Origin of the sequence: Mesorhizobium sp. BAC0120, assembly GCF_033542235.1 — a bacterium.
Classification (GTDB): Bacteria; Pseudomonadota; Alphaproteobacteria; order Rhizobiales; family Rhizobiaceae; genus JAWRCU01.
Genome location: NZ_JAWRCU010000013.1, coordinates 171903 through 220977, shown reverse-complemented (window position 1 = coordinate 220977; position 49075 = coordinate 171903). Strand labels below are relative to the sequence as shown.

The 49075-nt window shown below is 61.8% G+C and carries 33 protein-coding genes (1 of these 33 running past the window's edge); 22 read left to right on the top strand and 11 right to left on the bottom strand.

What is annotated here, in order from left to right:
* Positions 1–186: 186 nt before the first annotated feature.
* The 3 genes from SAZ10_RS25320 to SAZ10_RS25310 all read right to left on the bottom strand — a co-directional run bounded on the left by SAZ10_RS25320 (position 187) and on the right by SAZ10_RS25310 (position 4521).
* Positions 187–549: a hypothetical protein gene (locus SAZ10_RS25320; RefSeq protein ID WP_318612170.1), complete on the bottom strand. Its 363-nt coding sequence runs from the start codon at positions 547–549 to the stop codon at positions 187–189.
* Between the two features lie 629 nt (positions 550–1178).
* Positions 1179–2531 (bottom strand): hypothetical protein, encoded by a 1353-nt coding sequence (locus SAZ10_RS25315; RefSeq protein WP_318612169.1) that lies wholly within the window; start codon positions 2529–2531, stop codon positions 1179–1181.
* 115 nt (positions 2532–2646) lie between these two features.
* Complete coding sequence (locus SAZ10_RS25310; protein ID WP_318612168.1) at positions 2647–4521, bottom strand: TPR end-of-group domain-containing protein; 1875 nt, start codon at positions 4519–4521, stop codon at positions 2647–2649.
* Between the two features lie 310 nt (positions 4522–4831).
* On the opposite strand from SAZ10_RS25310, the gene SAZ10_RS25305 reads away from it, so the two are divergent.
* The 6 genes from SAZ10_RS25305 (at position 4832) to SAZ10_RS25280 (ending at position 12841) form a co-directional block, all read left to right on the top strand.
* Positions 4832–5620, top strand: coding sequence for a DUF3237 domain-containing protein (locus tag SAZ10_RS25305; RefSeq protein ID WP_318612167.1), 789 nt, complete (start codon positions 4832–4834; stop codon positions 5618–5620).
* Positions 5621–6117: 497 nt separating this feature from the next.
* Positions 6118–7041, top strand: coding sequence for an encapsulin (locus SAZ10_RS25300; protein WP_318612166.1), 924 nt, complete (start codon positions 6118–6120; stop codon positions 7039–7041).
* 40 nt (positions 7042–7081) lie between these two features.
* Entirely contained in the window at positions 7082–7525 is a 444-nt protein-coding gene (locus SAZ10_RS25295; RefSeq protein WP_318612165.1) for a hypothetical protein, read from the top strand.
* Between the two features lie 43 nt (positions 7526–7568).
* Positions 7569–9515 (top strand): FAD-dependent oxidoreductase, encoded by a 1947-nt coding sequence (locus tag SAZ10_RS25290; RefSeq protein ID WP_318612164.1) that lies wholly within the window; start codon positions 7569–7571, stop codon positions 9513–9515.
* Positions 9516–9528: 13 nt separating this feature from the next.
* Positions 9529–10557, top strand: a complete 1029-nt coding sequence (locus SAZ10_RS25285) for a polyprenyl synthetase family protein (RefSeq protein ID WP_318612163.1) — start codon at positions 9529–9531, stop codon at positions 10555–10557.
* Positions 10558–10765: 208 nt separating this feature from the next.
* On the top strand, positions 10766–12841 hold the full coding sequence (locus tag SAZ10_RS25280) for a hypothetical protein (protein WP_318612162.1): 2076 nt from the start codon (positions 10766–10768) through the stop codon (positions 12839–12841).
* 28 nt (positions 12842–12869) lie between these two features.
* Here SAZ10_RS25280 and SAZ10_RS25275 read toward each other — a convergent pair whose 3' ends face one another.
* On the bottom strand, positions 12870–16220 hold the full coding sequence (locus tag SAZ10_RS25275; RefSeq protein WP_318612161.1) for an AAA family ATPase: 3351 nt from the start codon (positions 16218–16220) through the stop codon (positions 12870–12872).
* 199 nt (positions 16221–16419) lie between these two features.
* On the opposite strand from SAZ10_RS25275, the gene SAZ10_RS25270 reads away from it, so the two are divergent.
* The 4 genes from SAZ10_RS25270 to SAZ10_RS25255 all read left to right on the top strand — a co-directional run bounded on the left by SAZ10_RS25270 (position 16420) and on the right by SAZ10_RS25255 (position 21194).
* Entirely contained in the window at positions 16420–17442 is a 1023-nt protein-coding gene (locus SAZ10_RS25270; RefSeq protein WP_318612160.1) for a BMP family protein, read from the top strand.
* 265 nt (positions 17443–17707) lie between these two features.
* Complete coding sequence (locus tag SAZ10_RS25265) at positions 17708–19198, top strand: ABC transporter ATP-binding protein (protein ID WP_318612179.1); 1491 nt, start codon at positions 17708–17710, stop codon at positions 19196–19198.
* Positions 19198–20253, top strand: a complete 1056-nt coding sequence (locus SAZ10_RS25260; RefSeq protein WP_318612159.1) for an ABC transporter permease — start codon at positions 19198–19200, stop codon at positions 20251–20253. Before SAZ10_RS25265 ends, SAZ10_RS25260 begins: the two co-directional genes overlap by 1 nt.
* Positions 20250–21194, top strand: coding sequence for an ABC transporter permease (locus SAZ10_RS25255; protein ID WP_318612158.1), 945 nt, complete (start codon positions 20250–20252; stop codon positions 21192–21194). Before SAZ10_RS25260 ends, SAZ10_RS25255 begins: the two co-directional genes overlap by 4 nt.
* A gap of 110 nt (positions 21195–21304) precedes the next feature.
* Here the strand turns inward: SAZ10_RS25255 and SAZ10_RS25250 are convergent, their stop codons facing one another.
* The 3 genes from SAZ10_RS25250 to SAZ10_RS25240 all read right to left on the bottom strand — a co-directional run bounded on the left by SAZ10_RS25250 (position 21305) and on the right by SAZ10_RS25240 (position 28858).
* A complete protein-coding gene (locus SAZ10_RS25250) occupies positions 21305–24400 on the bottom strand; it encodes a cadherin-like beta sandwich domain-containing protein (RefSeq protein ID WP_318612157.1) in 3096 nt (1031 codons plus the stop codon).
* Between the two features lie 645 nt (positions 24401–25045).
* Positions 25046–26953 (bottom strand): DUF882 domain-containing protein, encoded by a 1908-nt coding sequence (locus SAZ10_RS25245; RefSeq protein ID WP_318612156.1) that lies wholly within the window; start codon positions 26951–26953, stop codon positions 25046–25048.
* Between the two features lie 381 nt (positions 26954–27334).
* Positions 27335–28858: a sigma-54 dependent transcriptional regulator gene (locus SAZ10_RS25240; protein WP_318612155.1), complete on the bottom strand. Its 1524-nt coding sequence runs from the start codon at positions 28856–28858 to the stop codon at positions 27335–27337.
* A gap of 196 nt (positions 28859–29054) precedes the next feature.
* Between SAZ10_RS25240 and SAZ10_RS25235 the strand changes: the two genes are divergently transcribed.
* The 4 genes from SAZ10_RS25235 to SAZ10_RS25220 all read left to right on the top strand — a co-directional run bounded on the left by SAZ10_RS25235 (position 29055) and on the right by SAZ10_RS25220 (position 33879).
* On the top strand, positions 29055–30887 hold the full coding sequence (locus tag SAZ10_RS25235; protein WP_318612154.1) for a M3 family oligoendopeptidase: 1833 nt from the start codon (positions 29055–29057) through the stop codon (positions 30885–30887).
* A gap of 269 nt (positions 30888–31156) precedes the next feature.
* Complete coding sequence (locus SAZ10_RS25230) at positions 31157–32311, top strand: aminodeoxychorismate synthase component I (RefSeq protein ID WP_318612153.1); 1155 nt, start codon at positions 31157–31159, stop codon at positions 32309–32311.
* Positions 32260–32925: an aminotransferase class IV family protein gene (locus tag SAZ10_RS25225; protein WP_318612152.1), complete on the top strand. Its 666-nt coding sequence runs from the start codon at positions 32260–32262 to the stop codon at positions 32923–32925. The genes SAZ10_RS25230 and SAZ10_RS25225 overlap by 52 nt, the downstream gene beginning before the upstream one ends.
* A gap of 57 nt (positions 32926–32982) precedes the next feature.
* A complete protein-coding gene (locus tag SAZ10_RS25220) occupies positions 32983–33879 on the top strand; it encodes a DUF3445 domain-containing protein (RefSeq protein ID WP_318612151.1) in 897 nt (298 codons plus the stop codon).
* A 229-nt stretch (positions 33880–34108) separates the two neighbouring features.
* Here SAZ10_RS25220 and ilvD read toward each other — a convergent pair whose 3' ends face one another.
* Positions 34109–35947, bottom strand: coding sequence for a dihydroxy-acid dehydratase (ilvD, locus tag SAZ10_RS25215; RefSeq protein ID WP_318612150.1), 1839 nt, complete (start codon positions 35945–35947; stop codon positions 34109–34111).
* Positions 35948–36031: 84 nt separating this feature from the next.
* Positions 36032–37339: a DUF2778 domain-containing protein gene (locus tag SAZ10_RS25210; RefSeq protein WP_318612149.1), complete on the bottom strand. Its 1308-nt coding sequence runs from the start codon at positions 37337–37339 to the stop codon at positions 36032–36034.
* Positions 37340–37876: 537 nt separating this feature from the next.
* On the opposite strand from SAZ10_RS25210, the gene SAZ10_RS25205 reads away from it, so the two are divergent.
* The 6 genes from SAZ10_RS25205 to SAZ10_RS25180 all read left to right on the top strand — a co-directional run bounded on the left by SAZ10_RS25205 (position 37877) and on the right by SAZ10_RS25180 (position 44906).
* On the top strand, positions 37877–39322 hold the full coding sequence (locus SAZ10_RS25205) for a homospermidine synthase (protein WP_318612148.1): 1446 nt from the start codon (positions 37877–37879) through the stop codon (positions 39320–39322).
* A gap of 179 nt (positions 39323–39501) precedes the next feature.
* A complete protein-coding gene (locus SAZ10_RS25200) occupies positions 39502–39867 on the top strand; it encodes a hypothetical protein (RefSeq protein ID WP_318612147.1) in 366 nt (121 codons plus the stop codon).
* Between the two features lie 232 nt (positions 39868–40099).
* Positions 40100–42052, top strand: a complete 1953-nt coding sequence (locus SAZ10_RS25195) for a 5'-nucleotidase C-terminal domain-containing protein (protein ID WP_318612146.1) — start codon at positions 40100–40102, stop codon at positions 42050–42052.
* Between the two features lie 132 nt (positions 42053–42184).
* Positions 42185–43249, top strand: coding sequence for a ferrochelatase (hemH, locus tag SAZ10_RS25190; protein ID WP_318612145.1), 1065 nt, complete (start codon positions 42185–42187; stop codon positions 43247–43249).
* Positions 43250–43416: 167 nt separating this feature from the next.
* Positions 43417–44415, top strand: coding sequence for an SPFH domain-containing protein (locus tag SAZ10_RS25185; RefSeq protein WP_318612144.1), 999 nt, complete (start codon positions 43417–43419; stop codon positions 44413–44415).
* Positions 44412–44906, top strand: a complete 495-nt coding sequence (locus tag SAZ10_RS25180; protein ID WP_318612143.1) for an NfeD family protein — start codon at positions 44412–44414, stop codon at positions 44904–44906. The genes SAZ10_RS25185 and SAZ10_RS25180 overlap by 4 nt, the downstream gene beginning before the upstream one ends.
* A 2-nt stretch (positions 44907–44908) precedes the next feature.
* On the opposite strand, the gene SAZ10_RS25175 is transcribed toward SAZ10_RS25180, so the two are convergent.
* Together SAZ10_RS25175 and SAZ10_RS25170 are read right to left on the bottom strand one after the other, a co-directional pair.
* Positions 44909–45106, bottom strand: a complete 198-nt coding sequence (locus SAZ10_RS25175; protein WP_318612142.1) for a DUF2283 domain-containing protein — start codon at positions 45104–45106, stop codon at positions 44909–44911.
* Positions 45107–45192: 86 nt separating this feature from the next.
* Positions 45193–46191 carry a KpsF/GutQ family sugar-phosphate isomerase gene (locus SAZ10_RS25170; RefSeq protein WP_318612141.1) on the bottom strand — a complete coding sequence of 333 codons (999 nt, stop codon included), beginning with the start codon at positions 46189–46191 and terminating at the stop codon, positions 45193–45195.
* A 310-nt stretch (positions 46192–46501) separates the two neighbouring features.
* On the opposite strand from SAZ10_RS25170, the gene SAZ10_RS25165 reads away from it, so the two are divergent.
* Together SAZ10_RS25165 and SAZ10_RS25160 are read left to right on the top strand one after the other, a co-directional pair.
* A complete protein-coding gene (locus SAZ10_RS25165) occupies positions 46502–48259 on the top strand; it encodes an outer membrane beta-barrel protein (RefSeq protein WP_318612140.1) in 1758 nt (585 codons plus the stop codon).
* A 282-nt stretch (positions 48260–48541) separates the two neighbouring features.
* Positions 48542–49075, top strand: partial view of a glycine betaine ABC transporter substrate-binding protein gene (locus SAZ10_RS25160; RefSeq protein WP_318612139.1) — the 5' portion only. It continues 432 nt past the right edge of the window; only the first 534 of its 966 coding nucleotides appear in the window; it begins with the start codon at positions 48542–48544; its stop codon lies beyond the right edge, outside the window.

The window sequence follows — 49075 nt, the reverse complement described above, 5'->3', positions numbered from 1 at the left end:
CCGCCGCCGGCTACAACTTCCGCCGCCTCATCCGCTGGCTCAGTCTTTTGCTGTGCCTGATGCTGGCTGCCTTCAGCACTCAGCTTCGCCTCGTATCAACGTGAAATCGCAATAGTTCACGGTCGACCAATTCGGCACGATTTGCTGCCGGCAGATCTGGCCACCTTATTGATCACACATTCGTTGCTAATCGCCACTTACTATGACTAATCCCACCTCGGGTTCACTAATCGCGTGAATATTTCCACTGTCTTCCTTTCGAATAACCTTTACTTTGTATGTTCCCGGCGTTGCCGAACTATCAGCTACGACACCAAATTTCATGTTAGCAGTATCAGTTACTTCTAGCGTATCTTTGTATACATGTACGCTGGGCACAATTGTATTGGAGTTATTAGAACTTTTCTTTTTATATTCTACAAACTCAACATTCATCTTTCCACTATCTCCAAACCAAGGCGATCCGGCCGTCACCTCGACCATCTTCGGATCATTCAGTTTCCCGACGACAACTGGGTCAGGAGCCCAAACCCTAACAATCGTTGGCATCCGATTATCCTTTCGAACTTAGCTGCACTTCCGTAGAAGCATCAATCCAGATCGCCACGTCCGCGAACTATGACTCCGCCTGATCGCGACATCACGCCGCCGGACCTGGACAGGCTTCCACCCGATCGGGACAGAACTCCACTTGAGGATACACGCGGATCACGCTCCATCAATTCGGCGTTCAAGAGGACATCTTCCAGCGGTCCCGTCTCTACATCCAGTCGCATAGAAAATGCGCTTTTATCATATACCCACACGCTCATTCCACGCGCGAAGGATCCTATCTGCGACGCCAACCCGGTACGACTAGGGTCACTAGGTCCTCGATCCAAGACCTTGAGGTCAGTGCTCGCGGGTGGGGGATAGTCGACGTCAGTCCCCGGCCCGTGGACGACGAGAATCGTCGGCTTGGCCAACTCGTAGAACTGAGCCTCAAAAGCAAACGCATAAATCCTCGCCAAGCGACTGCCAGGAGCATCGATTTGATCCTGAATAAATCGGTTGGTTCCGAGTCTGGGTGGGCGGCCACCATCGTTGCGTGCAGCCAACCTGATATCTTCAAGCTCTCTACCGAACAGGTGTATCGCTGATACACTTAAGATCGTTTCGGTTGGCATTGGTCGTCCCTCTTAGAGTGAGATCGGTGAATGGCGATTGGATGTTTGGGGCTTCAAAGCCCAATAGCGTTCGAGATAGCTCATCGCCGGCAAATGAGTTTGATCTTTGGGCAATGCGATTCGCGCGTCATGGACATGACTTTTTCGGTTGGGTGGTTTCAGACGTGGCCCCGCCCTGAATCGAAAAATCTTCCGCCGCTCGAAGTTTCGGAAAAGGATCCTTGAAAACTTACCGCCGCTTTCGGCCTGATCAACCGCAAGCATCGTTCTCGCGACATCGCCGTAGTCCAGAAAATCGGGGGCCAGGGCCCACAGCGTCTCCGCAAGGTATGTTCCGACAACATCGCGCGCAGCGAGCAGCGCCTCGAAAAATCCGTCTGAGTTCCGAAAGAAAGCGCAGTTGAAAGCGTCCTGTAGTCGCGCCTCGGCAGCCGGATCAAATTCCGCGATGTCTGCGAGATTTTCGACGGCAGGCGAGATCAGACCACGCGCCACCAAGCTCTCGTGGAACATGTCGACGAGGATGTCGAAAATCGCACCAGTGAGTGGCTGCGATAGCAGGTGCTCGTCCTTCCAGCCATGGACGAACTCGGCCATAGTGCGCTTATTGTTGGCCGAACGTATCTGACGATGCGGCGAAAATTCGGAGAACCGCTCGAGGCGATTGGCGAGATAGAGATTGCCGCGCGTTTCCGTGAGGACGTTGTCGAGAACTGACGGAAAATGCATGGCTGCAATCAGCGACGCGCAATCGGAGAAAGCTTCCTGGAAGCCAAGGTATTCGGGGTACTCAGTCCCCGGGCTCGGCACGCCGAGCACGCTGTAGATAATCGCGTGCCCCACTTCATGCGCGATGACGTCGAAGTCCAGGCTGAAGGGAAGGACGCGTCCGTCCTTCTCGAACTGACTCCCGACTTCGAGGAATCCATAGCCGTACTGAGCGTTGTCCCATTGCGGCAGGATTGAGATTTCCAGGCGGTCGTAATGGTCGCGAAAATGCCAGACGAGCGGCTGGCCGAGATAGTGTTCCCAGACGTCCAGTGTGAAGCGCGCACAGCCGAAGACATGTGCAGCTTCGAAGCCAGGCATCGAAGGCCGGTAATGATCGAAATTGCCTTGCTCGTCCGGGACAGCCGGCTCAAAAATTTTTCCGGCCCAAGGCGGCAGATAAATGTAGGGCGTGCCCAGTGGCCCGCGGTTCACGCCGTAAGGACGAGTCTTGCCGACCGGCTCCACAACATACATCCGGTCGTCCGATGGACCAGCTCTGAGGCTCCCCAGCGGAGATGACATCGTGATGATCTCGGGACTAGACCGAGCATCCTCAAATGGGGGCTGTACAAAAAGCCTGAACCGGGTGCCCATCCGTCCCTCCAAACTTCATATTGGGCTGTTTAAACTGATCTTTGCTGCCCAACGAGCAGTTTATTAGCAACTCGCAAAATAGTACTAGAAGCTACCCGCCAAATGTGCAGGGGCGTTATTCACAAAGCTCAACCAACCTCGAATAGCGTGGGTGGCTGCGAATGGAATCGAGATCGGAATCGTTTTTGAACCACAGTCTCATTTCAATGCCGACCTGCGGCATCCAGGCCTCCAGCACGTCGATCGCTCTCTCCACCTCGCCAAGCACCGCATAGGTGCAGGCGGCATTGTATTGGATATTGATGTCTCCAGGATCGGTCGCCAGGGAGCGAGCCAGCCATTCCAACGCTCGATTGCGTTCACCAAGAAAGGCCAGCGAAGTCGCTCCAAGGCATGCAACATTGGCATTCTCCGGATGAAGCCGCAGTTCTTCCTCAGCCTTCTTAATCGCGATCCGTGCGTAACTTTCGGCCTTGTCCATCTCGCCGAGTGAGCGAAAGACGTGCACAAGCATGGTGGGCGCACCATAGTCCGCCGGCTTGATCTCCAACGCGCGCTGGAAATATGTGGCCGCTCGTTCGAAAAGGCCGTCGGTGACGCAAAACTCGGCATAATACCGATTGGCTTCGTGGCAATTGGGATCGACCGACAAAGCCTGCTCGAAAGCAGAGACCGCCTCGGGGCGATTGCCGGCGACCGCTGACGCGAACCCCCTGGCCGCATGTGCCTCCGCCAGATTGGGATCGATCGCCAGTGCCTTCGCCGTGTTCGCGAGAATGTCATCCACCGAAATCTGCACCCCAAACTGGGAGCGCAGACGCGCATCGCAGACAGCGATGCCAGCATAAGCGCGGGCATAGTTCGGATCGAGTTCAATGGCTCTTGCAAAGCTTTGCCTCGCCATCAAATGGTTCGCCTTCGACGCGAGATGGCTATATTCGCGCCCCCTCAAATAGTGCGTATAGGCTTCCACACTCTCCGTCGGGGCCTGCTCGATCGCCTTCTTCTCCTCCGGGAGAAGCTTGACCTTGAGCTGTTCGACGATCGCCTTGGCGATCTCGTCCTGTACTTCGAAGATGTCGGTGAGGTCGCGGTCGTAGCGTGCGGCCCAGAGGTGGCCGTCGCTGGCTGCTTCGATCAATTCGGCGTTGATCCTGACACGGTTCCCGGCTTTGCGGACGCTGCCTTCGACTACATAGGCCACCCCGAGTTCCCGGGCGATGCGCTGCAGGTTCTCGTTCCGGCCCTTCCACGTGAAAACGGTGTTGCGGCTCAGCACAAACAGGCCTGAGACATTCGACAGATCGGTGATGATGTCCTCGGTTATGCCATCGCTGAAGAATTCCTGCCCGGGATCGTTGCTGATGTTGGCGAATGGCAGGATTGCAACCGACGGCTTGGTCAGTGATGCCTGCGTGAGGGCGCTTGCTCCGGCTGAAACCTCCTCACGCGAGGCTACATTGCCCCAATCTGCAAAATAGACGTGGACTGGACGGGAGATATTCTTCACGGTCTTCGCGCCCTGGTCCGCAAAGCCCAGGTCGAGCTTGTTTCCAACCTCGTGGCGCACCGCCGCCGAGCAGGCTATGCCGCCGGGCGCGGCAAGACCCTGTAGCCGGACCGCCACGTTGATGCCGTCCCCGTGAAAATCATCCCCGTCGAAGACGATGTCCCCCAGGTTTAGACCCATCCGGAACGTGAAGTGCCTGTCCCCCGGGATTCCGACGTTGCGCTCCAGCATACCGCGCTGGATTTCGACTGCGCAGCGCGCAGCGCTGAGCACACTGCTGAACTCGACCAGGAAACCATCACCCATCAACTTGAGGACACGCCCGCCGTGCTTGGCGACGGCGGGATCGAAGAGCTCCCGGCGGTGCTGACGAAGGGCGTTGAGCGTCTCCTCTTCGTTGGCCTCCAGCAGACGGCTGTAGCCCACCACGTCGGCGGCCAGGATAGCCGCCAATCGACGTTCAACATGCTCCGCGCACATGCCCGTCTCCTCAACGTGCTAGTGGCAATGCTACTCGATTTCAGCCGGTTACCAGCAATGTTGCCGGACGATCGTATTCCTTACAACTAAAATATCTTCGGCCGATCAACCAGTGGCCGAGAAGGTCCGTAGGGAGTATTGTTAGGCTCGTTGGACCAACTGCATCGGGACGAGTTTGACGCCGTCACTCTCCACCTGGCGTGGTCGCGCAGACCCGCCCTTCGACTTTGCAGCACTACCCTCGCAGGTCAGCGCTGGATCGCCTCTGGATTTGTTGTTTTCGGTACTCCCAGCCCATCCGAGCAATCAGATGATCGTGGAATTCAAGTCGAACGGCCGCGAACGCCCCGCTGTGAGGGCATGGCCGGAAGGCACCGATCCTGCCACCGAAGTGCAGCGCTTCCGCGTACGGATGCCGCCACTGGGGCCTGACGAGACGGTTGAATATTTGCCGGTGGTCCAACGCTCGGGCCTGATCGTTCAAAGGCTACCCGCTCGCTCCACGCGCGGGATCCAGGCGCCCCTGACAGAGGCAGCGCCTGACACCGCTGCGGCTGCCCCTGCAGCTGTGCCGCGCTACCAGTGGGCTTCCGAGTTCCTGGGCGCGTTCACCGTGAAGCTCATCAACCCGCCTGAGTCGTTCGGGCCCGGGCCCGACGGCGTGCACATCACGTACTACATAGAATCCGGCGAGATTCATGGACCGAAAATCAACGGCAAGGTTCGCGGCGGCGACTGGATGGTACTGCGCCGCGACGGCGTGGGTATCGCCGAATCGCGCATTACCTACCAGACGGACGATGGCGCGCTGCTCCTTTCGCGCTACTATGGCATTTTCGACCTGGGGCCGGACGGATACCAGCGCGCTGTGCGCAACGAGTTTGAACCTGTACCGCCCCTGGTGCTCGCGCCGCAGTTCATTACCTCGCATCCCAATTGGCTCTGGCTCAATCGATTGCAGTGCCTCGCTGTGGGCCGCGCTACTATGGCGGACCTGATCGTGCGCCTGGATATCTATGCCATCCGCGCCGGGCAGCCGCTCCCTTCATCAGGCCTGCCGCGCATGGACGGCCCGGCGCTGATCGGAGATATCCACTAAGTTGTCGTGCAAGACCGGCGATTTAATCCCTAGCTGTACAAGCCGTTACGTCGGCGTCCATTGCACAGCCAAGGGGGGCGTGGTAAGCTTAGCCTTACATTACTACACAAGTATATTGTGCCATGCCGGAGCTTTACAGGACGGGGTACCGCTGACGGGCTTAACGATGCTTTGATCCGGAGGTCGACGGGGCTCTCGATGTCATCGGCGGCATGGGAAAAGGTCGACCAAACGGCATTTGTAAGCAATTGCCTGGCGAGAACTGGGCTCTGCTTCCCTTCCCGGCGCGCTATCGTCTTTGCTGTTGCGCGCATGTGCCGACCGTCGCCCACGCCTGAGCAAGCATTTGGTGGTTGGGCCACCAATTCCTTCGTTCCGACTGCCTGGCCGTGGCGGCATAATGCCGTTCGCCATACCGTCATCATGGAAGGCGCCTTCAGTTCCCGGCGTTTCGACGTCCTGCATCTGTGCGGGACCAACACCTCGAGGGGCATACGATGGCTGAATTGAATTGGGACGATGCCCAGTGGCAGAAGGTGAACGAAGCCGTCAAAGACGGTTTTTCCAAAGCGAGCGTCTCGAGTCAGTTCCTCAGGCATTACGGACCGCTTTCAGGCAGTGCCGAGATCGTGCGCAATGAAATCTTCGGGCCTATTGTCGGAGGAGGCGTACTCACCCTCATCACCAATCACCCTAGCGTAAATCGGCAGCTTGTTAATCTGACGACAAACGTTGAGCTCTCAAGCGAACAGGCTGCTGAAGAGACGCTGTCGAATGCCGTGCTCCTGTTTCGGCGGGCGGGAAACATTCTTGCCCAAGAAGAGGATCGCATCATATTTGCAGGGTTCCACCGCGGCTCGGGGCAGGAAGACTCGCAATTCGTGGCGAATAACGTCGAGCCGCAGGATGGACTCGCTGATCTCCCGACAAGGCGAAACTTCAACCCACTGATCAATCCCGCCACGCTCGGCAACGACGTTGTAGAGCAGGTGGTAAATGCGGTTGGCCTCCTGGAAGATCGTTTCAACCCTGGTCCCTTCGCCTGTATTCTGGGGAACAGGCTTTTCGAGGAAGTGCATAGGCCCACCCCAAACCTCGTCCTTCCCGCGGATAGAATTACGCCGATGTTGAAGGGGGGTTTCTTGCTGCGCTCGGGACAGATGGACGCCGGGACGGGCGTCGTTGTCTCTCAGGCCGGCGATACTATCGACGTCGTTGTGGGAACGGATCCGGTCGTCCAGTTCCTTCAGCGCACGGGACAGGCAAGGTTCTTGTTTCGGGTCTACGAGCGTTTCGTCTTGAGGATTAGGGATCAGAACCAGGCGCCGGTGACGGGGTTCAGGATCGGACCTACGGCAGCCCAAAGGGCCGCCGAAAGGTTAGCGTTGGACGCAAACGCGGCCCTATATGGACGCGGCTAATGCTCAACACCAAGAAATAGGCAGAAGATCGGGTGCTAAGATGAATGATAAATCTGATTCGGCCCTGAAGAAAGCAATGGAAGCTTTGGACAGATCAAATAAGGCCAAAGACGATGCTGTGAATATGCTAACAATGATCATAAACGCGCGTAAGGTGGCATTAGGCAAACTGGATCTGATTAGAAAACCTGCGACGTCAGAAGCGGACGCCTTAGAAGCAGCTAAAATGGCCAGTGAGAAAGGAAAAGAGGCTGGAGACGCGTATAATAAATTAGAAACTGCCGCCAACACAGCAAAAAAAGAGGCTGAAGTTGCCCGGACCGCAGCAGGCGAACTACCGCAGGCCAACAATATCATAGCGCAGGTCGCGGACGCTGAAGATGCGGCTGAACAGGCAGTCCAGGATGCTAAACCACTGGTTCAGCAGGCTGAACATGCAGCCAAGTTGGCGACCAACTTGGCTCACCCAAAAAAACCGGCGTAAGGTCGGTTACAGTCAGAGCCACAGAGGGACGTGCGAGTGATCCGTGAACCCGAAGGTCATCATCCTTGGCGGGGGCATTGCCGGCCTCAGCGCCGCTCATGAACTGATCGAGCGGCACTTCGATGTCGAAGTCTACGAACTCCTTCCAATTCCCGGCGGCAAGGCCCGCAGCTTCCCCTTAAAGGACTCGGGCAAGAACGGCCGCAAGAATCTGCCCGGCGAACACGGATTTCGGTTTTTCCCCCGTTTCTACCGTCACGTCACCGACACGATGGCCCGAATCCCGTATGGGCCAGCCGGAACGGTCGCCGACAACCTCGTCGACACGACTCGATGCCGATTGACCCGGTACGGGCGGTTTCCGGTTGAGGTGATTGCACGCTTTCCCCGCACGCTCAACGACGTGCGCGTCGCGTTGGAAGACGTCAGCCGCTTTTTCAACGGCGATCTCGATCTGAGCCACGATGACTTGAAATTCTTCGGTTCCAAAGTTTGGCAGATCGTCACGTCATGCCGGGAACGGCGCCACGAAGAGTACGAGAAGATCGCCTGGTGGGACTTCATCGGCGCGGAGCACCGCTCGCCCGCCTACCAGAAGCTGTTGGGCCACGGGATCACGCGCTCGCTGGTCGCCGCGAAAGCCCGCAAAGCGAGCACGAAGACCATAGGCGACATCTTCGTCCAGTTGCTCTTCGACATTGTCGCACCCGGACCTAGCACCGACCGCGTGCTGAACGGCCCGACCAACGACGTCTGGATTGATCCGTGGCGGCGCTATCTAGAGTCACGAGGAGTAGCCTATCACGTCAACTCCAAGGCTGTCGCAGTGTCGTTCGATGGCGAGCGGATCCGCTCGGCCACCATCGACAGAGGCGGATCGACCGTAACGGTCGAGGGCGACTACTTCATCTTCGCGATGCCGGTAGAAGACGTTATCGATCTGATCACGCAAGAAATGATCGGGGCAGACCCGGCATTGGGCAACCTGTTTACGCTCGATGACATCACGGAGTGGATGAACGGCATCCAGATCTATCTGAGGGAAGACGTTCCACTCGGACACGGCCACAGCATCTACGTCGATTCCCCGTGGGCGCTGACGTCTATCTCACAGGCGCAGTTCTGGCGAAATGTAAGTCTCTCGGCATACGGAGACGGCACGGTAAGGGGCATCATCTCCGTCGATATCTCCGAATGGGACCAGCCAGGCCTGAACGGCAAAGCCGCCAAGGATTGCACGCCCGAGGAAATCAAGGCCGAAGTGTGGGAGCAGCTGAAACGGAGCGTGAACTACGGGCACGTCGTCATGCTCAGGGATGAGCAGCTTCATAGCTTCAGCCTGGACCCGAGCCTGAGCCGCCACGAAGGCACGACGGCCAACGAGGAACCGTTGCTCGTCAATCTCGTCGACACGTGGAAGCTGCGGCCGGAAGCCGTTTCGCAGATCCCCAATCTGTTCCTGGCTTCCGACTACGTCCGCACCCACACCGACCTCGCGACCATGGAGGCTGCCAACGAAGCCGCTCGCCGAGCCGTCAACGGCATCCTCGATGCCGCCGCGTCCGATGCCGTCCGCTGCGGCGTGTGGGACCTGAACGAGCCCGAAATCTTCTTGCCTTGGCGTGAGCTTGATCTCATTCGTTTCACGCAGGGACTGCCGTGGGATGACGCGATGGTGCGCGTCGGACTTTCGTTCGCGGAACTAGTGGAGAAATCGATACAGGCGTTGGAACAGGGCTCCGAGGGCGGTGGGCTCCCGAGCGCGCACCGAGCTTTGCCACAGCCCTATCAGGCGGTCGTGCATTTTCTCGACCGTCAGGCGCAGCCGGGCGTGGCTTCCGACCTCAGGCACGAGGCAACCGTGCTGGTCGAGCGGCTGGTGCGTCTGTTTGCGGTTCGGCTGGTCGAGGCACAAGGCTTGAGGCGAGCGGTAGGCACCAGCAATGGGGGCGGCAGCAGCTCCGGCAGAGTGGATATTATTCCGAAGTAGGGCTCGGGAGGAGATGGCGCTCGATCCATTTCACGCTCGATTAGCGAGTTATCGCGAGACGGCGCTCGCTCGCCTGCTTGCGGCCGTGCCTCGGCGAGAGCCGCAGCGCTATCTCTATGATCCGCTGACTTCTTATCTAACCCGCACGGGGAAAGGCATCCGACCGGCGCTGTGCATGGCCACGTGCCAGGCCTTTGGCGGGGATGCATCTGATGCCCTCGCCTCCGCTGCCGCCATCGAGATGCTGCATACAGCATTCCTCGTGCATGACGACATCGAGGACGAAAGCGAGCTGCGACGCGGTCTCCCCACGCTGCATTCAGAGCAAGGGGTGCCCATTGCTCTCAATGCCGGCGACATGATGACAGCCATCAGTGTCCGCATACTCCGCGAGAATCTGCCCGCCCTGGGGCACACGCTGACGGCGGGGGTGTACGACGAGTTCGAGCATATGATGCAGGAGTCGCTCGAGGGCCAGGCGATGGAGCTTGGCTGGATGCGCGATAACCGCCTCGACATTAGCGACGAGGACTACCTGCGGATGGTCCTCAAGAAGACATGCTGGTACAGCTTCATTCATCCCTGTCGGATCGGCGCGCTTATCGGTACCAGGAACGGCGTCGACCTGGATCGTTTCAATCGCTTCGGATCCTATCTCGGCACGGCGTTCCAGATTCAGGACGATCTTCTCAATCTCACGGGCGATGAACGGCGCTACGGGAAAGAGATTGGCGGGGATCTGCTCGAGGGGAAGCGGACGCTGATGCTGATACACCTGCTGCGCCAGGTGGATACACGCGAAGCCGCTCGCATAAACGCCTATCTTGGCGAGCCACGCCCAGCGCGGTCCGCGCAGGACATGCGCTGGATTCTGGAGCTCATGCGATCGCGAGGAAGCCTGGACCACGCACGCAAGGTAACGAGGCAGCTGGCCGGCGCCGCGCTATACGAGTTCAACCGAGCGTTCCGGGACGTCCCGGAGTCGGATGAGAAGACGTTCCTGAACCAGGTCATCTCCTATATGGTGAGCAGGGACGTTTAGATGGGTCACGTAAGGCAGCGCAATTCGTGGAGATGAATTAGGCACGCTCACGGGAGGGCTCGTGGAAGACCATCGACGATCATGTGAAACACCGCTCGCGAGCGGTATGCCAGACGCCGGCCAGGCTCTCGATACGCCAGGCTCCTTTCTTCGACCGCTGATCGCGTTCCCGTATTCTCAATCGGTGGGGCCTTTGTCGCTGCTGCCCATGCCTGCGCAGGCTGGTTCGAGGCAGCCGAGCACTGTCAGCAGCGCAGCCGCCACCGTCGGCGATCCGGCGGGATCGATCATCGCGAAGGCGGGGAAGGTGATCGGCGACAATCGCCAGGGTCTCGACGCGGCGGACGCCTTTCTTCGGCAGCTGATCGCGTTCCCGGATTCTCAATCGACAGGGCCTTTGTCGCTGCTGCCTGCGACCGCGCATGGCAGCGCCGCAGAGCCGGACACTACCGGCAGCGCAGCCCCGACCGTTGGCGAACCGGCGGCTTCGATCGTGGCGCAGGCGGCGTCAGTGCTCGACGAAGAGATGGCGAAGGGCGTGCTCGAGGCTCGCAGAGATGCTGTGACTGCTCACCGAACTCGTTCGCACGAGACTTACCCGGGGCTGCACGAGGTGCATGAGTTGGTGAACAGCCTCGGAGCTCTCTTGCCGAGCTTGCAAGACGGAGCGGCCAAAGACCTCTCGACGTATCAACCGGCGAGCGGCCACTCAGAACCGCTGGCGAAGGTGAGCCCACGCGCGGCCGTCAAGCCTGGCGAGCGGACCACCGTCTCAATGACGCTGCGCAACGGCGAGACCCGGCCTGTGCGTCTGGTGCCCGTGGCGACCGACCTGCTCGGCAGCCGGGGCCACCGGATTCCGAACTCGCTTCTTGAGTTCCGACCTTCGCAGCTCGCTTTGGAGCCGCAGGAGCAGAAGGATCTCGAGATATCCATAACTGTTCCAATCGACGTGGCGCCCGGCTGCTATTCGGGCCTTCTTATCATGAAGGGCCTGGACTACCTGCGGGCGCTCATCTCGCTCGAAGTCGGCATGGCGACGACAAACGCCGGCACCCAAACCCTTGCGCCACCCGCCACGTCCGATGTGCTGAACCCTGAGGCCAACGCATACAGGCACGGCGATGTATCCGGGCTGCGCAGGCAGCTGCAGCGGAATGAGACCCTGCCGTCAACTCGATCCAGCAGCATAATGCAGGAGGCCATCAAATTGGCCGAGGACGGAGAATTGGGAAATTCGGACGCCATCCGGCTTTTGCAGATTCCGCATCGCTCGGAGGACGTCAACGAGGTGCTCGCCAGGTTTCAGCAGGAACTGACCCGCGAGGCGAAAAGCAAGCTGACCTTGGAGGCGTTTGCTCCGCTGCCGGACGATGTCGACAATCAGCGTTACGAGCCGATCTTCGACAGATATCCGATTACGGGCAAGACCTATAGAACCGCGAGCGGGACGATCGTCCTGAACGAAGTTCAGTACTACAACGGAGAGATGGCGCAACTCTACGGTGAATGCCCCAACATCGCGGAGGTATGCAGCGATTTGGCGGGCAGTGGGTACAAGCCGCTGACGATGAGGCATGTGGATGGGCGCGAATCTGCAGTTGCCATGTTCTGGTCGCATCAGCTCAGGGACACTTCGCTGCGGCCGTACGACGCCGCCTTCATTATCGTCGCCGCCGTACCGGATGGTACTCCGACAGACCGAGCCTGCTTCACGGCTGACCAGAATGGAGCATCCAGCGTACTGCCGATGTTCGACGGCGCGTTCGATCCTGATAGAAGGCTGTGGGAGAGCCGAACGGCGTTGTTCTATGTGCGGCTCCTCGATTCGACCCGGGTCGCGATCGAGGTGGGACGCGAGCGGATGGGCACCGACAAGCGTCCCGGCACGATCCACATCACGCGCGAGGGGAAGCGGCGCTTGTTCTCCGTCCAAGACGGCGCTGGAAACGCAGTGGCGAAAGTCGACTTCGTCATTGCCGATGATCCCGGCGCCTGCCTCTCCGAAGTGGCGAGGGCAGGCGCGACCGCGGGCATTCCGTTTCGCACCTTTCCTGCTGGAACCGAATACGTTTACCCCGGTGTGGCACGCATCGGCACTGCACCGATCGTGACCTGGCAATGGCGGACCGACGTCCTCCCTCGGCTGCAGCACCTGGAACCGAATGCCGTCACCTTCGATTCGCGCTCCGAAGAAGGCGGGATCTTGATCCGGTGGGGCTTCAAGCCGCAGCTGCTTGGCTACATTCCCAATGTGCGTGGCGTAGTTACGGGCGTGCCGTAGCGTCGGTCACCCGAGGCGAGTGTCTCCATCAACGAAGCCCACGGCTTGCGGCCAATTCAGCAAGCAGTGCTTTGGCTTCGATGAGATCCTTCGTATCGAAGCCTTCTTCGAACCAGCCGTAGATCGGCGCGAGCAGATCGTAGGCTTCCTTTTCCTTACCCTGTTTTTGCCAAAGGCGTGCAAGGCTGGTCGCGGTTCGCAGCTCCCAGGACTTGGCCTCTTGCTTGCGCGCCCATCGGATGGAAGCGCGGTAACTGCGCTGAGCGCCGGCGAGATCACCCTTACGCTCCTGCATCCAGCCTTTGAGGCGCAGGATTTCCGGAAGATGGCTGCGCTCTTTCCAGCCGGGCCGATCGATCTGCTCGAGCATGGCATCGACCTCCGCCAAGCCGGCATCGACGTCGCCGCTAAGCGCAAGCGCTTCACCGAGCCTAGACCGGATATAGGGAGTGACGGTTTTCGCTCCGGCGGCTTCCCAGGCTAGGATGCCCCGTTGCATATCTTCGATACCCTTCCGGTAATGCCCCTGCTGAGCAAGGCTGATGCCTGTGCTGAGGAAGGGCGCAAGTACCTCCGAGATGAAAGGCAAGCCGGCGTCCCGCGCCAGCCTCTGCACTTCCGCCTTGCGCGCGTCCTGCTTCCCCGGTTCCCGACGGTAATGAAAAACCCAAGCGCCCAGCGTAAGCGCGAACGCGGTGTCGAAAGGATGATTGATAAGACGGGCGTGATCGTCACGATCTCTCACGATATCCGCGGCTCGCTTCGGGTAGCCCAGGATCCAAAGCACCTGCGACAGGTAAATCCCCGCGAGGGTCTTGGGGTCGTGATTCATCAGCTTTACGATGTGTGCGTGACGATCTCGATCGTAGAGCCTCAGGATTTCGTCCGCGTGTTGCTTCACCACACGGGGATTGCCCAGCCAGAAGTTGGTCACCATCATCGCCATATGGCCTACCAGCAGCAATTCCTCGTGTTCAGTCTTCTGGCCTGCTCGCAAAAGCTGTTTTGCCCATTTCAGGGATTCCGCTACGGGGCCAACGGACATCTGCTGCACCCACAACCCCCACAGCGTGCGCGCCAGGTGCTCCGGCTTTTGCTGTCGGGCAGCTTGGGCAAGCGGCAGGGCGGGCTTTAGCGCCTTCTCAAGCTCCGGCGTCGGCCAACCTCTGTAGGCTTCCCAGACGGTGCTCAGTTCGACCCGGCACTCCAGCTCCAATCCGTCTCGCAACTTCGACGCCGGCAGTCGTCCGATCGCGTCCAGACCTTTTTTGAAGTGTGCAATCGCCTCTTCCAACGCCCACCTGCCTTGAGCATTCCGACCGGCTTTGCGCCAGTACTCCGCAGCCTGCTCGAAAAGGCCCGCCTCCGTGTAGTGACGGGCGAGTATCTCTGGCTCGGTGTCCTTGATATTCGAGAACTTTTTGTCGATCGTCAGTGCATGTGCAATATCGGCATGCCATTGTCGCCGTTCGCGCTTAAGCAGCGATTCATAGGCGGCGTCCTGCACCAAGGCATGCTTGAAGGAATAGGTGCACTGCGGCACAGTCCCCCTTCGGAACACCAGGCCTGAAGCTGTCAGGTGCTCCAGCATGTCGTCCAGATCAGCCATTGACGGCGGCGCCAGAACGGAGATTAGCTCGTAGCTAAACTCCCGCCCGATGGCCGCACCGATTTGCGCGATCTTCTTTGCCGGCATGTACCGATCCAGCCGCGCCATAAGCCAGTCTTGCAAGGTGTCTGGGATCCTGCGGCCGCCGAAAGCGCCCGCGTAGCCGTTATGATCGCTCGTGTCCGTGAGCTGGCCCGATTCCAGTATCGACTTGGTCAGCTCTTCGACGAACAGCGGCAGCCCGTCGGTCTTGGTCAGGATTTTCTCTACCACCTTTTTGGGTAGTTTTTTGTTTCCGGCAAGCGTTGACACCATTTCACAGCTTTGCGCAGGGGTGAGGTTAGTGAGGTCGACAGTTTCGACATGGTCGTGACTTGCCCAGCGGTTTTGAAACTCTGGTCGATGGGTGAGCACCATCAGTAGCTTGAGGCTCTTCACCCGATCGACCAGCAAGTCCAGCAATTCCAGTGTTGTATGGTCGGCCCAATGCAGGTCTTCGAACAGCACCACGCTAGGTCTCTTACGTGCGGCCGCCGCGACGAGCTCGACCAAGGTCCGCAACGTGTCGTCCTTTTGCTTTTGCGGGGTCTTGGTGAGCGGCTTGTAGGGACCTTCGCACGGGATAGACAGTATTGAGGCGATCAAGCGGACATCGTTTTGCGCATGCTTTCGCGGTCGCCCATATTCTTCGATGATGTGGTTCTCGAGCCTGCGCAGCTTGGACTCGGGCGTTTGCTCCGATGCAAATTTCAGCGCCTGCTCGAAATTGTCGACAAACGGCCAAAGGGCACTGTTGGTGTGATAGGGTGAGCACTGAAAGCGTAATGTCCGCACATTTTTCGCCTCGAGACGCATCCGCAACTCGCGCAGGACCCGGCTCTTGCCGATACCGGGCTCACCCGAAAGCAACACCACCTTGCCATTGCCTTTGCTCGCCAGTTGGCGGCGATTGAGCAACAATTCAATCTCGTTCTGGCGATCTACCAGGGGGGTGAGCCGTTCGCCGTGGCTGGCTTCGAATCGGCTTGCCGCGTCGCCGATCCGGTTCACCCGCCATGCCCGCTCGGGTACCTCAATGCCCTTGAGCGGGTGTTCGCCCAGGTCTTCCAGGTCGAACGTCTCGCCGACCAGCCGCCGTGTATCGTTTGAAATGACAACCTCATCGTGGCCGGCCAGGCCCTGGAGCCGAACAGCCAGATTAAGGGTCCTGCCGAACGCTTCAAATTGAGACTCCGCGCCGACCACGGTTGGTCCGGTGGCCACACCGATGTGAACTTCAAGCGGCGGATCGGCGTGGATCGCTTTCACCGCATGCACCATCTCCAGGGCAGCGCGCACGGCGCGCTCGGCATCATCCTCGTGAGCGGGCCAGCCGAAATAGACCAGCAGCCCATCGCCCACGTACCGCCCAAATGTTCCCTCGTAGCGCGCCACCACCTCGTCACCCACCTTGCGATAGGCCTCGATGAGCTCGCGTAATTCTTCAGGATCGAGGCGCTCGGACAGTGGCGTGGAGCCCACCAGATCGCAGAACATCACAGTGAGCTGGCGTCGCTCGGAGTTCGCAACGGGCGGTTTTGTCCGAGCCGGGCCACCAAGCTTCCGGATAGCCACCTCCAGCTGGAGCCGCGGCCCAGTAGGAAGCTCGAGCAGATCGATATCCGCCCCCGTGAGGTCGGGTAGAATCTCAAGCGTGATCCCGTGGTCGCGGAATACGTCGGCGTACTTCTCGAGGCCGACCGATCTTAGCCAGCTCCTTAAATCGGTCACGCTCCTCCCTCGTGCCCGGACCGCCAACAAACTTTATACTCCGGCGTGAGAGGGTTGCCAACGGACTGCTCACGGTCGAAGACGCCACGTCTGGACAAACTTCCCCGCGCTGGCCACACTGCCTGCGATTGGGGGCGTACGGAGGCGCAAGAACCTGCGGCCGCCTTCCGGTTCAGCTTCAATCAGAGGGACAATCACCATGACCAAGGGAAACTGGAGGTTCGCCGCGCCCGTCACGCGCCGCGACGTGATCAGGCTCGGCGGCATGGGCCTCATCGCGGCGACATTGCCGCGCATGGCTCTAGCCCAGGACAAGAACGTCAAGGTCGCCGCGATCTTCGCGACCCCGATCGAGGAGCCGTGGGATCACCAGATCCATGTCGCCCTGCAGAAAGCAGAGCAGGAGCTCGGTATCGAGTACAAATGGTCGGAGAAGGTTCAAGCGGCCGATTTCGGCCGCGTAATGCGCGAATATGCGAGCGGCGGCTACGAGCTGATCATGGGCGATGCCTTCGCTGCCGAGCGCGAATCGCGCCGCACCGCCAAGGAATTCCCAAACGTCGCCTTCCTGTTCGGTTCGGGCGCCGGGCCGGCGGAACCAAATTTCGGCGTGTTCGACAACTGGATCCACGAGCCAGCCTACTTGTCCGGCCTGATCGCCGGCAAGATGACGAAGTCCAACGTCGTCGGCGCTGTCGCGGCAATGGGCATTCCCGAGGTCAACCGGCTGGTCAACGCCTTCTTCGCGGGCGCCAAGACGGCCAACAACGCCGTCAAGACGAAGGTGACCTTTATCGGCTCCTTCTTCGACCCGCCCAAGGCCAAGGAAGCGGCTATCGCCCAGATCGACGCGGGCGTGGACGTGATCTATGCCGAGCGCTTTGGCGTCATCGAGGCTGCGGCGGAGCGCAAGGTTTACGCGATCTCCAACATGTCCGACCAGTCGAGCCTCGCCCCCGACACGGTGATCACCGGTCCGGTCTGGGACATGTATCCGACCGTCCAGCAAGCGATCAAACTGGTCAAGGCAGGCGTCTTCACCGCGCAGGACTATGGCGACTTCTCGCGCATGGCCAAGGGCGGCTCCGACCTCGCTCCCTATCATGAATTCGAGCACAAGCTGCCGATTGAAGTGAAGGAGATGGTCCAGCGCAAGAAGGACGAAATCCTGTCCGGCGAATTCCGTGTCGATGTGGATGAGGCCACGCCGGTGTCGGATTGAGTGGTTGTTATGAGTGTGGCGCCCTTCGCGCCCCCCTCTGGCCTGCCGGCCATCTCCCCCACAAGGGGGGAGATTGGACGGCCGCTTTTGTTTCGCCAATCGCTAACGTTTGGAGATTGGCGAAGCCGTTGATGACAGCCAATCTCCCCCCTTGTGGGGGAGATGTCCGGCAGGACAGAGGGGGGCGACGTAGAGCGCCCATACCGCAGATCGTCAGCTTGTAGGTACAACGTTGGAAACGTCCTCCCCGCAGCCCCTCATCGAAATGCGCGGCATCTCGAAGAGCTTCGGCAGTGTCAGCGCCAATCAGGATATCGACCTGACGCTTGGCCGCGGCGAGATCCTGGGGCTGCTCGGCGAAAACGGCGCCGGCAAGACGACGCTGATGAATATCCTGTTCGGCGTCTACCAGGCCGATCGCGGAACGATTGCTGTCGAAGGCAAGGAACTGCGCATCGCCTCGGCCGCCGACGCGCTCGCTGCCGGCATCGGCATGGTGCACCAGCATTTCCACCTCGCGCCGCGGCTCAGCGTGGTCGACAACCTCCTGGTCGGCCTGCCCGGCAAGAACGGCAGGCTCGACCGCGCCGGCGCAATCGCCGGATTGACGAGGATCGAGAAGGAGTTCGGGCTCGCGCTCGACCCGGACCAGCCGGTCTCGTCGCTTTCGGTCGGCGAGCAGCAGCGGCTGGAGATCGTCAAGGCGCTGTTCCGCGGCGCGCGGATCCTGATCCTCGATGAGCCGACTGCGGTGCTGACGCCGGCGGAAGTGGACGGCCTCTTCGCGGCATTGCGGGCGATGGCGACGCAGGGCTTCGGTATCATCTTCATCTCGCACAAACTCAATGAGGTGCGCGCGCTCACCCATCGTTGCGTGGTGCTGCGTCGCGGGCAGGTTGCCGGAGAAGTGTCTGACCCGAACGCAAGCAGCGCGGCCGAGATGGCGCGGCTGATGTGCGGCCACGAGATCACTTCGCCGCTGCGCCCGCAGACGCAGAAAGGCGAGGTCGTGCTTATGCTCGACCACGTCTCGACGGCGGGGCACGCCGGCATGCCACTGCGCCGGGCGAGCCTCTCGGTCAGGAGCTGCGAGATCGTCGGTATCGCCGGGGTTTCCGGCAACGGACAGAAGGCGCTGGCCAGCGTGATCGCCGGGACGCTTGTCCCTCGCGAGGGACGCGTCGAGGTGCGCGGCAAGGAGGTCAGGCGCTTCACGCCGAACGACATGATGGCACTCGGTGTTGGCCGAATCCCCGAGGACCGCATGACCGAAGGCCTCGTCACCACGCTGCCGCTCGCCGATTCGATGGTGCTGCCGCGCATCGGTGACCCGAAGTTCAGCCGCGGCGGGATCGTGAGGCCGGACGCGATTCTCGCTTTTGCCGAAGAACAGATACGGGACTTCGACATACGCTGCCCCGGGCCGGCGGCTCGTACCGGCTCGCTCTCGGGCGGCAACCTGCAGAAGGCACTGCTCGCACGCGAGCTCGCCTTTGACCCGACCGTTCTGGTGGCGGCACAGCCGACGCGCGGCCTCGATGTCGGGGCGGCGCGCTTCGTGCACGAGAAGTTCCTGGCGCTGCGTTCGAAAGGCTGCGGGCTCGTCGTGATCAGCGAGGATTTGGAGGAGTTGCTGGTGCTCTCCGATCGTATCGCCGTGATGTATGAGGGACAGATCGCCGGCGTGCTCGACGCGGCCGAAGCGTCGGTCGAGCGGATCGGCCTGCTGATGAGCGGGATCAAGGAAGCGGCGTGATGTGGAAGCTCGAACCGCGCACCGCCTCCGCGCCATGGCTGAATTTGACTCTGCCCTTGCTCGCCATCGCACTGGCGTTGGCGCTCTGCAGCGGCCTGATTGCGATTGCCGGCGCGAACGTGTTCGAGGCCTATGGCATCATGATCGGCAGCGCGCTCGGGTCAGAGCTCAACATTACAGAGACCTTGGTGAAGGCCGCGCCCATGATCTTCACCGGGCTCGCGGTCGCGGTCGCCTTCCGCGCGAAGTTCTGGAACATCGGCGCAGAAGGACAATTGATGGCGGGCGCCGTGGCCGCAGCCTTCATAGGTGCATTCCCGATGCCGGGACCGCTCGCGATGCTGCTCATGGCGCTCGGCGGCGCGGCAGCGGGCGGGCTGGTGGCGCTCGTGCCGGCTCTGCTCAGGGTCAATCTTAAGGTCGACGATGTCGTCAGCTCGCTGCTCCTCAACTCCGTCGTCTTTTTCGCTGTCATGGCGTTGATCGAGGGGCCGTGGAAGGACCCGTTCAGCGGCTATCCGATCTCGCCGCCGATCGAAGATTCGGCCGGCCTGCCGCGGCTGATCGAAGGTACGCGGCTGCATCTCGGCGTGCTCGCCGCTTTCGTCGCGGCCGGCCTGGTCTGGCTCCTGATGTCGCGCACCACGCTTGGCTTCAAGATCCGTGTCACCGGCGAGAATGCCCAAGCTGCGCGCTACGGCGGCATCGCGGTCGGCAGAGTGATCGTGCTCACGGCCCTGATCTCCGGCGGGCTCGCAGGCCTGGCCGGCGTCGGCGAGGTCGGCGGCGTGCATTTCCAGGTAATGAGCGATCTTTCGCCGGGCTTCGGCTACAGCGGCATCGTGATCGCGATGCTGGCAAGGCTCAACCCGCTCGGCGTCGTCCCGGCGGCCGTCTTTTTCGCCATAGTCATGACGGGAGCGGAGGCGATGTCGCGCGCCACCGGCGTGCCGGTTTTCCTGGCGGACGTGCTGCAAGGCACCACGCTGCTCGCCATGCTGGTCGCGCTCCTCTTCACCAGCTATCGCATCAGGCGCATCGGAGCTGCCGCATGATCGCAGTCCTCGACCAAATCCTGCAGGTCGGCTTTCTCGCCGCAATCGTGAGGATCGCGACGCCGCTGATATTTGCGACCCTCGGCGAAATGTTCTCTGAGCGCTCGGGCGTGCTCAATCTCGGTATCGAGGGCATCATGCTGATCTCGGCGATGACCGGCTTTTCCGCGGCTTACTATTCCGGCAGCCTTTGGGTGGGGATCGCCGCGGCGGCCGCTACGGGAGCTTTGCTGGGCTTCCTGCATGCCGTGCTGACGGTTGCGCTGGGCTTGAGCCAGCATGTCGCCGGCATAGGACTGACGCTCTTCTCGACCGGCCTTGCCTTCTTCCTGTTCCGCCTGATCTTCGGCCAGCAGGCGACGCCGCCGAGCATCACCGGCTTCGCTACCGTGCCGATCCCGCTGCTTTCGCAGATACCTGTGCTGGGGCCGGTGATCTTCAATCAGTTCACGCTGGTCTACATAGCTATCCTCGCCGTGCCGCTTGCTGCCTTCGTGCTCTACCGCACGCCTTGGGGGCTGGCGCTGCGCATGGCGGGCGAAAACCCGCGCGCTGCCGACTCGGCGGGCGTCAGCGTCATCAGGATCCGCTTCCAGGCGGTGGTTCTCGGCGGCGCGCTGATGGGCATCGCCGGCGCCTTCCTTTCGATGGCGCAGTTCAACGCCTTCACCTTCGGTGTGATCTCCGGGCGCGGCTGGGTGGCGATCGCGCTGGTCGTATTCGGCCGATGGGACCCTTGGCGTTGTGCGGGTGCCGCGCTGCTCTTCGCCGCGATCGACGCGCTCCAGTTGCGGCTCCAGGCGAGCGGGCTTGGGCATATCCCCTATCAGGCGTTTCTCGTCCTGCCCTTTGTGCTGACGATCGTCGCCATGGCACTGATCTCGCGCAATGCGGTCGCACCGGCGGCGTTACTGAAGCCGTTCCGGAGGGAGGAGCGGTAGGAACGACCGGGTCGGGTAGGCTTGAGCATTTTGCAGCCAAGTGGCATCACTTGGCGTTGCACAAATGCGGCAAAACAAACAGATAGAGCGGCAGCCCTGATTTATCCGCTCTAGAACCGCGTCCCGACCTTCAAGCCGAGCGCATGATCCTGCCTGCCGCTGCCCAAAGCCGTCCTATACTCCACTCCGATAGACCAATCGTTGAGCAAGGCGGCATCCATCGACAAGCCGAGCGTGGCGTAATCGGCGCCGGCGGAATCGGCATCGACTACATAGGGAAGACTGCCGATGTCCATGTAACCAAGCTGGACGTGACTCGAACCCGCGAAGTCATGAGTGAATTCCGCCCGCACACCGGGTGTCAGGGTGCCCCAGTCCATCTTGATGGCATAGCTCGCACGGATGCCGAGAACTCCAGCTGCGGTGTCGACAGTCTGGTTGCCGTAAGCCAGCCCATAGATGCCGCCGCCATCCTCGGTGAAGCTGTCGAGGAAGGACCGAGACAGCTCGAAACGTCCATAAGGGGAAACCAGCCAACGGGTATTCCGAAACTCGTAGGCGGCGGTAAGTGAGCCGAAGATTTGCCGGCCGTCTCGTTCGCCGGAGGCGAAACCGCTATTGGCGGTAACATAGCGCTCTGAATCGAAATCGAGCCAGCTCCCGCCGATGAGACCGTCGAGGAACACATTGTCAATCGGTTTGTAAGAGCCATAGATTGCCGCACTATATGCGGTGGCGCGGTTCGTGGTACCGTTGTCGCCGACATCGCTCCTGTCGCGCCCGTAGCCAATGCCAAACCCGGCGACGAGCCGGTCCGAGAACCTGTAGTCAAAGCCAGCGCTTACGCCGACAGCCGTCGAGTCGATATCCAGATGTCCATTGTCGCGCTGGGCGAAATCGACAAAGCCTCCTGACCAGATCGCAAAACGACCTAGATCGGGTCCTTGGATCGGCGAGGTCGAATCTTTCGATTGCGGATGCCGCATCGACGATATGTTCGTGTCGGAAGCGTAGCCAAGCAGGCTTGGCATGCTGCCGTCGGACTGGTCTGGTTGGGGGTGGTAGTCAGCGCGGTTGCCATCGCTGTCCGACGGGCGATAGCCAAGACGGATATCCAGGGAATTCCGACGTCGGTCGCCTTCGTTGTGCAGTTGCTCCAGGCGATTGTTGAAATTGCGTGTCTGATACTGGGCAAAGCGCTTCGCTGCGTCGATCTGAGCTCGCAGCAGTCCAACGACTTCGGGATCCTTGGACGGATCAGGTCGTGCAATGACGCTGAAGGTGATGGTGGCAGGGGCAGAGGTACCGAATGCATTTGACAGAGTGAACCGGACTGCCGCCGAACCCGCGAATGTCGCGCTCGCATCGAAACTCAGCTGCTTTTGCTGCGCATCGAGATGGACGGTTCCAGAATCGGAGCTGGGCAGCAGCGTGACCGCTGCCGTCGTAAACGGCCCGCCGGAAGCGCCTTCCGTCAGGTCGACCATCACTGTTGTTCCGGCCAGCACCTGGATGGTTCTGGAGGCCGCGGCAAGAGCGGGCTTCGATCGGGTTACCGTGACGGTGTAGGTCTGGGTGGTCGTTCCATCCTGCGCGGTCACCACAATCGGAACCTGGTTTGCTCCAACGGAGAGAGCTATCGGGGCACTCGCCGCCCCGGAAGAGACAGCGGCGCCCTTTACGGCAACCGTCGCCGTCGGGACGGAAACCGTCGGCGTGAAGGTGATGCTATCGACCTGATTGCCGACACTGATGTCGTAAGCGAATCTGGCCGGGGTGAATGCAGGCTCGAGTGTGCCGCTACTCGGAACCAGGCTCGCGAGTTCTGCAATGGCAGAAGCGGCCCGCGTCACCGTCACCTCATATGTCTGCGTGGTTGTTCCGTCCTGCGCCGTGACGACAATAGAAACTTGGTTTGCTCCAACCGAGAGAGCAATCGGGGCACTAGCCGCCCCCGAAGAAACCGCGGCGCCATTGACGGCAATCCTCGCCGTCGCGACGGAAACCGTCGGCGTGAAGGTGATGCTATCGACCTGATTGCCGACACTGATGTCGTAAGCGAATCTGGCCGGGGTGAATGCAGGCTCGAGTCTGCCGCTACTCGGAACCAGGCTCGCGAGTTCTGCAATGGCAGAAGCGCCCCGCGTCACCGTCACCTCATATGTCTGCGTGGTTGTTCCGTCCTGCGCCGTGACGACAATAGAAATTTGGTTTGCTCCAACCGAGAGAGCAATCGGGGCACTAGCCGCCCCGGAAGAAACCGCGGCGCCATTGACGGCAATCCTCGCCGTCGCGACGGAAGCCGTAGGCGTGAAGGTGATGCGATCGACCTGATTGCCGACCACGACATCGTAAGCAAATCTGGCCGGACTGAATGCCGGGTCGAGTGTTCCCTCACTCGGAACCAGGCTCGAGAGTTCGGCAACCGCGGAAGCGGCCCGCGTGACCGTTACCTCGTATGTCCGCGTGGTTGCTCCGTCCTGCGCGGTGACGACGACTCTGATCGTAGTGGTACCCACGGGCAAGGCTATGGCCGAACTGGCGGTTCCGGAAGCGACAGGAGACCCGTTGACGGCAATTCTGGCGTTCGGCTCCGAGGCAGTCGGCGTAAAGGCGATATCGGCCACGCTGTTCGCCACCGAGATCGAATAGCTCAGGACATTGGAAGCGAACGCGGGACTGAGCGTTCCTGCGCCAGGCTGCAGTTGCGAAAGATCGGCATTGGAAGAAGGACCAGCAGTCCACGCCGTTCCACTGGAAGCCAGGTTGCCGTTGCCGCCGCTGTTTTGAGCTGAATTTGCGGGGACATCCAGGCGGAGCGTTCCCGTTCCCGAAATGTTTGAAGCAAGAACAGTGTAGGTGATGTTGTCCGCTGTCTGGAGGCTAGACAGCGTACCTTTGACAGTTCCTGCCGCGGACAATATCAAATCGGTCAGCGTCAGACCCGTTACAGGCTCCGAGAACACGATCCGGAACGTGACTGCGGTAGAATTGGACGGTGGATTGCCCACGACAGCGGTGATGACGGTCGGTACTGCCGTGTTCACCATGACGCCACTCAAATTGCCGACGTTATTGAGCGCGGGATTTGCCGGTTCATTCACGGCGTTTTGAATAGTGCTGCCGTTCAACTCGATTGCGCTTCCGAGTTGAACCCCGTCGAAATCCATGTCACCCGGCTGAACGGTGTATTCGAAGGAAAGCAAGGCGGAGCCGCTTCCTCCCTTATAATTCAAATAATGGGTCGTGCTTCCGATTGTCAGCGGAATGCGCGGCGTACCTCCACTGGTATCCACCGTTACATTCTCGCTGAATTGGACGCTGAAAGTCAGAGATTGGCCAGCTGTGTAATATCCGTTGGCTGGAACAAAAACCGATGTGACGACAGGAGCGCCTTGCGCGGTCGCACCTACAACCGGCAACAGCTGCACGACCAAAGCGGCCAGCAGTGCAAGAAGCACTGTCCAAGTCTGCCTGATGGAATCCACGCCCCAACGGCGCAGCTGCCGGCTGCCCATCTTGCCCCCTCGCCAGGATATGAGGGCCGGATCAATAGAGGACGGGATTTGATTCTACAAATCTATTTAACAAGATATGCTTTTTGCACAATGGCCAGATTAGGTAGCAGGAAGCGAGTTAGCGGCCTCACCTAGCGCCTTCTGCTTCTAGGTTGGCGCTGCCCCTCACCCTCTCCCCATGAAAAACGGGGAGAGGGAATTCTGAGACGTTGCCGCCCCCTTTTGCGGGGAGAGGGTGAGGGGCAGCGCCAGCGCCAAGCGGGTTGTCGTGCAGGCAGTCTGCGACATCGGCCGATTTTTACGAGAGGACAGTCCAACTCATCCCGCGCCAGATCAATTCGTGCTGAACTTGGCCACCGACAGGAAAGTGACGGCCTTGCCTGTGAAACGGTTCGCGTCCGCGATCTCGGTGCCCTGCTGGAAACCGGCGGTGTAGACCTCGGTTGGGGCGTGGCGCACCAGGCTATGCGCAACGGACGGCGCCGTCTTGTCCTGCGTCTTCTGCATCACATAGGACCTGTCCAGCGCCCAACGCGCATCGGTCGGCTGCGCGGCGACGGTCATGGGCAGCCTGGCGCCCTTCTTCAGGTCGTTGCGGGTCGGTCGGGCCGCCTTGGCGGTGGTCTTCACTGCCGAAGTGACGGCCGCCGTCGGGTCGGTGCCCGGCGCACGATTGACGAGCGCGGTGCGCGGCGAGGCCGCATAGCTCAGCACTTCAGCTTGAGGCGTCTTCACCTCGGGAATTATCTCCTCCGGAGAGGCCCGGAAGGGAGCTGCGACAGGAATGGGTGGCGGTGCGACAGGAGCAGTTGCGGCAGACATGGCGGCAACCGGTACTGTTTCGGGCAGCGCCGCAACCGTATAGGCGTCCTCGCCGTCATCCAGATCGTCTTCCGGACGCGGTTCAGGCATCGCAGCGATCAGCGGCGCGATCTCGTCGTCATCGACATCGCCCGGGCGCCCCGTCGGAAGAGGCGCCTTGGCGTCGGCGACGACATAGGCAGCTTCGGTTATCGCGGGCTTGTCGCCGGCGAGCTCCGGCGGTGGCGCGGTCACGATCTCGGGGCGCGGAGTCGGAACCGGGATGTTCAATGCGACCAAAGTCTCGGGTTCAGCTCCCGGCTGACCATTGGCGCCGTAGAGTCCCGCCGGATTCGGCCCCACATCGACCTGGGGTCGCGGCGCGACCTGAGGGAGCGGAACGTCGCGCGGGGGCAATGCCGCGACGATTGTCTGCGGCTGCGGTTCCGCTGTTACGCCGGGGACATCGGCGCGGTTGGCCTGATCAGGCGACAGGATTCGGATCTTGTTGCCGGGCTTCGCGTTGCCAGGCTTGGCATCGTCCGACCTTACCTCGGCTTTCGCCACGACGGTTGTCGGTTGGGGTTGAGCGCCCTCGTCGTCAGCCCCGGCACTACCGGCCCCTTGGGCGCTATCCTCTTCGTCATCGGCACCACCGCCGCCTCCGAACAACCTGGCGAGCAGTCCGCCGGAGCGTGAGCTGGAGGATCTCGAGCCGAGAGCTGCGATCGCCACCTCGCCGCTCTTCTTGCGCGCCTCGTATGATGCGACCGCCTCCTCGAAGCCGGGCAGCGGCTTGCCGTCGGACGGGATATGCAGCGTCTTGCCGTTCGGGAAGAGCGCAATCAGCTCCTGCCGGCTCATCTTCGGCCAGTGCCGCACATTGCCGACGTCGAAATGCACGAAGGGTGAGCCGGATGTCGGATAATAGCCGACACCGCCACCCTGCATCTTGAGGCCAATCTCGCGCAGCTTCTTCAACGGAACACCCGGGATGAAAAAGTCCATCGCCCTGCCGAGCATGTGCTGGCTCTGCTTGGCGACGCCCCGCGAGCGACTGCGCAGCATGGAGTTGGTCTCCGGCGAGCGGTAGCCGCATACGACGTTGATATATTCGCTGGAGCCGCTCTGCCTGTAGGCCTCCCAGATAACGTCGAACAGCCGTGGATCCATCCTGGTCGGCTCGTTCTTGCGCCAGTCGCGCAGGAACATGTTGAGCTTGCGGAGCCCGTCGGAATCGAAGCGGCCGTCGCGCTTGAAGACGATCTCGGCCTTCTCGCGGGTGTGCAGGTTGAAAAGCTTCAGCGAGCGCGTGTCAGCACTGGCGCTGCTTGCCCCGATAAGCGCGAAGCCCAGAGCAAGAAATGCCGCAAAATACCGTTTCCCTCCGACGGACCCGGCGCTTGACCGGCCGCCTGCTGGCCACAGAATCCCTATCAAATCAAAAGGCCTTGTTGGCTGGCATTTTGTCCCCGGATTTGATCTTCGGACGCTGAGTAGGACGTCCGAATATCGATCCTAATGGTTAATCACTGTTTATTGAAGCCGAAATGCGGTAACAAGGTGGCGGGACGGTGACGAAAAGTCCAGCACTGGATTCAGGGTAAACCAGTGGTTTCACAGGCAAAAGCAGCGGCCGGACCAGCTGCTAAGCCAGATTGGGCGACCATCTCCCCACTAATTCTTGAGCTGCACGAGGCGCCGGTTCTTGCGGGCGAGCTCAAGCTGCTTGCCTGAAATGGCCAAATCACCGCCGGCAGGTGAACAACGGCACGCCTGTCTGCGTAGCCTGCCTCATCAAGATTGTGCGTTGGAGGCGTTTCAACCCCGGCCCGTCTCGGGGTCGATCCCATATTCCTTGAGCTTGCGGTAGAGCGTCGATCGTCCGATGCCGAGGCGGCGCGCAACCTCGCTCATCTGGCCACCATAGTGTTCGATGGCAAGGCGGATCATCTCCAGCTCGACCTCGGCGAGCGTTCGGACATTGCCGTTTTGGTCGAGGGCGCTGAGCGCACCGATGCCGGCCGGCATCGGGCGCCGATCGGCAAGGCCGCTTGCCGCGTTCGCATCGCGCGTGGCGGTGCTTGCGTCCGCCAGCTGTTCGGGTTTGCCTGAAGTTGCACTCGTGTCGACTGCAGTGTGCTTCAGCTCCGGAATATCCTCGAGCTGTGCGCGGATTTGCGGGAAATCCTCGACGCTCAGCATTTCGCCGTCACTCAGCACCATCGCCCGGAAAACCGCGTTCTCGAGCTGCCTGATGTTGCCCGGCCAGTCATAGGCTTTCAGCATGGCAAGCGCGCTGCCCGCAATTGTCCGCGCCTTGAGGGACGACTGGCTCCTTGCGAAACGCGCCATGAAATGTGTGACCAGCGGCTCGATGTCCTCGCGCCGGTCGCGCAGCGGCGGCACGAAGATCGGAAAGACGTGAAGCCGGTAGTAGAGGTCCTCCCGGAAGCGGCCGTCGCGCACCTGCTGCAGGAGATCGCGATGGGTGGCAGAGATCAGCCTGATATCGACCTTGACGGTCGACCTTGCGCCGACCGGGTCGACTTCGCCCTCCTGCACGGCGCGCAGCAACTTGACCTGCACTTCGGGCGGCAGGTCTCCGATCTCATCGAGGAACAGCGTGCCGCCATGCGCCTCGACGAATTTGCCGGGGTGCTTCTCGGTCGCGCCGGTGAAGGCGCCTTTCTCATGGCCGAACAGAATGCTCTCGACGAGATTCTGCGGGATTGCGCCGCAATTCACCGGCACGAATGGCTTGCCGCGACGCTCGCCCGAGCCCTGGATGGCACGCGCGACCAGCTCCTTGCCGACGCCCGATTCGCCCTCGATCAGGATCGGGATGTTCGAGGAGGCTGCCTTCTGGCCGAGCCGAATCACACGTTCCATGGCCGGACCGCGGGTGACGAGATCGCGGAAAGTGATCAGGCCGGCCGGCGGCCGCTTCGTACGCCGCGCGTCCTCCATCGCCTCTACCTTGAGCGCGTTGGTGATGGCGGTCTTGAGCCGCTCGGGCGAAGCCGGCTTGACCACAAAATCGAAAGCGCCGGCGCGCATGGCGGAAACCACGGTCTCGATGCCGCCCTGCGCGGTCTGCACGATGACGGGGAGCGCGACCTCGCGCTCGCGCATGCCCTTCAGGACGCCAAGCCCATCGATGCCGGGCATGGCAAGGTCGAGGATGACGGCGCCGATGTCGCGGCCCTGCGGTCCGTCCAGCGCCTTCAACGCGGCTTCGCCGCCATCGGCGAGGATCGCCTCATGACCGAATCTCGTGACGGCGCCTTCCAGCAGGCGACGCTGGACGGGATCGTCGTCAACGATGAGGATCGGAGCGGCCATGGCCTCTCAGCGGAATCTCGCATGTTGGAATAATGTCGGCTGGATCATCCTGGCACAGGGTTCTAAATAAGGGTTCAAGAAAGCCGGTGAACGATTTCTTGCCAGTTTGTGTCGAGGTTGCGGGTGACACGACTCGCCCGAAACTCCGAGGCAGCCTGACACCACCGGCCCCTCCTCGCATGCAAGGTTCTGGACAATGACGAGCACAACCAACCCGACGGCGAAGGCTGCTGCGAGCACCGGAACCTCCGCGCTCGGCGAGCTTCCCGAATGGAACCTCGCCGACCTCTATGCCGGCATGGAGGCTTCCGAACTGAAGCGCGACCTCGACAAAGCCGCCACGGACGCAATTGCGTTCGAGGCGCGCTGGAAAGGCAAGCTCGCGGCCGAGGCGGCCAAAGGCGCAGTTGGTAGCCTCGGCCAATGCCTCAGGGAATACGAAGCGCTGGACGAGCTGATTGGTCGCCTGGTCTCCTATGCGGCACTGGTCTATGCCGGCAACACCACCGATCCCAAGCGCGCCAAGCTGTACGGCGACATCCAGGAGAAGATGACCGATGCCAGCGCGCATCTTCTGTTCTTCGCGCTGGAACTCAACCAGGTGGACGACAAGCTGGTATCTGCGGCACTGGACGCCGACCCTGGCTTCGGCCACTACCGGCCATGGGTGCTGGACCTCAGGAAGGACAAGCCCTACCAGCTCGAGGATCGCATCGAGCAGCTCTTCCACGAGAAATCGATCACCGGCCGCGGCGCCTGGAACAGGCTGTTCGACGAGACGATGGCCGACCTGCGCTTTTCAGTGGACGGCGAGGAGCTGACGCTGGAGCCGGCGCTGAACCGGCTGCAGGACGCCAACCCGGAAATGCGCCGCATGGCGGCAGAGGCGCTCGCCAAGACCTTCACGGACAACCTGCGCACCTTCACCTTGATCACCAACACGCTCGCCAAGGACAAGGAGATTTCCGACCGCTGGCGCGGCTTCAAGGACATCGCGGATTCACGCCATCTCGCGAACCGGGTCGAACGCGACGTGGTCGACGCGCTGGCGGAGGCCGTGCGCGAAGCCTATCCGCGACTCTCGCATCGCTATTACGCGATGAAGGCGAAATGGCTCGGCATGGATGCGCTGAACCATTGGGATCGCAACGCGCCGCTGCCGGAGACGCCTCAGGCGACGATCGGCTGGGAGGAAGCGAAAGACACGGTGCTCTCCGCCTATGGAGGCTTCGCCCCCGAAATGGCCGCGATCGCCCGGCCCTTTTTCGAGAAGAACTGGATCGATGCTCCGGTACGGCCAGGCAAGGCGCCGGGCGCCTTCGCCCATCCGACGGTTCCTTCGGTGCACCCCTATGTTCTGCTCAACTACCAGGGCAAGCCGCGCGACGTGATGACGCTTGCGCATGAGCTCGGCCATGGCGTGCACCAGGTGCTGGCTGGCGGCCAGGGTGCGCTCATGGCGGCGACCCCGCTGACGCTTGCCGAGACCGCCTCGGTATTCGGCGAGATGCTGACTTTCCGATCGCTGCTCGAGCGTACCACCGACCGGCGCGAGCGGAAAGCCATGCTTGCCCAGAAGGTCGAGGATATGATCAACACGGTCGTGCGCCAGATCGCCTTCTACGAGTTCGAGCGCAAGGTACATACTGAGCGCAAGAACGGCGAGCTGACCGCCGAGCAGCTGGGCGACTTCTGGCTCGACGTGCAGGCACAGAGTCTCGGGCCGGCGATCCGGCTGCTCAAGGGCTACGAAGTGTTCTGGACCTATGTGCCGCACTTCATCCATTCGCCCTTCTATGTCTACGCCTATGCCTTCGGCGACTGCCTGGTGAACTCGCTCTACGCGGTCTACCAGAACGCCGAGCGCGGCTTTCAGGAGAAATATTTCGAGATGCTGAAGGCGGGCGGCACCAAGCATCACAAGGAGCTCCTGGCGCCCTTCGGGCTCGACGCCTCCGACCCTGCCTTCTGGCAGATCGGGCTCGGCGTGATCGGCAGCCTGATCGACGAGTTGGAGGCGTTGGAATAGGCGAGCATGTCGCGGCTGGACGTTTACACCTTCGGCACAGCAGTCAACATTCAGCCTTGATGCTCTACGTCGCCCCCCTCTGTCCTGCCGGACATCTCCCCCACAAGGGGGGAGATTGGCTGTCATCATTGATTTCGCCAACCTTCGATGTTGGTGATTGGCGAAAACAAAAACGGCCGTCCAATCTCCCCCCTTGTGGGGGAGATGTCCGGCAGGACAGAGGGGGGCGCACAAGGGCGCCGACCTTTCAACATTAGCGTCGCGCAATCATGTCCGCGCCGCCCTCCCCCTTCATCCTCTTCCGCGACGACCTCGCCGGCCGCGACACCCTGTTTCGCGAACCGGAAAAAATCATCACCGCTCATGACGAGGCAGGCTTCTTCGCCGCACTCGACGAGATGGAAGCCGCGCGGCAGGCCGCCCGGTGGCTTGCCGGCTATTTCTCCTACGAGGCCGGCTATCTCCTGGAGAAAAAGCTGAGGCCGCTGCTTCCGGAAGGGCGGCGCGGGCCGCTGCTCGTCTTCGGCGTGTTTGACGCCCCGTCGGACGCGATCCTGCCGCGTCAGCCTGAGCAGCCGACCAACGGCCCGATCTTCGAGGCCAGAGCCGCCTGGAACTTTGCCGACTACGAACCCCGCTTCGGGCGCGTGCATCGACACCTGCGCGAGGGCGACTGCTACCAGGTGAACCTCACCTTCCCTGTCCATGCGCAATGGAGCGGCGCTCCGCTGTCGGCCTTCAACGCACTCACCGCGCGGCAACCGGTCAAGTATGGCGCGCTAGTCGCGCTCGGCGAGCCGGTCGTGCTGTCGCGCTCACCCGAGCTTTTCTTCGAAGTCGATACCGAGGGTTGGATCGAGACGCGGCCGATGAAGGGCACCGCGCCGCGCGGCGCAACCAAGAGGGAAGACGAGCGTCTGAAGCGGTTCCTCGCCACCGATCCCAAGAACCAGGCCGAGAACCGCATGATCGTCGACCTGTTGCGCAATGACATCTCGCGCATCTCCGAAGTCGGCACGCTCTCCGTGCCGGAACTCTTCAAGGTCGAGGCCTATCCGACAGTCCACCAGATGGTGAGCACGGTGCGCGCCAAGCTGCTGCCCGGCCTCGGGATCGCCGACATTTTTGCGGCGCTGTTTCCTTGCGGCTCGATCACCGGTGCGCCGAAGATCAGGGCGATGGAGGTGATCCGTGCGCTGGAGGCAGGACCGCGCGGCGCCTATTGCGGCGCGATCGGCTGGATCGCGCCGGACGGGCCGATGCGTTTCAACGTCGCGATCCGCACCATCTCGCTCTTCGGACAGGGTGAAGCGGTTTACAATGTCGGGGGCGGTGTGGTTTTCGACTCGTCCGCCGAGGAGGAATATGCGGAATGTCTCCTGAAGGCACGCTTCGCAACAGGGGCGGAACCCGCTTCGACCTGATCGAGACGATGCGCTGGGAGCCGGGCACCGGTTTCGTGCGGCTCGAACGGCATCTGGCACGGCTCCATGCTTCGGCTACGGAACTGGGTTTCAGCCACGATCCGAATAGGATCGATTCAGCGCTGAGGAACGCCGTCGTCGGGCATGACAAACCACTGCGGGTCCGGCTCGTGCTTTCCGCGGATGGCGAGGCGACGGCCTCCACGCAACCCTACGAGCCGCTGCCGCAATATCGGGTCTGGGATCTGCGCATCGCAAGCACCCGTCTCCATTCGGGAGAGCGGTTGCTGCGCCATAAGACCACCTGGCGCGAGGCTTTTGTGAAGGCGCGATCCGAATACCATTTGCACCACGCCGACGAGGTGATCCTGCTCAATGAGAGGGGCGAGGTCTGCGAGGGGACGATCACCAACGTGTTCCTGGATGCCGGCGACGGCGTGCTGCTCACGCCGCCGCTCGCTTCGGGCCTCCTGCCAGGCGTGCTCCGTGCCGAGCTTCTTGCCGATGGCCATGCCCGCGAAGCGGTGCTCGGCCCGGACGACCTGACCGAGGCGGAAAGCCTGTTCGTCGGCAACTCACTGCGTGGGCTCATTCCCGCGAAACTGACCGGGTGAGGACGTTGCCCCTGCCGAAAGGGTCAGCTATCCAACCGGTGGAGGACCTGCGCACCAATGATGCCCACCCATACGCCCTATGACGGCTCCACCAAGCCGTTCACGATCGGCCTGAAGCCGCTCGATGCTGCTCTCTGGCTCGATGTCGATGGGCAATATGAGACTTATCTCGCCGAAAAACGGCGGATCTATGCGGAAATCCCGGACAAGGTGTTCGTTGCGGAAGAAGGGACGCAGGACGCGCAGCATGAGGTGCTCCATCTCGTCGCCAGCCACATGCGCGAACGTTTTCCGACGCTAGTGCCGAACGAGTCGCCGCTGTCGCCGAATGGCGCCTCCCTCAATGCCCATCCGCTCTACGCCGCGTCCCTTCTCGTGCAGGAGGATCTCGTCCTGATGCGGCGGGATGAAGAAGGGTGGCGGCTGGTGGCGGCTTCGCTGTGCTTTCCCTCCTCGTGGTCTTTGACTGAGAAGTTCGGCAAGCCGCTGCAGGACATCCACACGCCGGTGCCTGGCTTCGGCCCCGGCACGCGGATCGCCGACGTCATCCAGCGCATCTTCGATAAGTTGCAGGTGGCACAGCCGGTCGAGCGCATGAACTGGTCGCTGCAGGCCGGCTCGGCGCTCTACATGCCGCTGTCGAATGCGGGCCGGCAAGAGCGCGCCGAGCGCAAGCCTTCGCACTTTGCGGAAACTGATGTCGCGGCGAACGCCTTCATCCGCGTCGAGCGACAAACGCTTCGCAAGCTGCCGAAATCGGGTGATGTCCTTTTCACGATCCGCATCTATCTCGACCCGATGCAAGTGCTCGAAAGCCATCCGCACAGAGCCACACTTGCCGCCTCCTTCGCGGCGCAGCTGGTGGCGCTCGATGAGGCGCAGGTGGATTATAAAGGCTTGTCGGCGGACCGCGATCGGCTGGTCGAGCGGCTGAGGGCGATGGCCGAGGCTTGATTGAGGCTGGAGATGGACAATGTTCCGTCCGCCTTCGACGGTCTATCACCCCCGTTTAAAGCCTTCTCACTTTAGGTTGGCGCCGCCCCTCACCCTTACCCTCTCCCCGTGAAAGACGGGGAGAGGGGATTCTGAGACGTTGCCGCCCCCTCTCCCCGTCCTTTACGGGGAGAGGGGGCGGGTGAGGGGCAGCGCCAGCGCAAAGCGATTTGCGGAACCCGCCAACCGCTCAGCCTTCGCCGAGGTCGCGCACCGCTCCGCGCGCAGCGCTGGTCGCGAAGGCGGCGTAGGCCTTGAGAGCCGGTGTCACGTTGCGCTTGCGCTTCTCGGCCGGCTTCCAGCCCAGCCTGTCCTGCTCGGCCCGCCGCGCCTCGAGGACCGACGGATCGACTTTGAGGTTGATCGTGCGGCCGGGAATGTCGATCTCGATGATATCGCCGGGATGCACCAGGCCGATCGTGCCGCCCTCGGCGGCTTCCGGCGAGACATGCCCGATGGATAGGCCCGACGTGCCGCCGGAGAAGCGCCCGTCCGTCAAGAGCGCGCAGGCTTTGCCGAGGCCCTTCGATTTCAGGTAGCTGGTCGGGTAGAGCATCTCCTGCATGCCCGGTCCGCCGCGCGGGCCCTCATAGCGAATGACGACCACATCGCCGGCCTTCACCTCGTTGGAGAGAATGCCTTTCACCGCCGCGTCCTGGCTCTCGTAAACCACTGCCGGGCCGGTGAATTTCAGGATGGACTCGTCGACTCCAGCCGTTTTGACGATGCAGCCCTCGAGCGCGATGTTGCCCTTGAGAACCGCGAGCCCTCCGTCTTTCGAGAACGGGCTCTCAGGCGAGCGAATTGCACCGGCCTTACGGTCGAGGTCGAGCTCGGCCCAGCGGTTCGACTGGCTGAAGGCCTGCGTCGTACGCACGCCTCCCGGTGCAGCCATGTAGAAATTGCGCACGCTTTCGCTGTTCGTGCGCGAGATGTCCCAGCGGTCGATCGCATCCCCCATCGTAAGGGCATGCACCGTCGGCACGTCGCGGTTGATCAGGCCGGCACGATCGAGCTGGCCGAGGATTGCCATGATGCCGCCGGCGCGGTGCACATCCTCCAGATGTACGTCGCTCTTGGCGGGCGCAACCTTGCACAGCACCGGTACCTTGCGCGAAAGCGCATCGATGTCGTCCATGGTGAAATCGACACCGCCTTCATAGGCCGCCGCCAGGATATGCAGCACCGTATTGGTCGAACCGCCCATGGCGATATCGAGCGCCATGGCGTTCTCGAACGCCGCTTTGCCGGCGATCGAACGCGGCAGCGCGGTCTCGTCGTCCTGCTCGTAGTAGCGGCGGGCGAGGTCAACGATCAGGTGGCCAGCCTCGACGAACAGCCGCTTTCGGTCGGAATGGGTTGCGAGCGTCGAGCCGTTGCCGGGCAGCGACAGGCCAAGCGCCTCGGTCAGGCAGTTCATCGAATTGGCGGTGAACATGCCCGAGCAGGAGCCGCATGTCGGGCAGGCGGCTTCCTCGATCGTCTGCACTTCCGCGTCTGTATATGCGTCGTCGGCGGCCATGACCATGGCGTCGACCAGATCGAGGGCCTGAAGCTTGTCCTTCACCACCGCCTTGCCGGCTTCCATCGGCCCGCCCGAAACGAACACGGCAGGGATATTGAGCCTGAGCGCGGCCATCAGCATTCCGGGCGTGATCTTGTCGCAGTTGGAGATGCAGACCATCGCGTCGGCGCAATGCGCGTTGACCATGTATTCGACACTGTCGGCGATGATCTCGCGAGACGGCAGCGAATAGAGCATGCCGTCATGGCCCATGGCGATACCGTCGTCGACCGCGATGGTATTGAACTCCTTGGCGACGCCGCCTGCGCCCTCGATTTCCCGCGCGACGAGCTGGCCGAGATCCTTGAGATGCACATGGCCGGGCACGAACTGCGTGAACGAGTTGACCACCGCGATGATCGGCTTGTCGAAATCCCCGTCCTTCATGCCAGTGGCGCGCCAGAGCCCGCGGGCGCCGGCCATGTTGCGGCCATGGGTGGTGGTGCGTGAGCGATAAGTAGGCATGCGACGATCCTGACTGATACCAAGGAGGCCTGATAGCGCCGATTCCCTTGCGGGAAAAGGGTCAGTTGCAGGAAGTGGCGCCCCTCAGGCGCCCTGGCCGTTCTTGGCCATGCGCACGTTGCGCTTGCCGCTGCCGGACACGACGACCAGTTTCTTGACCTTGCCCGCCTTGAAGGCCGCGAGGAAGCGCGGGTAGTCCGCGAAAGCGACGCAACCGTGCGATTGGGCGCGGCGGCCGCGCATCAAATAGCTATGAGTCAGGAAGCCGTCACGACCGTAGAGATTCCTGCCGTTCTCCGGCAGCATGCGAATGGCTTCGACGCCATGGAAGCGCTTTTCGCGCATCTGGAGCACATAAGTGTGCGGGGGCGTCGGACCGTTCATCTTTACATGCACATAGCGCGGATCGTCGGCCATCTCACCGACGCCGGAATGCGCTTCGAGCCTCGTGCCGTCAGGCATGTAAACAGTCTGGGCACTGATATCATAGACGGCGACACCGTCGCCTGCGCTCGCACGCCCACCACCGCGGAACAGACGCCTGAGGAAGCCGCCACCGCGATCGGCGTCCTCGGCCGGGCTGCTGGCCGCCGGGCTATCGGGCCGGGCAAATGCCATTTTGGTTTCCTTTTCGCGCGGCGGCTGGGGCGGGGGCGTGGTCTCGCGCGCGGACGCGTCCGGCTGCCGCCTGACAGGGCCCGGCTGTTCGGCTTGCGGCTTCGCCACGTCCGCCTTGTCCGCTGCTGGCTCCTCGATCTTCGGCCTGTCGATCTTCGGGCGCGCGAGCGGAACCGGCACGTCCTGCGGCAGAGCCCCGTCGTCTTTCGCGAGCAGCCCGTCAATCCCAAGGCTTCCAGCATCGCCGGCAAGCAGCGCTTCGAGCGCTCCGCCGGCCGCAGTCGGCGAAGGATCGGCGTAGGCAAGCACGATCGGCGCGGCAGCATCGGCAGGCGTAGCCGTGCCCAGGAAGCGCTCGGGCGCGGGCTGAGGCAGAGGCACGGCGGGTGCGGCGGCTGCGCGCGCAACCCTCCCCTTGGTAAGCTCAACTGCAGCGACCGACTTCGCCGACGCAAGGCGTTTGCCCAGAAGTGCCAGCCGATCGCTGCGGGCCGCATCCCCTGAGGGTGAGGGTGCCGCGCCACCCAGATGCTCATACCAGTTATGGCCGAACCTCGCGCTGATCGGCGCGCTCGCCACCGAGGCGACCAGCTGGTTCTGGCGAGAGGCGATTGGCGCCCAGTCCAGCGACGGCGCGATCGATGCCATTCTTATCTGGGACAGCGCACCAGCCGTGTCTGCCGGCTTGCCAGGGGCGCTCGGTGCATTGATGACGCCGATCACTCCCGTGGCCGCCACCGCAACCGAATAGGTGATGAACCACGGCCGGCGCATGACCGAGATCAGAGATCGACGCGCGCTCCCCTGAGCGCGAGAGCGAGACGATTTACCCACTTACGCGTACCCAATTCGTCCGATGGACAGGCTGCCCGAACTTGTCGCCGGGCAGTTTAGACTTGCGGTCACGAGGCCATCCCCGGCCCATTGCGACCCGGCAAGAGCATGAATGATTAAGGTTAACGATGTCTTCCCCTCTCAACTCTCCAGTCTGATTGTGTCGGCGCCCGCACTAGGCCACAGCTTAGCCATGCAACTCCAACCAAGTTGGACTTGCGTTCCCGTATAGCTTCAGCTGGCCCTCTCCTGCTCGGCACAGCGAGAATGCGACAATTCTTCTCCTTCGTGGCGATAATGGGGCCAGAACGCCCGATAATGCAGTCGCAAGCCGGTGAACGGGCCTGATTGAGCTACACTGCCTGGACGCAATCAGAGATTTTTCCTTTATTGTGACAGCAATCTATGATCTAGCGCGCGGCCGTTGAGCGCGCGGATTCGCGTTTTTGAGAAAGTTTGCCGGGGGAGTATTCCAGCATGGCGAAGCAGAACTGGCCGGTTTACGGCGAGATCACCGGCCCGATCGTGATGATCGGCTTCGGCTCGATCGGGCGCGGCACGCTGCCCTTGATCGAGCGCCATTTCAAGTTCGACAAGTCGCGCATGGTGGTCATCGACCCGAATGACGCCGACCGCAAGCTGCTCGACGAGCGCGGTATCGCCTTCGTGAAGGAGGGAGTCACCAAGGATAACTACAAGGAGCTTCTGACGCCACTCCTGACCAAGGGCGAGGGCCAGGGCTTCTGCGTCAACGTGTCGGTCGACACCTCCTCGTTGGACCTCATGAAGCTCTGCCGCAAGCTCGACGTGCTCTATGTCGACACCGTGGTTGAGCCATGGCTCGGCTTCTATTTCGACGAGAATCTCGGCAACGCAGCGCGCACCAACTATGCGCTGCGCGAGACGGTGCGCGCGGAGAAGAAGCGCAAGCCTGGCGGCACGACCGCGGTCTCCTGCTGCGGCGCCAATCCTGGCATGGTTTCCTGGTTCGTCAAACAGGCGCTCGTGAATCTTGCCAAGGACCTCGGCATGGAATTCGACGAGCCGGACCAGCATGACCGGGAGGGCTGGGCGAAGCTCATGAAGAAGGCTGGCGTGAAAGGCATCCACATTGCCGAACGCGACACGCAGCGCACCAAGCGCCCGAAGCCCATGAATGTGTTCTGGAACACCTGGTCGGTGGAGGGCTTCATCTCCGAGGGCCTGCAGCCGGCTGAGCTCGGCTGGGGCACGCATGAGAAATGGATGCCCAGGAACGCGAAGAAGCAGAAGCACGGGCACAAGTCGGCAATCTATCTCGAGCAGCCCGGCGGCAATACGCGCGTGCGCACCTGGTGCCCCACACCCGGCCCGCAATACGGCTTCCTGGTCACGCACAACGAGGCGGTCTCGATCGCCGACTATTTCACCGTGCGCGACAAGAAGGGCGAGGTCACGTTCCGGCCGACTTGCCACTACGCCTACCATCCATGCAATGACGCGGTGCTCTCGCTGCATGAGGTATTCGGTGCCGCGGGCAAGGTGCAGCCTGTGCATCACGTGCTGGACGAGCATGAGCTGGTCGATGGCATGGACGAGCTCGGCGTGCTGCTCTACGGCCACAAGAAGAACGCCTACTGGTATGGCTCGCAGCTCACCCTGGAGGAGGCACGCGACCTTGCGCCCTACCAGAATGCTACCGGCCTGCAAGTGACTTCCGCAGTGCTCGCCGGCATGGTCTGGGCACTGGAGCATCCCAAGGCAGGCATCGTCGAAACCGACGAGATGGACTACAAGCGCTGTCTCGAGGTGCAGCTCCCCTATCTCGGGCCGGTCAACGGCTTCTATACCGAATGGACGCCACTCGACGGCCGGCCGGGGCTGTTTCCCGAGGATATCGACGAGAAGGATCCCTGGCAGTTCCGCAACGTCCTGGTGCGGTAAAGTATAGGGGAGTAGGGGAATAACGGAGTAAAGGAATAGGCGAGTACATATTTGTGCGGTATTCGCCCGCGAACTTATTCCCCTATTGCCCTACTCCCATACTTCCCTACTGACTTCATTACCTTGCAATCGCCCGCAAATCGGGCGATTGAATCGGCGTGCACCAGGAGGGATTCGCAATGGCCATTGCCCGGAAGTCAGTTTTTGCCGGTGTCGTCATCGCCCTTGCCGCGCTTGCGGCCTGCCAGACCGCGGGCCCAGGGGGCACGAGCCGGGCGCCGACCGGCGTAGAAGGCGACTGGATGAGCTCCGACGGAGTCGCCACATCGCGCTTTGCCGGCGGGTCATTCAGCACGACCGCCAACGACACCGGAAAGATGCTCGCCCAGGGCTCCTATACCGTGTCGGGAGCAACGATCCAGATCAACGGCACCTCAGTGATCCGCCAGTCGCCGATCGCGTTCAACTGCCTGCTCGCTTCACCCAGGCAACTGAATTGCACCAGCTCGGCGGGCCAGCAATTCACGCTGGTGCGCAGGGCCTGACGACGGGCGAATAGGGAATAGCGAGTAGCGAACAGCGGCCTTCCGCTCGTCCCCGCTATTCCTGCTCGGTTACTTCGTCCCTATTCGCTATTCTCTATTCGCGTTCCCTCTTCGCTCGTTTGCGCTTGCGTCCACGCTTGGCCAATGGAAACATGGCCACGGGGGGATGTTACATCACATTCAACAAGTGGCGCTAAACGCCATACGCAATTGCAAATGGGAGACGAAGACAATGAAGAAGATCGCAGGGGTGACCGCCATCTCAGTGTCGGCGCTCGCCATGTCGGCATCGATGTCCTTTGCCGACTACACGTTGAACATCCTGCATATCAACGACTGGCACAGCCGCATCGAATCGAACAACAAGTTCGAATCGACCTGCTCGGCCGAAGAGGAAGGCAAGGGCGAGTGCTTCGGCGGCGCGGCACGCCTGATCACCGCGCTCAAGCAGGAGCGTGACAGGCTCTCGGGCCAGAACGTGATCTTCCTCGACGCCGGCGACAATTTCCAGGGCTCGCTTTTTTACACGACCTACAAGGGCAAGGCGGAATCCGAATTCCTCAACCAGATGAAGCCGGATGCCATGACACTCGGCAACCACGAGTTCGACGACGGTGAAGATGCGATTGCCCCCTTCCTCGATGTCGCCATGTTCCCGGTCACGACCGCCAATGTGAAGCCGAACGCACAGTCGAAGCTCGGCGACCACGTCAAATCTTCGGTGGTTTTAGAGATCGGGGGGCAGAAGATCGGAATTGTCGGCGGCCTGACCAACGACGTCGTCGACATCGCTTCGCCCGGACCGAACATCACGATCGAAGACGACGTCAAGGCGATAACGGCCGAAGTGGAGAAGCTGAAGGCTGAGGGAGTCAACAAGATCATCGCGCTCACCCATATCGGCTACAATCGCGAGCGCGATGTCATCGCCAAGATCCCGGGCATCGACGTGGTGGTCGGCGGCCACTCCCATTCGCTTCTCTCGAACACCGACCCGAAGGCTGAAGGGCCCTACCCGACCATGGTCGACAACCCGGACGGCTACAAGGTGCCGGTCATCCAGGCCGCCTCGTATTCGAAATATCTCGGCGAGATAAAGGTCGTCTTCGATGACAATGGCGTGGTCAAGGAAGCGACCGGTGCGCCGATCCTGCTCGACAAGTCGATCACGCCCGATCCGGCCGTGCTCGCACGCATCAAGGAGCTCGGCGCGCCGATCGAGGAGCTGAAGGCCAAGGAGGTTTCGGAAACGACCGCGCCGATCGACGGCAGCCGCGACAATTGCCGCGCCCGCGAGTGCGAGATGGGCAACCTCGTTTCGGACGCGGTTCTCGACCGGGTGAAGGGCCAAGGCGTCGAGATCGTCTTCACGAACGGCGGCGGCCTGCGCGCCTCCATTGACCAGGGCGTGGTTACGATGGGCGAAGTGCTGACCGTATTGCCCTTCCAGAATACGGTGGCAACCTTCAAGATCACTGGCAAGGATGTCGTCGACGCACTCGAGAACGGCGTCAGCCAGATCGAGGACGGCGCCGGCCGCTTCGCGCAGGTAGCTGGGCTAAAATATGCCTTCGACAAGTCGCAGCCGGCGGGCAGCCGCGTCAGCGATGTGCAGGTGATGGAGAACGGCGTGTGGACGCCGGTCGATTCGGGCAAGACTTATCTGGCGGCGACGAACAACTATGTGCGCCAGGGCGGCGACGGCTACAAGGTCTTCGCCAGCAACGCCCAGAACGCCTATGACTACGGCCCGGGCCTCGAGCAGGTGGTGGCGGATTACCTCGCCGCGCATCGGCCCTATAAGCCGTATCTGGACGGCCGCATCACCGAGATCGGGACGACCACGGCTCAGGCTGAGACTGCGCCGTCGGCGGAGAGCGCTCCGACAGCCGGCGACGCCGCAAACCCGCCAAAGCCGGACAATGCGGCGCCCGCCACCGCGGCGCCGAATGCCCAGCCGGAAGCGCCCTCAGCCCAGGGCGGTACCGCGACCGAGACCAAGCCAGCCGAAGCGGCGACCACGCCTTCCTCGCATGTGGTCGTCGCCGGGGACACTTACTGGGATCTGGCCGAGACCTATTACAAAAACGGCGCCAAGTGGCACGACATCGCCGATGCCAATCCCGGCGACAAGCCGCGCTTCCTGGGGATCGGCAAGACGTTGAAAATTCCGGCAGCCAAGTAAGCGAATAGCGAGTAGCGAATAGCGAGTAGGGAATCCTATTCGCTGTTTCGCTATTTCGCTATTCGCTACTCGCTCGATCATGCGGCCAGACGTAGCATTGGAATTCGTGGCGCCTGTCACTAGAGAGTAGCCATGAAGGTTCAGGCTGAAATTGCTGACAACGCCGTTGCGGCAGGCTCGCCGCCGGGCGGCCGTCCAGCTGCGGTCCGCGACGGTCGCGTCGGCATATTGCTTCTCAATCTCGGAACGCCGGACGGCACGGACTTCCGGCCGATGTGGCGGTATCTGCGCGAATTCCTCTCCGATCGCCGGGTGGTCGAGACGCCGCGGCTGATCTGGTATCCCATCCTCTACGGAATCGTGCTGACCAGACGGCCACGCAGTTCCGGCGCCAAATACCGGACGATCTGGAACAAGGAGCGCAACGAATCTCCCTTGCTCACGATCACCCGGGCACAGGCGGGCCGGCTCGCCGAGCGCTTCGCCGGCGAACCCAGCATCGCCGTCGAATGGGGCATGCGCTACGGCAATCCATCCACCGAGAGCGCGCTGAAGAAGCTCATCGCTCAGGGATGTGAGCGCGTCCTGATGTTTCCGCTCTACCCGCAATATTCGGCAACGACGACGGCGACGGCCAACGACAAGCTCTACAGCGCGCTGATGAAGATGCGCAGGATGCCTGCAGTGCGCTCGGCACCCGCTTATTACGACGAGCCGGTCTACATCGAAGCGCTCGCCCGTTCGATCGAGAAGCACCTTTCCACGCTCGATTTTGAGCCGGAGGTGATCCTCGCCTCCTATCACGGCCTCCCGGTCTCCTATGCCGAGCGCGGTGACCCCTATCCCGAGCAATGCCTCGCAACGACACGGCTGTTGCAGGCGCGGCTCGGCCTAGACGAGAAGAAGCTGATCACCACCTTCCAGTCGCGCTTCGGCAGGGAGGAATGGCTCCAGCCCTACACCGACAAGACCGTCGAGAAGCTGGCCCAGGACGGTGTGAAGTCGATCGCCGTCGTCAACCCCGGCTTCCCGGCCGATTGCATCGAAACGCTGGAGGAGATCGCCGGCGAGGTGCGGGAGGTCTTCCTTCATGCAGGCGGCAGCAACTTCTCGCATATCCCCTGCCTCAACGACAGCGACGAAGGCATGGACGTGATCGAGACGCTGGTGCGGCGGGAGCTTGCAGGGTGGGTTTAGGGCAGTAGGAAAGCACTCCCGCCCTGTTCCGCGGACAAGGCTTTTCGACAGTTCGCCGCGCTCACAGCATCCCGTTTGCCGATCCGCTACTCGCCCATTTCCTATTGCCTTATTGCCCTATTGCCCTACTGCCCTTATCCCTTCTCATGCTTTAGCGGGAGGGCGATATGGGCTTCACTGCATTCGACCTGGTCATTCCGGCCCTGGTCATCCTTGTGCTTCTGTTTCTCTTCATGGGCATCAAGACGGTGCCCCAGGGTTACAATTATACTGTCGAGCGTTTCGGCCGTTATACGAGGACGCTGGTGCCGGGCCTCAACTTCATCTTTCCTTTCGTCGACCGTGTCGGCGCCAAGATGAACATGATGGAGCAGGTGCTCGATGTGCCGACCCAGGAAGTGATCACGCGCGACAATGCGACGGTCGCGGTCGACGGCGTCGCCTTCTACCAGGTACTGAATGCACCGCAGGCCGCCTATCAGGTCTCCGGCCTCGAGAATGCCATCCTGAACCTCACCATGACCAACATTCGCTCCGTCATGGGCTCGATGGACCTCGATGAGCTGCTTTCCAACCGCGATCAGATCAACGAGCGGCTTTTGAGGATCGTCGACGAGGCGGCGCATGTCTGGGGCATCAAGGTGACCCGCGTCGAGATCAAGGACATCAACCCGCCGAAGGATCTTGTGGATTCGATGGGCCGGCAGATGAAGGCCGAGCGCGACAAACGCGCGCAGATCCTCGAGGCCGAAGGCAAGAAGCAGGCGCAGGTGCTCGAGGCCGAAGGCCGCAAGGAAGCCGCCTTCCGCGACGCCGAAGCGCGCGAACGTCAGGCTGAAGCCGAAGCACGGGCGACGCAGGTTGTCTCCGAGGCGATCGCCAAGGGCGACGTGCAGGCGCTCAACTATTTCGTCGCGCAAAAATACACCGAGGCTCTCACCCGCATCGGCTCCTCGAGCAACAACAAGATCGTGCTGATGCCGCTGGAGGCATCGGCGCTCGTCGGATCGCTGGGCGGCATCGGCGCAATCGCCCGCGAAGTGTTTGGCTCCGATGCGTCCCATTCGCCAGCGCCGCGCCAGAGCGCGATCCGCACGCGCAGCGTGCCTGCCGAGCCGCGCGGTGCAGCCGGCAACATCGGATCCGATGACGGGCCCCAGGCATGATCCAGGGCGTCATCACCGAACTCGGGCCCTGGAGCTGGATCGTCCTCGGCTGTGCACTGCTTGCCATGGAGATCGCAGCGCCGGGGTTCTTCCTGTTGTGGATCGGCATAGCGGCGCTGATCACGGGCGCGCTCTCCCTGATCCCGGGCGCAATCCCGCTCATCCTGTGGGACGCGTCGCTATGGACATGGCAGGTGCAGGTCGTCGTATTCCTCGTTCTCTCGGTCGTCTTCGCCTATGGCGGCAGCCGGCTCATGGGGCCGCGGAAGAATGACTCCGACCAGCCGCTGCTCAACCGCCGCAGCGAGCAACAGATCGGGAAGATTGCGACGCTGACCGAGCCGATCAGGGACGGGCATGGCCGCGTTCGCATCGGCGACACGATCTGGCGCGTGACCGGTCCGGACCTGCCGGCGGGAGCGCAAGTGCGCGTCACGGCAGCGACCGCGGCCGGGCTCGAGTTGGTAGTCGAGGCGGTGAAGGCCGCCTGAGATCAAGCCGCCTTTGTCAGGGTGTCCGAGGGCAGCTGCTCTCTGGCATTAAGGAGCTCGATGCCGACGATACGGCCTTCTTTGTCATAGTCGAAGATAACGTCAGGGGAAACTTCGGCGCTCTCCATGATTTTTGCAGACGAAAGCCTGATATAGGCAGCGTTGTCGTCCGGCCGGTATTTGACTGTTGGGGTCATCATGGCTTGCGCGCATCCCGATCGAAGAATGCAGTCAATATACGGATTTCGTCCGCATTCTCCAGGTCTGGTCATTTGGCCCGGACGGTCTAAGCCGCCCCTAGCCTGAGCAAATCGTGGAAATGCACCACGCCGACCGGCATGTCATCCTCGATGACGATCAGTGCGCTGATGTGATGGTCGTTAAGGAGCGCCATCGCAACGCCTGCAAGCGTCTGCGGCTTCACCGTCTTGGGCTCGCGAGTCATGACGTCCTCAACCGCGAGTTCCGACAGGTTGAGATGGAGGTTACGGGCAAGGTCACCGTCGGTGACGATGCCGGCCAGCCGGCCATCCCCGTCGGTGACGCATACACAGCCGAAGCGCTTCTTGGCGAGCATCATCACTGCTTCCGGCATTTTCGTGCCAAGCGGCACAATGGGCATCTCGTCGCCCCTGTGCATGATCTCGCCGACATGGGTGAGGTTCGCACCGAGCTGGCCGCCAGGGTGAAAAGTGCGGAAGTGATCGGCGGTGAAGCCTCGCGCTTCGAGCAGCGCCACGGCAAGCGCATCGCCGATCGCCAGCTGGAGCAGCGTCGAAGTGGTCGGCGCAAGCCCGTGCGGACACGCCTCCGGCGTGCGCGGCAGGCAGAGCAGGACCTCCGCCTCGCGCGCCAGCGCGGAATTCTCGCCGGCCGTGATGGCGATGATCGGAATGTTGAAACGCCGCGCGTAGGAGACGATGCCCTTGAGCTCGAACGTCTCGCCCGACCAGGACATGGCGATGACGGCGTCGTCGCGGGCGATCATGCCGAGGTCGCCGTGATTGGCTTCCGAAGGATGCACGAAGAAGGCCGGCGTGCCGGTTGACGCCAGCGAGGCGGCAAGCTTGGTGCCGATATGACCGCTCTTTCCGACACCGGTCACGATGACGCGCCCGCGGATGCCCGACAGCAGCTCGACCGCTCTCCCGAACGGCTCGGCAAGCCCGGCATTCAGCGCCTCGGCAAGCGCGGCCATTCCGGTCTGCTCGGTCGCAATGGTGCGCAAAGCGGATGCGATCGCCGCCTGCCTTTCAGCCGATTTCTTGACCCCTCCGGAATGCATGGCGCAAGCGATTAGCACAAGAGATGAGTAGGGCAATAGGGCAGTAAGGCAATAAGGCAGTAGGGGAGTATGGGAAAGGGGCGCACGGAGGCGGGACATTAGGGCGCGAGAAGAAGCTACCTACTGCCCTACTGCCCTACTGCCCTACTGCCCTACTGCCCTACTGCCCTACTGCCCTACTGCCCTACCGCCCTAATCCCTTAACTCGTTCGCCATTCATTAACCATCGCCATTTACGGTCCGGAAAGGATTGGCGCGACGGGCGCGGACGGGTTTTCGAGTGGCGATATCTCAAGTGCGGCCATGGGGGATGAGGCGCACGCCGCGCGGCGTATTCCGCGCAGCGCTCCTCTGTGCGAGCGCGCTCTGCGCGCCGCAGATTGCTTTCGCTCAGGATGCAGGCTCGCTCTTGCGTGGCGAGGTTTCCGAATCCGCGGTCACTAACCAGCTTTTGGGCAGCCCGTTCGACAAGGCAGCGATCGCGCTCGACGGGCAAACGACTGGCGCAACACAAGCCGATACGGGCGTTGCTACAGAGCCATATCGGCCGGCAAGTGGAGGCGCGACGCCCGACCAGGATGCCGACCCTACTGCGTCATTCAGACCGAAATCGATCTTCGCGGACGACCAGGATGGCGGCGAGGCGTCCGGGGCTCGGAAGGCGACGCGAGCGGTTCCGCTGAGCACTGCGCAGGCGCGCGAGGAGGCGCGCAAGAAGTTGAACCAGCCGCAGCAACCAGCCTCCCGACGCCTCGCTGCGGCACGCAAGAAAGGGGCAGCTGGGCTGACGGACGAAAGCAACGATGGAACCGATGCGGTCGACACGACCGGAACAATCCGTGCCCCGACCGTCGACAGCGACAACCAGCTCAGGACCGAGGCCGAGCAGCAGCGGGCCCAAGCGATCGAAGCCCTGAAGAAGAAGCCCGAAGACAATCCTTACGCGCCGGTGGGGATCGAGGTCGGCACCTTCGTCGTCTCGCCGAGCGTCGAAAGCGGACTGACCTGGACCTCGAATGCCAATTCCAGCACCACGGGCGAGCCGGCCCTGCTCTCGGAAACCACGCTCCGCCTGAACGCCATCTCCGAGTGGGGCGGCGACAAGACGAGTTTTGATGCGTTCGGTAATTTTCGCAAGACGATCTCGGGCGAGGAGATCAAAGAGACTCGCGCCGGGCTCGATGCAGCGATGGAGCGCGAGCTCGGCCACGACTGGAAGCTCCTGGCCGCGCTAGGCTACGAGATCGGGCCGGAATCGGCTTCCTCGCCGGTGGTGATCGAGGGCACGCTCGAAGAACCGATCGTGCAGACCTTCAATGGCAGCCTGGGAGCTGAAAAGGATCTCGGCAAAGTCCAGCTCAGGCTGACCGGCAATGTCGAGCGCCAGGTCTACGGCGATGCCGAACTTTCGACCGGAGGAACGGTCTCGCAGGCCGATCGCAATTCGACCCTTGCGGCGCTGGTGCTACGCACCGGCTATGAGATCTCGCCGGCTCTAACCCCCTTCGTCGAACTGGAATATGGCCGCCGTCTTTATGACGAGGAGCCCGACAGCAACGGCTTCGACCGCAACACGACGAGAACCGGAGCCCGTGCCGGCGTCGAGCTCGATCTCGGCGAGAAGTTCAACGGCGAGCTCGCTGCCGGCTGGATCAACGAGGCTCTGCAGGATGACCGGCTGGAGCCGATCTCCGGTCCGACGGTGGCGGCAGCGCTCAATTGGTCGCCGGAGCGCGGCACGCTTGTCGGCCTCAACGCGACGACCACGGTAGAAGGTACGACCACTCCCGATGAGAGCGGCTCGATCCTGTATGCCGGCCTGCTCACCGCCTCGCGCGAGTTGCGCGCCAACCTGACAGGCGGCGTCGCGCTCGGGGCCGGCTATCGGAATTACACCGGCGAGGAAGGCCATGACGTGATCTGGAGCGCCGAGAGCAGCCTCACCTACTGGTTGAACCGCTATGCCGGGCTGACCGGCAAGCTGCGGCACGAGCAGCAGACGAGCACGCTGCCGGACCGCGATTACACGGCGAACAGCGCTTTCCTGGGGCTGAAGCTGCAGCGATAGCAGCCACAATTCGGCGCCCCCAAGGTTGTCATCAGCTCATCGGCAATTAGACTGCTTTCAGCCGCAAATGCCGGTCTCGCGGCGAGCGAGCCTAGAGCGTGCTCGATGGCTCTGGTGAGACGCGCCCGCCGAGCCGTCTCGTTCGAACGTTGCTCTGAACTCTACGTCACACGCAAACCGATTACCTCTAGTTACCGTAACGTACTTCGATTCTTCGGCTCAAACGTCCAATCTGCAGGTGGCGGACCGATCGGGAAGAACTGACCAGAGGAGGCCGGCCTGATGTCGAAGCTGCGACAGGCTGCGATGAGAATGTCGCTTGCTGCATTAGGGCTCGCGATCGCCTGCGGTCAGGCGCTTGCCGCGGACCTGCTGATTGCCATGCCCAACTGGCCATCGGGTCAGGCAGCCGCCAACATCATCAAATACAGCATTCAGGAGAAGTTCCATCTCGACGTCGAGGTGCGCGAAATGGGCACTTTGATCGCGTTCGCCGGGCTCGATTCCGGCGAGGTCGATATCGTTCCCGAGGTCTGGCTCCCGAATTTCGATTCGCTCGTCAAGAAGTATGTGGATGAGCGCAAGACCGTACGGCTCAGCCCCAGGGGCGTGCAGGCAACCCAAGGTATCTGCGTCACGCGCGAGACGGCCGATAAGTATGGCGTCAGGGATATTTTGGACCTGACCGATCCCAAGAAGTCAGCTGTCTTCGATACCGATGGAGATGGCAAGGGCGAGATTTGGATCGGCGCTCAGACCTGGACCTCGACCGACATCGAGAAGATTCGGGCCAAGAGCTACGGCTATGCCAAAACG

Excerpts from the sequence above, each read along its gene's own strand:
- SAZ10_RS25205 (WP_318612148.1), top strand. The coding sequence starts at position 37,877 with ATGGCGAAGCAGAACTGGCCGGTTTACGGCGAGATCACCGGCCCGATC.
- SAZ10_RS25265 (WP_318612179.1), top strand. The coding sequence starts at position 17,708 with ATGCGCGGCATCTCGAAGAGCTTCGGCAGTGTCAGCGCCAATCAGGAT.
- SAZ10_RS25230 (WP_318612153.1), top strand. The coding sequence starts at position 31,157 with ATGTCCGCGCCGCCCTCCCCCTTCATCCTCTTCCGCGACGACCTCGCC.
- SAZ10_RS25320 (WP_318612170.1), bottom strand. The coding sequence starts at position 549 with ATGCCAACGATTGTTAGGGTTTGGGCTCCTGACCCAGTTGTCGTCGGG.
- SAZ10_RS25210 (WP_318612149.1), bottom strand. The coding sequence starts at position 37,339 with ATGCGCCGGCCGTGGTTCATCACCTATTCGGTTGCGGTGGCGGCCACG.
- ilvD (WP_318612150.1), bottom strand. The coding sequence starts at position 35,947 with ATGCCTACTTATCGCTCACGCACCACCACCCATGGCCGCAACATGGCC.
- SAZ10_RS25220 (WP_318612151.1), top strand. The coding sequence starts at position 32,983 with ATGATGCCCACCCATACGCCCTATGACGGCTCCACCAAGCCGTTCACG.
- SAZ10_RS25200 (WP_318612147.1), top strand. The coding sequence starts at position 39,502 with ATGGCCATTGCCCGGAAGTCAGTTTTTGCCGGTGTCGTCATCGCCCTT.
- SAZ10_RS25260 (WP_318612159.1), top strand. The coding sequence starts at position 19,198 with ATGTGGAAGCTCGAACCGCGCACCGCCTCCGCGCCATGGCTGAATTTG.
- SAZ10_RS25295 (WP_318612165.1), top strand. The coding sequence starts at position 7,082 with ATGAATGATAAATCTGATTCGGCCCTGAAGAAAGCAATGGAAGCTTTG.
- SAZ10_RS25175 (WP_318612142.1), bottom strand. The coding sequence starts at position 45,106 with ATGATGACCCCAACAGTCAAATACCGGCCGGACGACAACGCTGCCTAT.
- SAZ10_RS25310 (WP_318612168.1), bottom strand. The coding sequence starts at position 4,521 with ATGTGCGCGGAGCATGTTGAACGTCGATTGGCGGCTATCCTGGCCGCC.
- SAZ10_RS25235 (WP_318612154.1), top strand. The coding sequence starts at position 29,055 with ATGACGAGCACAACCAACCCGACGGCGAAGGCTGCTGCGAGCACCGGA.
- SAZ10_RS25240 (WP_318612155.1), bottom strand. The coding sequence starts at position 28,858 with ATGGCCGCTCCGATCCTCATCGTTGACGACGATCCCGTCCAGCGTCGC.
- hemH (WP_318612145.1), top strand. The coding sequence starts at position 42,185 with ATGAAGGTTCAGGCTGAAATTGCTGACAACGCCGTTGCGGCAGGCTCG.
- SAZ10_RS25185 (WP_318612144.1), top strand. The coding sequence starts at position 43,417 with ATGGGCTTCACTGCATTCGACCTGGTCATTCCGGCCCTGGTCATCCTT.
- SAZ10_RS25315 (WP_318612169.1), bottom strand. The coding sequence starts at position 2,531 with ATGGGCACCCGGTTCAGGCTTTTTGTACAGCCCCCATTTGAGGATGCT.
- SAZ10_RS25300 (WP_318612166.1), top strand. The coding sequence starts at position 6,118 with ATGGCTGAATTGAATTGGGACGATGCCCAGTGGCAGAAGGTGAACGAA.
- SAZ10_RS25270 (WP_318612160.1), top strand. The coding sequence starts at position 16,420 with ATGACCAAGGGAAACTGGAGGTTCGCCGCGCCCGTCACGCGCCGCGAC.
- SAZ10_RS25170 (WP_318612141.1), bottom strand. The coding sequence starts at position 46,191 with ATGCATTCCGGAGGGGTCAAGAAATCGGCTGAAAGGCAGGCGGCGATC.
- SAZ10_RS25285 (WP_318612163.1), top strand. The coding sequence starts at position 9,529 with ATGGCGCTCGATCCATTTCACGCTCGATTAGCGAGTTATCGCGAGACG.
- SAZ10_RS25165 (WP_318612140.1), top strand. The coding sequence starts at position 46,502 with ATGAGGCGCACGCCGCGCGGCGTATTCCGCGCAGCGCTCCTCTGTGCG.
- SAZ10_RS25180 (WP_318612143.1), top strand. The coding sequence starts at position 44,412 with ATGATCCAGGGCGTCATCACCGAACTCGGGCCCTGGAGCTGGATCGTC.
- SAZ10_RS25305 (WP_318612167.1), top strand. The coding sequence starts at position 4,832 with ATGATCGTGGAATTCAAGTCGAACGGCCGCGAACGCCCCGCTGTGAGG.
- SAZ10_RS25255 (WP_318612158.1), top strand. The coding sequence starts at position 20,250 with ATGATCGCAGTCCTCGACCAAATCCTGCAGGTCGGCTTTCTCGCCGCA.
- SAZ10_RS25195 (WP_318612146.1), top strand. The coding sequence starts at position 40,100 with ATGAAGAAGATCGCAGGGGTGACCGCCATCTCAGTGTCGGCGCTCGCC.
- SAZ10_RS25225 (WP_318612152.1), top strand. The coding sequence starts at position 32,260 with ATGTCTCCTGAAGGCACGCTTCGCAACAGGGGCGGAACCCGCTTCGAC.
- SAZ10_RS25280 (WP_318612162.1), top strand. The coding sequence starts at position 10,766 with ATGCCTGCGCAGGCTGGTTCGAGGCAGCCGAGCACTGTCAGCAGCGCA.